The sequence below is a fragment of the Flavobacterium soli DSM 19725 genome, assembly GCF_000422705.1.
GTDB classification, from domain to species: domain Bacteria; phylum Bacteroidota; class Bacteroidia; order Flavobacteriales; family Flavobacteriaceae; genus Flavobacterium; species Flavobacterium soli.
Map to the genome: position 1 here is coordinate 403,700 of NZ_AUGO01000003.1, position 53,255 is coordinate 456,954.

At 36.9% G+C, this 53,255-nt stretch carries 29 protein-coding genes; 18 read left to right on the plus strand and 11 right to left on the minus strand.

What is annotated here, in order from left to right:
- Nucleotides 1–59: 59 nt before the first annotated feature.
- From G508_RS0107180 to G508_RS0107200, 5 genes are all read right to left on the minus strand, one after another.
- Nucleotides 60–1,556, minus strand: coding sequence for a fibronectin type III domain-containing protein (locus G508_RS0107180; protein WP_026704681.1), 1,497 nt, complete (start codon nucleotides 1,554–1,556; stop codon nucleotides 60–62).
- 73 nt (nucleotides 1,557–1,629) lie between these two features.
- Nucleotides 1,630–3,693 (minus strand): T9SS type A sorting domain-containing protein, encoded by a 2,064-nt coding sequence (locus tag G508_RS0107185; RefSeq protein ID WP_026704682.1) that lies wholly within the window; start codon nucleotides 3,691–3,693, stop codon nucleotides 1,630–1,632.
- Between the two features lie 152 nt (nucleotides 3,694–3,845).
- On the minus strand, nucleotides 3,846–5,552 hold the full coding sequence (locus tag G508_RS0107190) for a helix-turn-helix domain-containing protein (RefSeq protein ID WP_026704683.1): 1,707 nt from the start codon (nucleotides 5,550–5,552) through the stop codon (nucleotides 3,846–3,848).
- 210 nt (nucleotides 5,553–5,762) lie between these two features.
- A complete protein-coding gene (odhB, locus tag G508_RS0107195; protein ID WP_026704684.1) occupies nucleotides 5,763–7,004 on the minus strand; it encodes a 2-oxoglutarate dehydrogenase complex dihydrolipoyllysine-residue succinyltransferase in 1,242 nt (413 codons plus the stop codon).
- A gap of 81 nt (nucleotides 7,005–7,085) precedes the next feature.
- Nucleotides 7,086–9,863 (minus strand): 2-oxoglutarate dehydrogenase E1 component, encoded by a 2,778-nt coding sequence (locus G508_RS0107200; protein WP_026704685.1) that lies wholly within the window; start codon nucleotides 9,861–9,863, stop codon nucleotides 7,086–7,088.
- A gap of 115 nt (nucleotides 9,864–9,978) precedes the next feature.
- Between G508_RS0107200 and G508_RS0107205 the strand changes: the two genes are divergently transcribed.
- Complete coding sequence (locus G508_RS0107205; protein WP_026704686.1) at nucleotides 9,979–10,509, plus strand: hypothetical protein; 531 nt, start codon at nucleotides 9,979–9,981, stop codon at nucleotides 10,507–10,509.
- Here the strand turns inward: G508_RS0107205 and G508_RS0107210 are convergent.
- Entirely contained in the window at nucleotides 10,493–10,846 is a 354-nt protein-coding gene (locus G508_RS0107210) for a hypothetical protein (RefSeq protein ID WP_026704687.1), read from the minus strand. The two genes, G508_RS0107205 and G508_RS0107210, sit on opposite strands and share 17 nt — an antisense overlap.
- 15 nt (nucleotides 10,847–10,861) lie before the next feature.
- The gene (locus G508_RS0107215) at nucleotides 10,862–11,836 is read right to left on the minus strand and encodes a polyprenyl synthetase family protein (protein WP_026704688.1); all 975 of its coding nucleotides are present in this window, start codon (nucleotides 11,834–11,836) and stop codon (nucleotides 10,862–10,864) included.
- A 183-nt stretch (nucleotides 11,837–12,019) separates the two neighbouring features.
- Here G508_RS0107215 and G508_RS0107220 point away from each other — a divergent pair, with 183 nt between their 5' ends.
- The 9 genes from G508_RS0107220 to G508_RS0107265 all read left to right on the plus strand — a co-directional run bounded on the left by G508_RS0107220 (nucleotide 12,020) and on the right by G508_RS0107265 (nucleotide 25,130).
- Nucleotides 12,020–12,616, plus strand: coding sequence for a TetR/AcrR family transcriptional regulator (locus G508_RS0107220; RefSeq protein ID WP_026704689.1), 597 nt, complete (start codon nucleotides 12,020–12,022; stop codon nucleotides 12,614–12,616).
- Nucleotides 12,617–12,701: 85 nt separating this feature from the next.
- The gene (locus G508_RS0107225; protein ID WP_026704690.1) at nucleotides 12,702–14,042 is read left to right on the plus strand and encodes a TolC family protein; all 1,341 of its coding nucleotides are present in this window, start codon (nucleotides 12,702–12,704) and stop codon (nucleotides 14,040–14,042) included.
- A 12-nt stretch (nucleotides 14,043–14,054) separates the two neighbouring features.
- The gene (locus G508_RS0107230) at nucleotides 14,055–15,194 is read left to right on the plus strand and encodes an efflux RND transporter periplasmic adaptor subunit (protein WP_026704691.1); all 1,140 of its coding nucleotides are present in this window, start codon (nucleotides 14,055–14,057) and stop codon (nucleotides 15,192–15,194) included.
- Nucleotides 15,195–15,221: 27 nt separating this feature from the next.
- Nucleotides 15,222–18,698, plus strand: a complete 3,477-nt coding sequence (locus G508_RS0107235) for an efflux RND transporter permease subunit (protein ID WP_026704692.1) — start codon at nucleotides 15,222–15,224, stop codon at nucleotides 18,696–18,698.
- Between the two features lie 293 nt (nucleotides 18,699–18,991).
- Complete coding sequence (locus G508_RS0107240) at nucleotides 18,992–21,427, plus strand: TonB-dependent receptor (RefSeq protein WP_035694330.1); 2,436 nt, start codon at nucleotides 18,992–18,994, stop codon at nucleotides 21,425–21,427.
- A gap of 61 nt (nucleotides 21,428–21,488) precedes the next feature.
- Nucleotides 21,489–22,220 (plus strand): DUF4198 domain-containing protein, encoded by a 732-nt coding sequence (locus G508_RS0107245; protein WP_026704694.1) that lies wholly within the window; start codon nucleotides 21,489–21,491, stop codon nucleotides 22,218–22,220.
- 457 nt (nucleotides 22,221–22,677) lie between these two features.
- Nucleotides 22,678–22,980, plus strand: a complete 303-nt coding sequence (locus G508_RS0107255; RefSeq protein ID WP_026704696.1) for a hypothetical protein — start codon at nucleotides 22,678–22,680, stop codon at nucleotides 22,978–22,980.
- A gap of 2 nt (nucleotides 22,981–22,982) precedes the next feature.
- Nucleotides 22,983–24,524 carry a PepSY-associated TM helix domain-containing protein gene (locus G508_RS0107260; protein ID WP_026704697.1) on the plus strand — a complete coding sequence of 514 codons (1,542 nt, stop codon included), beginning with the start codon at nucleotides 22,983–22,985 and terminating at the stop codon, nucleotides 24,522–24,524.
- Nucleotides 24,525–24,602: 78 nt separating this feature from the next.
- Nucleotides 24,603–25,130, plus strand: coding sequence for a hypothetical protein (locus G508_RS0107265; protein ID WP_026704698.1), 528 nt, complete (start codon nucleotides 24,603–24,605; stop codon nucleotides 25,128–25,130).
- Nucleotides 25,131–25,174: 44 nt separating this feature from the next.
- Here G508_RS0107265 and G508_RS0107270 read toward each other — a convergent pair whose 3' ends face one another.
- Both G508_RS0107270 and G508_RS0107275 read right to left on the minus strand, forming a co-directional pair.
- Nucleotides 25,175–25,519, minus strand: a complete 345-nt coding sequence (locus G508_RS0107270; RefSeq protein ID WP_026704699.1) for a toxin-antitoxin system YwqK family antitoxin — start codon at nucleotides 25,517–25,519, stop codon at nucleotides 25,175–25,177.
- A gap of 212 nt (nucleotides 25,520–25,731) precedes the next feature.
- Complete coding sequence (locus G508_RS0107275) at nucleotides 25,732–26,730, minus strand: TlpA family protein disulfide reductase (protein ID WP_026704700.1); 999 nt, start codon at nucleotides 26,728–26,730, stop codon at nucleotides 25,732–25,734.
- Between the two features lie 137 nt (nucleotides 26,731–26,867).
- On the opposite strand from G508_RS0107275, the gene aspS reads away from it, so the two are divergent.
- From aspS to G508_RS0107305, 6 genes are all read left to right on the plus strand, one after another.
- The gene (gene aspS, locus G508_RS0107280; protein WP_026704701.1) at nucleotides 26,868–28,613 is read left to right on the plus strand and encodes an aspartate--tRNA ligase; all 1,746 of its coding nucleotides are present in this window, start codon (nucleotides 26,868–26,870) and stop codon (nucleotides 28,611–28,613) included.
- A 265-nt stretch (nucleotides 28,614–28,878) separates the two neighbouring features.
- Nucleotides 28,879–29,079: a cold-shock protein gene (locus G508_RS0107285; RefSeq protein ID WP_026704702.1), complete on the plus strand. Its 201-nt coding sequence runs from the start codon at nucleotides 28,879–28,881 to the stop codon at nucleotides 29,077–29,079.
- A gap of 163 nt (nucleotides 29,080–29,242) precedes the next feature.
- Nucleotides 29,243–30,385 (plus strand): aminotransferase class I/II-fold pyridoxal phosphate-dependent enzyme, encoded by a 1,143-nt coding sequence (locus tag G508_RS0107290; protein WP_026704703.1) that lies wholly within the window; start codon nucleotides 29,243–29,245, stop codon nucleotides 30,383–30,385.
- A gap of 67 nt (nucleotides 30,386–30,452) precedes the next feature.
- On the plus strand, nucleotides 30,453–31,070 hold the full coding sequence (gene bioD / locus G508_RS0107295) for a dethiobiotin synthase (protein WP_026704704.1): 618 nt from the start codon (nucleotides 30,453–30,455) through the stop codon (nucleotides 31,068–31,070).
- A 78-nt stretch (nucleotides 31,071–31,148) separates the two neighbouring features.
- Nucleotides 31,149–32,420 (plus strand): adenosylmethionine--8-amino-7-oxononanoate transaminase, encoded by a 1,272-nt coding sequence (gene bioA / locus G508_RS0107300; RefSeq protein WP_026704705.1) that lies wholly within the window; start codon nucleotides 31,149–31,151, stop codon nucleotides 32,418–32,420.
- 105 nt (nucleotides 32,421–32,525) lie between these two features.
- The gene (locus tag G508_RS0107305; RefSeq protein WP_026704706.1) at nucleotides 32,526–33,683 is read left to right on the plus strand and encodes a beta-ketoacyl synthase N-terminal-like domain-containing protein; all 1,158 of its coding nucleotides are present in this window, start codon (nucleotides 32,526–32,528) and stop codon (nucleotides 33,681–33,683) included.
- 161 nt (nucleotides 33,684–33,844) lie between these two features.
- On the opposite strand, the gene G508_RS0107310 is transcribed toward G508_RS0107305, so the two are convergent.
- Both G508_RS0107310 and G508_RS0107320 read right to left on the minus strand, forming a co-directional pair.
- Nucleotides 33,845–37,594, minus strand: coding sequence for a T9SS sorting signal type C domain-containing protein (locus G508_RS0107310; RefSeq protein ID WP_026704707.1), 3,750 nt, complete (start codon nucleotides 37,592–37,594; stop codon nucleotides 33,845–33,847).
- A 475-nt stretch (nucleotides 37,595–38,069) separates the two neighbouring features.
- Nucleotides 38,070–38,549 (minus strand): regulatory protein RecX, encoded by a 480-nt coding sequence (locus G508_RS0107320; RefSeq protein WP_026704708.1) that lies wholly within the window; start codon nucleotides 38,547–38,549, stop codon nucleotides 38,070–38,072.
- A gap of 367 nt (nucleotides 38,550–38,916) precedes the next feature.
- On the opposite strand from G508_RS0107320, the gene G508_RS19505 reads away from it, so the two are divergent.
- Nucleotides 38,917–44,250: a T9SS sorting signal type C domain-containing protein gene (locus G508_RS19505; protein WP_051197499.1), complete on the plus strand. Its 5,334-nt coding sequence runs from the start codon at nucleotides 38,917–38,919 to the stop codon at nucleotides 44,248–44,250.
- A gap of 924 nt (nucleotides 44,251–45,174) precedes the next feature.
- Nucleotides 45,175–53,255, plus strand: an 8,081-nt coding sequence (locus tag G508_RS0107335) for a YDG domain-containing protein (RefSeq protein ID WP_245569852.1), incomplete at its 3' end; no start/stop codon positions are given.

Sequence of the window (53,255 nt, forward strand, 5' to 3'; positions counted from 1 at the left end):
AGTTGTAGAACTTGTATAAGTAGGGGTTGTTGTTGCTCCAGGAGCTACATTATTGGATACTATATATATATATCATATCCTGAACTAGGAACTGTAGCGGGTGCTGTCCACGCTAATTGACATGAATTGGCAGTAATGTTTGAAACTAATAAATTAGTTGGCAAACCGCAAGTTGTGGAAGCGGAACATTGAATATAACGTTGTCTATTTATATTCTGTGTGCCACAGTTAGAATTAGCGTGTATAAAATACCTTATAACACCTGACATTGTACCCGAATTCCATACTAATGGAGACTCGCCTGTTGCCAAAACAATATTTCCCGTTGGATTTACAATGGTTATATAATCAGAAACTGCAGAGGTTGAAAAAGTATAGTTCTTATTAGTAGTTACATTAATATTTGCGTATTCTCCAGCCCAGCTATCATTTGCAATCAATTCCAAAGATCCAGTGCAGGTAGGTGTATAGGTATTTGTTGGATAAAGATCTCCATCTGTACATCCGCCAATAACATCTCCTCCGCATTTGATAGATTTTACTCTAGATATAGACTCTGAACCACAATTTGCATTGCTGTGCAAATAATATCTTATATTTCCTGACGAGTTGCCAATCCATACTAAAGGGGTTTGTCCAGAAGCATAAACAGTGGCTCCAGTAGGATAAGTAATGGTTATAAAATCTGTAGAAACGGAACTGCTAAATGTATATTGCTGACCATTATTTATATATACATTAGAATAACTTCCTGCAAATATATTATTTGCAATTTGCTGAACCGTGCCATTGCACAACACACTAAAAGTATTTTCGGGATACAAACCATAAGTTGCACTGTTGCAACCTGACGATACAGTGGTAGTGAAACTTCCGCCAGGAACCCAAATTCCTGCATCGGCTACACAGTCATTACGTACCCAGTAATAATAAGTTGAATTGGAATTTAATCCAGTCAACTGGGCATTTGTTCCTACAGATTCTAATACAGTAGGATTTGTATTGGCTGTTGGAGCAATTCCAGTAGTATTGGCATAAACCTCATATGAAAAATTAGTTCCTATCACTGGTTCATTCCAACTCACTTTAGCAGAATTTGAGGTAATATTAGAAACCGATAAATTGCTTGGTGAATCACATGGATACGTTACTATTGTAGTTTTTAGATAGTTCCATCTTGAGTTAATAAAAGGATCAGATTCACACTGGGCATTTAAGTGTACATAAAATCGAACTACCTGAGGATAGGGCGGAGTAAAATTTATACCATTTGATCCGCTTAATCCACTAGCAAACACTTGAATACCATTAGCATCTGTAATGGTAATGTAATCCGTGGTTTCTGAACTCCTAAAATTATAAATCACGGCAGTAGATAAGGTATTTATCAACCTATATTTTCCTGTGTAAGCGTTACCATTAATTTGGTATTCATTATTGTCGTAAATAGGTGTATATACATTTGACGAGTATGCTGTACCATTCGTACATTGAGCAGCAGCTTCTGTAATTATACTTAAAAGTACCAACAAGCAATAAAAAGTAATTTTTTTCATTTTTATAAATAAAGCTAATAAGTATGTTTTCTAAATTTTTAAAAGGGTGGTAAATTTCGGTGAGAAGTACGAATTAATTCTTGATCATTTTTTTGCGACTTACTGTTTCAAAGCCTATAACTTCTACAACATAAACACCATTGGGAGCGGAATCAATGTTTAGAGTACAACTTTTACTTCCGTTTGTAGTAATTGTCTTTGTTTTTTTACCAAACATATCATATAAATTAACAGTTTCAAATTCAAATTCAGCTACTATAGTTATCTTATCTGTTGAAGGATTAGGACTTATTGCAAACTCTTTAATTGAATTATTCTGATCTAATGAGAGATTGCTTAAGGTGGCATTAAATTGGCACTCGGTTATCTGAAAACCTTGCTGATCTAAAACGGTCAATAATACACTTGTGTCTTCAGTGATAACTGAACCTGGTTCAGGATTTTGTGTAATTGAAATATCATTTAAGCAGTTTACATTCAATAGTAAAAAATCATCTGTATAATCCGGTAAAATATACTGATTCGAGCCATTTGGCAAAACTTGTCTGTTTTCGCAAACAACTTGAATGTTTTGTGGATCATACACCATCAAAGAATTCAATGCTGTTGGAGTATTTTTTATTAACTGAGAATTAGTTCCATCTATCTCAATTGAAATCAATCCATAGGTAAAATTGTAACGAGTTAAAGAATAGTATATCTTGTTGCAATAAATAGCAAAGGAACTAACATCACCTTCATTGCTAGTATGAATGATTTGAACGTTCTCACCTGTCAAATCAGAGTTACTAATCGTATTTAAACTTGACCAATATAAATTGTCGTATTTTACATTCAGATTCGTTAATAAACTATTGGCAGTATAGACAAGTGTGGTATTTTCTCCGCTTAATGTTGCTCTGTATATTTTACCAACGGTTGTGTTTAATCCATTTTCAATCCAGTAAATAAAATCTCCATTTATTGCAAAAGAATTAATAGTGAAATCATCACTAGAAGCATTGATAATAGTTGAAGGATTGTAATTATTTGTTGATGACTTTGATATTGTGGAATTATTCATCAAAAAATAAATTTCATCAAATTTTGTAGCTTCCAAGTCATTTATAATTCCTCCTACATTTGAAGATAAAGTAAAAAAAACACTCGAAGTTAAATCTAACTTTTTCAAATAATTAGCAGACAAAAACATTTCTTCTGAACTTATAGCAATAGTACTTACACTACTAAATTCATTGCCTACAATGACTTGATAATTAGTTGAGTTGGTCGAAACCCTATGGATTTTATTGTTTTGAATATAAGTGTCTGACCAATATACATAACCATTATTTGCCGTTATTCCTTTAGGATTTGCTAAACCTGAAATTGTATAAACTGTTTGGATATTAGTACCGTCTAAATTGCTTCTCATTATTTTATCTAAGCCTGTATCTGTCCAATATATTTTATTTTCAAATACCGTTAGATCATTTAATATTGACAATCCTGAGGGTGATACAGCTGAGCTGATTAAAACCGTCTCTGATGAAAAATCCAAAGGAGCCCTTTTTATTACTCTAGCTCCTGCATTATTTACACTCCAATAAATGTATCCGCCATCAATAAATAATCCTCTAAAATCACTTCCCTCATCTGTCAGAACTTGATGATTGGTTCCGTCAAGATTTGCACAATTAATAGTTTGCGAATCGACCCAATAAAGTTTGTTATTTGCCACTACTATTTTACTTGATGTGCTAGAAATGTTGCTTATCAATATCTCAATATTATTACCATCAATATCTGATTTTCTAATGAACTCTTGATCCAAAAAGTACAATTGATTGTTATATCCCGCAACACTCGTTGGACTAACTAGACCATCAAGACCATCGTGAACAATTTCAGTCTGACTTCCATCTGGTTCAAACCGGTAATTTCGATTAGTGAGATTCACATCCGAAGCATACAATTTATTATTGTAAAACGAAACCCCGGCTGGAGTTTTTAGCGAGGTTTTAATAATATTCTCATTCGTTCCTGAAAGAGATAGTGAATGGATTGTTGTATTATAATCAACATAATAAAGTTTTGCTTGTTGTGCATTAACAATATTAAATGTGGTAAAGAATAATAAAGTAATTCTTTTTATCATATTTTAGGTTTTTTAGGAAATTATTATGAAGTTTAATTTTGCTAAATTTCCCCAAAACTATGTGATAAGAACTACGTGAACAATCTGTATATCTGACTATTTATAAATAATCAGAAGATTAAATGAGCATTATTTTATTGTTTTTCAAGCACTTATTCAATGTTTTCTAATTTTTCAATGTAATAATTAGGAGAAAGGCCTGTTTGCTTTTTAAAAACACGAACAAAAGTATTGGCATCTTTATAACCCACTTCTTCGGCAATAGCTTGCAAGGTATATTTACGAAAATAAGGTACCCGAACTAGCTTTTGAAGCACATATTGAATTCGCAATTCTTGTGTATAGTCTGAAAAGGGTTTTTGCATTACGTGATTGAAGTATTGTGACAAATAAGCGGTATTGGTATGCAATTTTTTAGCCACAAAAGCCAACTTGAAATTTGGATCTAAAAATGTTTCTTTCTGCTCTAACTTTTTTAAACCTATTGCTATTTTATCAATAAGCTCTTCGTCAATTATTTGTTTTGGTTGTGCTTCCGTTTGATTGCTCTTTGTAGTATTGACCTCCAAAACTTGTGATTTTTTTAGATTTTGAATAATTTTTAAAAATCGATAATGCTTTTCTTTCTGAAGTTTATAATAATAATAAAAACTGAAAACGACAAAACCTAAAACTATTAAAATACTAAAAAGAGAAATCTTAAAATAATTTTTAGATTCGATAACTTTATTTGATTCTTTTTTTATGATTTCTAAATCATAATTGTGGAGAAAGTTTAACGATTTGCTTTTTATTCCTTCTATTGATTGAATTAGTTCTAAACTTTTTTGGGCATAGAGATAAGCCTTTTTATGGTCATTTTTTTCACGGTAACATTGTGTCATAATGTTATATGCCATTACTAGATTTTCTTTTGAAACTTTAGTTATTTGATAACTTTCAACGTACTTCTTACAATAAAAAAGTGCCGAATCAACTTGCTTTAGATGATGAAAACAATCGGCCATTCCTAAATCAAACAACTGTTTGGTCCTTATATTATCATGGATAACAGGAAACAGCTTTCTATTTCTATATAAAGACAAAGACTTTTCGTAATTTCCTGCTAAAGCTGCACTTTTTGCTTCTCGCATACTTAATAATGCTTTGGTATACTCAGGTTGAAAATTATCTTCTAGCATCATTTTTGCAGCAACATTAAAGTAATAATTTGCAGAATCAAGAAGTGTGGCTTTTCTTAAATGGATATAATATTTTTGATAAGCTTCACCAATAATGTTGTATCGATCGGCAAATAATTTTCTGTTCATTACTTTTTTTTCTCCAACTCCCAACTTTAAATGATGGGAAGTCTTTAATTCTTTCTTTAACAAAGCAATGCCATTTACATAATCGCCCATAGCAACCTTTATTGAACCATATTGTTCGTTAAAATGATTGTTAGGTAAATTCACTTGATATTTATCAAGATAAAATAATGCCATGTCATACTCTCCTAAATTTTTATGGATATAGAAAATTTTGTTAACACACATGCCGATCAAATCTTGATACACTTTGCTTGACTTATCAATCTCGCTTTTTTCTATGCCTTCTATAAGAATAATAAGAAGCTTCTTTGAGTGAGTAAACTCTGATTGGTTATAAAAATAATTGGCTATGTAATATTTACCATAAAAACGAAACAACTCGTTTTTACAATTACTAATTTCCAAAGCTTCGTCATAAGCTTTTTTAGGATTTGAAACAAGATGTTCCTGAATACTTCGAATTCTACTAATTTGTGATTCACTCAATTCTTGAGCAAAAATCAAGTTAGTAGATAATAGCAATATGATAGAAAAAATAAATTTATGCATCTTGAAAAATTGGTAAATAAACCTGAAGATTACAGTGTGCTAAATTAAAAATAAAACCATGCTATTTCGAAAATTCTTTCTAAGAATAGCTACTATCTTTTTTGCATATTTTTATATGACTAAAATTTAAACTTAAAATTATATTAAACAAAAATCCCAAACTCTTTTAGAATTTGGGATTTTTATATTGTGAAAATTTTTATATATTTTTTACAGTTCCAATGCCTTTTTAGCATCACCATTCATCAGCAATTCAACAGGATTTTCCAATCCTTCTTTTACTGCTACAAGGAAACCAACCGACTCACGACCATCAATGATTCTGTGGTCATAAGAAAGAGCCACATACATCATTGGATGAATTTCCACTTTACCGTTAACGGCAATCGGACGCTCGATAATGTTATGCATTCCCAAAATTCCAGATTGTGGAGGATTGATGATTGGTGTAGAAAGCATACTTCCGAAAACACCACCGTTTGTGATGGTAAAAGTTCCACCTGTCATATCATCAACCGTGATTTGCCCGTCACGAGCTTTGATAGCTAATCTTTTGATTTCAGCTTCGATTCCACGGAACGTCAAGTTTTCAGCGTTTCTTACCACAGGAACCATTAATCCTTTTGGACCAGAAACTGCGATAGAGATATCAGCAAAATCATAAGTGATTTTTTCGTTACCATCAATCATTGAGTTCACATCTGGGAACAATTCCAAAGCTCTTGTTACCGCTTTTGTGAAGAAAGACATATATCCCAAACCAACACCAGCGTGTTTCGCTTTGAAAGCATCTTTATATTCATTTCGCACCAAGTTGATTGGCGTCATGTTTACTTCATTGAAAGTAGTTAACATTGCTGTTTCATTTTTAGCAGCAACCAAACGCTCTGCTACTTTTCTACGCAACATTGATAATTTTGTACGGTTTGAACCACGGTTTCCACCTGTTGGCGTTCCCATAGAAGGCACTGCATTTACAGCATCATCCTTAGTTACTCTACCGTCTTTTCCAGTTCCTTTTACTTCAGAAGCCGAAATATTTTTTTCGTCTAATATTTTTCGAGCTGCTGGAGATGGCGTTCCAGAAGCATAAGAAGTTGGTGCTGGAGCCGCTTTTGGAGCTTCTGCTTTCTTCTCTTCTACCTTTGGCGCTTCAGCCTTAGGAGCTTCTTCTTTTTTCTCTTCTTTTGCTGGAGCATCACCTGCTGGTTTAGCACCATCAGTATCGATATGACAAACAACTTGACCTACTTTTACAGCATCACCTTCTTCCGCTTTTAGCGTAATGATTCCGCTTGCTTCAGCTGGCAATTCCAAGGTTGCTTTATCAGAATCTACTTCTGCAATAGCTTGGTCTTTTTCTACATAATCGCCATCTTTTACTAACCAAGTTGCGATTTCAACTTCTGTGATGGATTCTCCTGGTGAAGGAACTTTCATTTCTAAAATCATCTTATCTTTTGTTTAAGGTTTGTATTGTTTAAAGTTTAAAGTTGACATAGGAACCTTAAACCTTAAACCTGAAACTAATTTTTAATTAAATAAATTTTTATCAAAAACCATTGCGATTGCTGCTGCGTGACGTTTCTTAGAACGTGCATAACTTCCTGCTGCTGGAGCACTATAGGCTTTTAACGAAGCGACTCTTAGCTTAACCAAGTCAAAATTCATCAACATAAAGCTGTAAGCTCCCATGTTTCTTGGTTCTTCCTGAGCCCAAACATAATCATCTGCATTCGGATAAGAAGCAATGATTTCTTTTAATTGCTCGATTGGCAATGGGAACAATTGCTCGATTCTTACCAATGCTACATCTGTTCTACCGTTGGTTTCTCTTTCTGCCAATAAATCATAATAGAATTTACCTGTACAGAAAACCAATGTCTTAACTGCTTCTTTATCAACCGTAGTGTCATCAATCGTTTCTTGGAATGTTCCTGTTGCAAATTCATCAACAGAAGAAACTACCAATGGATGACGCAATAAACTCTTTGGTGTAAACACAATCAAAGGTTTTCTAAACGTTGTTTTCATCTGTCTTCTCAACAAGTGGTAGAAGTTTGCTGGTGTTGTACAATCGGCGATATACATATTTTCGTTAGCACACATTTGCAGGTAACGCTCCATTCTTGCCGAAGAGTGCTCAGCACCTTGGCCTTCATAACCGTGTGGCAACAACATTACCAAACCGTTTTGGTTGTTCCATTTGTCTTCTGCCGCAGAGATGTATTGGTCCAACATAATTTGGGCTCCGTTAGAGAAATCTCCAAATTGTGCTTCCCAAATCGTCAATGTTTTCGGACTTGCCAAAGCATAACCATAATCAAAACCTACTACTCCATACTCAGAAAGCAAGGAATTGAAAATATTGAATTTACCTTTTTGGTTTTTTAATTGTTGCAATAGGATTACTTCTTCTTCAGAATCTTCTACTTTTACAACAGCGTGACGGTGCGAGAACGTTCCTCTTTCAACATCCTGACCTGAAATACGAACGTCGTAACCTTCAGTCAATAAACTTCCGTAAGCCAATAATTCAGCCATAGCCCAATCCAATTTATCACTTTCGAAAAACATGGTCTTTCTGTCATTGATTAACTTCTGTATCTTGCTGATGAACTTTTTATCAGACGGCAATTCGGTAATTACTTTAGCAATTTCCGTCAAACCTTCTTTTGGGAAAGTTGTGTCTACTTTTCGTAGCATTTCCGCAGCATCTGCTTGATAGAAACCTTCCCATTCGTTTTGCATAAATGGAGTGATAACCGTCAAGTCTTTCTTACGAGAAGCCTCAAGGTTTTCCTCAAGAATTGCTTTATATTTATCTTCTAAACCTTTTACATAAGTTGCATCAATGATACCATCTGCCAATAATTTTTCAGCATAAATATCTCTTGGATTTTTATGTTTTGCTAGAAGCTTGTATAATTTTGGTTGGGTGAAACGAGGCTCATCACCTTCGTTATGACCATATTTTCTGTATCCTAATAAATCGATGAAAACGTCGCTTCCGAATTGCATTCTGTAATCCAAAGCAAAAAGCATTGCGTGAACAACGGCTTCTGTATCATCAGCGTTTACGTGTAAAACAGGTGATAAAGTTACTTTTGCGATATCAGTACAATATGTAGAAGAACGAGCATCAAGATAGTTTGTCGTAAATCCAACTTGGTTGTTGATTACAATGTGGATGGTACCACCTGTCTTGTAACCGTCCAATTGTGCCATCTGAACAATTTCATACACAATACCTTGTCCGGCAACAGCTGCATCTCCGTGAAGTGCAATTGGCAATACTTTTGAGGCATCTTCCGGAAAATAACGGTCTTGTTTTGCACGTGTGATTCCTTCAATTACAGCTCCAACCGTCTCCAAGTGAGAAGGGTTTGGTGCTAAATTGATGTTAATACTTTTTCCAGTTTTTGTTTTTCTGTCAGATGTCAATCCCAAGTGGTACTTCACGTCACCATCAAAAAGGGCGTCATCATCATAATCTTTTCCATCAAATTCAGAGAAGATGTCTTGGGTGTTTTTTCCGAAGATATTGGCCAAAACGTTCAAACGACCACGGTGTGCCATTCCCATTACAAATTGCTCCACTCCTTTTTCGGCAGCGGCATCAATCAAGGCATCAAGACCTGGAATTAAAGATTCTCCACCTTCAAGTGAGAAACGTTTTTGACCCACATATTTGGTATGCAAGAAGTTTTCGAAAGAAACGGCCTCGTTTAATTTTCCAAGGATGTTCTTTTTTTCTTCAGCAGAAAACTTTGGAATGTTATCGTTGTACCCGATTTTGTCCTGAATCCATTGGATTACTTCAGGCTTACGGATGTACATATATTCAACACCAATAGACTGACAGTAAATCTTATCCAGATGGCCTAAAATTTCCTGTAACGTACAAGGTGCAATTTTTATAGCTTTTGCGGCATCAAAAACCACATTCAAATCGGCTTTTGAAAGTCCGAAATTTTCCAAATCCAGATTTGGGCTGTATATTCTTCTATCACGAACCGGATTTGTTCTCGTAAACAAATGCCCTCGTGTTCTATAAGCATCGATCAATTTTAAAACATTAAACTCTTTTTGAAGTTTATCCGAAACTACAGAACAGTCTTGACCTTCAGCGACAGCCGTCGCCATTTGCACTGCGGGACTTTCATCGTTATAGGTTGCTGTACCAAAATCGAATCCTTGGAAGAAACTTCTCCAGCTTGGCTCAATGCTGTCAGGATTTACTAGGTATTGGTCGTATAATTCGGCAAAAAACTCTGTGTGAGCTGCGTTTAAAAAGGAAAACCTATCCATAATATTTGTTGAATGTCCTAATTTGTTAAAAATATTTTTGCAAAAGTACGATAATTGGAACAATCTAGTAATTATTTTATACATTTATGACTTAAACTTATCATAAAATTGGACTATGCAATTATTCATTTTCAACAAATTGACAAAAAATGCAATTATTGTTATTTTTACCTTATTTTCTGCTTTTTCTTATGCTCAAAACAACCATTTAGATCAAGGTGATTTTTGGAGCAGAGTTCGGTATGGTGGTGGGTTGGGTTTGAGTATTGGTTCTGGCTATTCAGATATTATGGTTGCTCCAAGTGCCGTTTATGATTTTAACGAATATTTTTCGGCTGGATTGGGATTACAAGGAAGTTATGTAAAGGTTCGAAATAATTTTGAATCTTATATTTATGGAGCAAGCTTGGTAGGATTATTTAATCCTATAAATGAAATACAGCTATCTGCAGAATTGGAGCAAGTTCGTGTAAATGTGACGTATGAAGATGATTTTAAAGACAACTTCTGGAATACGGCTTTATTTTTAGGGGCGGGTTATCGAGCAGAAAACATAACGATTGGTGTTCGCTATAATGTTCTACACGATGAGGACAAGAATGTTTATAATGATGCGTTTATGCCGTTTGTTAGAATTTATTTCTAAACCACACCTTCTGCCATTCCCTTTTTAAAATCAAAAAAGAAACTTGTTCAGATAATTCAACCAGATCCGAGCCGTCGAGTTTTTTAATCTGATCTTCGGCTACATCAACGATGTAAAGCAGATTGAGATATTCGGCAAATTTATATTGAATCAATCGATAGATTTTCTCGTGCAATTGCACTTTCAATTCATGCGGTTTTGTGCTTGATGGAAAATCGATTGCTTCATTGGCCAAATTGAAATCCTTATTGATTTGTTCGATTAATTTGAGGTACAAACTTTCGCTTTCGGCTTCGGAAAGTAATAAATCGGTAGATTTTGGTGCAATGAATGTCATCTTAAATGATTTGGCTTATACTTTCCTTCCCATCAAATTTTCGCCAAACGACTTCAAAATATCTTTTTTCTCGTTGTCGATGTTTATTTTTTGTAAAGTATCAAAAGCCTTCAGGGTAAATTCCTGAATGGCTTTTTTTGTAACTTCAGAAGCTCCAGTAGCGTTGAAGATTTCTTTTACTGAATTGATTTTTTCGGTATTATCTTGAGGATGAATAGAAAAAAGATGCATCAGTTCTTCTTTTTGGGTTGCATTTGCAAACTCTTGAGCTTTCAAATACAAATAGGTTTTTTTATTTTCGATAATATCGCCACCCACTTGTTTCCCGAAGGTTTCAGGATCCCCAAAAGCATCCAGATAATCGTCCTGCAACTGAAATGCCAGACCTAGATTAAGTCCGAAATCATAAATCAAATTACAATTTTCTTCAGAAGTTTCGGCTATAATGGCACCCATTTTCATGGCTGCAGCAACTAGAACAGCCGTTTTATATTGAATCATTTTTAAGTATTCCGGAATGGTAACATCTTCCCTATTCTCAAAATCTACATCCCATTGCTGTCCTTCGCAAACCTCTATTGCCGTCTTGCTGAACAATTTTGCCAAATCTCTAAAAACCTTTGGCTCATATTGCTCAAAATATTGATAGGCCAAAATCAGCATGGCATCACCCGAGAGAATTCCAGTGTTTAGATTCCATTTTTCATGAACGGTTTCCTTACCTCTTCTCAAAGGTGCATCATCCATAATATCATCGTGAACCAAAGAAAAATTATGAAAAACCTCAACCGCCAAAGCTGCTGGAAGGGCTTTTTTATAGTCGTCACCAAAAATTTCAGCAGTCATTAAAGTTAGGATTGGGCGAATTCGCTTGCCACCTAATGCCAAAATATAATCGATTGGTTCGTAAAGATTTTTTGGCTCTTTAATGATAGTTTGTTCTTCTAAATAAGCCGAAATATATTCCTGATACTGGTAAATGGAGTGCATAAGGGTAATTTTTGGCTAAAATACAGTATTCAAATCGCATTACAAAACCAAAAATTTTGAAAGATAATCACGAAACCGATTTATGTTAAAAAATAGTTAAATCAGTATTTGACAAATTTGTTAAACAAAAATGTTATGTAGTTTTGCGTTAACAATTTTGTTAAATATTATAGTTAAATAAAAATGTCAACAGATAGAAAAGACGAAGCAACTGAAGTACACATTAAAAATACCGCCAAAAGATTATTCTTTGGAGAAGGTAAATTTAACGCTACCACTCAGGAAATTGCTGATGCCGCTGGAGTAAACCGAACCCTAATCAATTATTATTTCCGTTCAAGAGATAAATTATTTGATTTGGTTTTTACAGATGCCCAAATTTATGAGCAAAAAAGAACCGAGTCGATTATTTTTTCTGAACTTCCTTTCAAGGCTAAAATCGAAGAATTTATAGACGAATCTTTTATTATGGCCAAAGAATATCCTTATATGGAATTGTATATGGTAACCCAATTTAACCAAGGTTGCTATTTCAAGGATGAAGAAGGAATGGATCGAATGCTGAAAAAATTCTACGAAGAATTTGAAGTAGCCATGGAAGAAGGGCTCATCCGAAAAATGGAACCGATTCAATTCATTATCAACATGATTTCGTTAATCTCTTTTCCTGTAGCAATGCGACCGCTTTTTCAAAAAAGTATGCGATTGACCGATGAAGATTATGAGAGAATCCTGAACGACAGAAAGCAAATTATAATGGATACACTTTTTTGCAAATAAAATTAGTGGTCCTGTTCCATCACCATATCAAATGAAATCACTGAACTTGAAAATCAATTGTTTAAATCTAATCTATAAATCATCAATGAAAAACAAATTTTTACTAACCTTTCTCTTGCTTGTGAGTGTCTTGCAAGCTCAAGAACAAAATCAAAACTATTCGTTTAGTTTGCAGCAGGCGATTGATCATGCTATTGAGCATAATTATTCCTCCATTAAAGCTGCAAAGGATATCGATGTTGCCAAACAAAAGAAGTGGGAAACTACTGCCGCTGGTTTGCCTCAAATAAACGCAAGTATTGATTATCAAAACAACTTTGAACTGCAAAAATCAGTCGTTCCTGCCGAATTTTTTGGTGGTAATCCTGGTGAATTTGCAGAAGTTGCCTTTGGAACACGTCACAATGTGGTGGCCAACGGAAGATTGAGCCAGCTAATTTTTGATGGTTCCTATATAGTGGCACTTCAGGCTTCGAAAACCTATTTGAAGTATTATGAAAACGCCAAGCAAAAAACCAATACCGAAATTAGGGAAATGGTCATTAATGCCTATGGAAATGTATTGTTAGCTGAAGAAAGTATTGCTATTCTTGAAAAAAACAAAGCAACATTATCAAAAACACTTTATGATACGGAGGAAACCTATAAAAACGGTTTGATTGAAGAGGAAAATGTAGAACAGCTTCAAATTACCTTGGCTACAATCAACAGCAATTTAAACAACACCAAGCGATTGCTAGATGTGGCTACAAAAATGCTGAAATTCACCTTAGGTATTTCACTTGATACTGAGTTGAAATTGACTGATAAATTAGACGATTTGTCAGTAGCTAATTTGGATATCGCTTTTGGTTCCAATGAATTTTCAGTGAACAACAACATCGATTATCTAATGGCCCAAAACTTTGAAGAACAGCGAACCCTTGAACTAAAATTAGAAAAAAGTAAAGCACTTCCGTCATTAGCAGCAAATGTGAACTTCGGTTATAATGCTTTTAATGATCAATTTGCCTTCTTATCTCAAAACCAAAGATGGTTGAATTATTCAAATTTGGGATTAAGCTTAAACATACCCATATTTAGCAGTTTTGGAAGACAAGCTAAAACACAACAAGCTAAAATTGCTTTAGATCAAGCCAAAATTCAGCTGACCGAAACGGAACAACAATTACAACTTCAATACGAACGTGCCAAAAGCGAATTTGAATTTAGCATTGAAGAATTTGCTACTGCAAAAAGCAATTTGAATCTTGCAGAACGTATCGAAAGAAAACAACAAGTGAAGTTTACGGAAGGTCTATCCTCTAGTTTCGATTTTAGCGAAGCACAAAGACAGTTGTATTCAGCTCAACAAAATTACTTGCAGTCGATGGTAAACATCATTAACTCTAAAGCAGCTTTAGAAAAAATTATAAACAAAAACTAACCCTACATACTCATGAAAAAAATCCTAATAATAACCGTTTTTTCTCTACTTCTTTTTTCTTGTGGAAAAAGTGAAAAAGAACAATCAATCGATAAACTAGTTAGTTCTAAAGATGTAAAAGGGCTTCAAGCCAAAAAAGTAGCTTTGCAAGCTGAAATAGCGACTATCGAAGAAGCTTTGGCTACTTTGGATGTAAAAATTGAAGAAGCTTTAGTGGGAATAACTACAGTAAAAGACACTGTTTTCAATCACTATCTTGAAGTTCAAGGAAGTATTGACACGAAAGAAAACATCTTAATCCAACCAGAATACAGCGGAACTTTGACTTCTTTGACCGTTAAAGCTGGACAAAGGGTTTCAAAAGGTCAAATTTTGGGTCGTGTTGATGATGCCGGAATGAGCCAACAATTGGCAAGTGCCGAAAATCAATACCAATTGGCTAAAACCACTTATGACAGGCAAAAAAATCTTTGGGACAAAAAAATTGGTTCTGAAATTCAGTTTCTTCAAGCTCAAGCCCAGATGGTTTCGGCTCAAAAGACAGTTTCGCAACTCAAAGCACAATTATCGAAAACCGTTATTCGTGCCCCATTCTCGGGAACAATTGATGAAGTATTTGTAGAAAAAGGAGAAGTTGTAGCTCCAAGTGCACAAGGTTTGATGCGAATTGTGAATCTAGGCAATATGTATGTTTCAACTACCATTCCTGAAAGCTACATTGGAAAACTAAAAGTAGGCGACAATGTGGATGTATTTTTAACTTCTTTGGGTAAAACCTACAAAGGAAAAGTGCGTCAAATTGGAAGCTTTATCAACCCTAACAATAGAAGTTTCGGAATTGAAGTGAGTGTTCCAAATCCTGAAAACCTGTTAAGACCTAACCAAGTTGCTAAGCTAAAAATCATTGATTATGTTAGTAAGAATGCACTTGTAGTTCCAACAGGGATTATTCAAGAAGATGCTAACCACGACAAATTCGTTTTTGTTGTTGAGGGAAGTAATGGCAAAACAGGAAAAGCTAAAAAAGTGGTGGTAAAAACTGGAAAATCATCAGACAATGTAACCGAAATTTTAAGCGGTTTATCAGCAAATGATGTGATTGTAACTGATGGTGTAAACACTATTTCAGAAGGAATGAAACTAAATTTCTAATCTCCGAAATCTAAAACCTAAAATTAAATGAGTCATCAAAATAAAGAATTCGGTATATCGAGTTGGGCTGTAGATAACAGAGTTACTGTTTATATCTTCACCTTTCTTATTGTGGTTACGGGCTTGATTGCCTATATCACCATGCCACGTGAAGATTTCCCAGAAATCATCGAAAATAAAATCTACATCTCATCCGTTTTCCCTGGAAATTCAGCTGAAGATGTCGAGAAATTGATCCTTAAACCACTTGAAAAAGAGTTTAAAAACATCAGCGGAATTGAAAAAATTACAGCCAGTGCATTTCAGGATTATGGAATGATCATAGCCGAATTTTCAGATAATGTAACGGTTGAACAGGCAAAAGTAAAAATTAAAGACAAAGTTGACGTCGTAAAAGCCGATACCGATTGGCCTAATCTTGACAACGGAAGTAAAGTAGAACCAAGCGTTTTTGACTTAAACATTTCCGAAGAAGTGCCAATTTTGAATATCAATTTAAAAGGGAATTACACAACCCAGCAACTTAAAAAATACGGCGAACGACTTGAAGACGACATCGAGGAAATTCCCGAAGTGAAGCAAGTTGACATTTTGGGTGTTGATGATAAAGAAGTGGAAATTGCAGTTGACATGTTCAAAATGACTGCGGCACAAGTTTCTTTTGACGATATTCAAAATGCCGTTAAATATGAGAACATGACCCTTTCGGGTGGAAATTTAACGTCACAAGGTTCACGAAACAACATTAGAATCGTTGGAGAAATTAAGGATCCAAAAGAGTTAGAAGATGTAATTGTAAAGTCTTTTGGCGGAACGGTTTACTTGAAAGACATTGCCACAGTTTCGTTTAAAGAAAAAGAAAAAACTACGTATGCCCGTGAAAAAGGGAAAGAAGTGGTGATGCTAAACGTAAAGAAACGTTCAGGCCAAAACATGATTTCTGCCATTGAGCAAGTAAAAGAAAAAATCGAGTTGGCACAAGAAAGTTATTTGCCAAAAGATTTAAAAATCGATTTGACCAATGACCAATCTTCTCGTGTAGAACATCAGGTTGATGAATTATCAAACCACATTATCTTCGGTATTATCTTGGTAATGATCGTGTTGATGTTTACAATGGGATTGCGAAATTCATTGTTTGTTGGAGCTGCAATTCCGTTATCGATGTTGATGGCCTTTAGTATTCTTTCGGCTTTTGGAATGACTTTGAACACGATGGTTTTGTTCGGATTGGTAATGGGACTTGGAATGCTTGTGGATGACGGAATTGTAGTTGTCGACAACGTATTTGCCAATATGCAAAAAGGAATGTCGCGTATTCAAGCTTCAAAAATTGGTATTGGCGAAATTGCTTGGCCAGTAATTTCATCAACAGCAACAACCCTGATGGCCTTTCTACCGTTTGCTCTTTGGCCTGGAACCATGGGTAAATTCATGATCTATTTTCCAGTAACCCTTTCGGTAACACTTGGAGCTTCTCTGTTTGTGGCCATGATTATTAATGCCGCAATGACGGGTGGTTCGATGGATATTGAAGATCGAAATGTGACCAAAAAATCAGCCAAGATGTATTCTATCATTTTTGGAGCAATAGCAATTATTTTTGTCATCATCGGTAACGTGAACGACTCAAAAGCCGCTAGAGGAATTGGACATTTGGCATTGATTTCATTAGGATTAATGTGGTTATACAAATGGAAATTATACAAATGGACACAAGATTTCCAACATGGATTTTTCCCTAAAATGGAAGAACGATACAAACGTTTTTTAACTAAAATATTGACGGGAAGAAATGCTTGGTTCGCTTTAGTGGGCATTATTGGAATGCTATTCTTATCCTTTATTTTGCTTGGAATTTTCCCAAGAAAAGTATTATTTTTCCCAGATAATATTCCGAATCAAGCTATCGTTTATATCGAATATCCACAAGGAACCGATATCAAAAAAACCAATGAAGCCACTTTATTTGTAGAAAAACAAGTCATCGATATTTTAGAAAAATATGTAGATAAAACAACTAACGAAAACTACATCGCCGAAAGTATCGTTTCGCAAGTGGGTGTTGGAGCTGGAAATCCAAATGTGGATGCTGGTTCAGCTTCTGAAACCCCTTTTAAAGGAAAAGTAACGGTTAGTTTCACTGAATTCAAACTTCGAAGAGGAGTAGATACTTCTGATATTTTAGAAGAAATTAGAGGAAAAGTAAAAGGTATTGCAGGTGCAACTGTAACAGTTGAAAAAGATGCAAATGGTCCGCCAGCCGGATATCCTATTAGTGTTCAATTAACAGGATCTGACTATGACCAAATGATTAATGAGGCGAATAAAATGATTGCCTTTATCAATGCTAAAAATATTCCTGGTATTGAAAAACTGAGTGTCGATGTAAACAAACAGAGCCCAGAATTAGAAGTTCTTGTTGATCGTGTAAATGCCGGAAGTGTTGGAGTTTCAACAGGTCAATTAGGATTTAACCTCCGTCGTTCTGTTTATGGTCAAGAAATTTCTACCTATAAAGAAGGTGATGACGATTATAACATCATTGTGAGAATGCAAGAAGACCAACGAAAAAATGAGAACATTTTGTTCAATCAATCATTGACTTTTAGAAATCAAAACAACGGACAGATCGTACAAGTGCCTATCTCGGCAGTTTCTGAAACGCAAAAAACTACTACTTATAACCAAATCAAAAGAAAGAATTACAAACGTATCATGACCGTTTATTCGAACGTGATTACAGGTTATAATGCAGATGAAATTACCAAGCAAATTGAAGCCGAATTAAAAGGCTATGAATTGCCAAAAGGAATTACCTATTCATTCTCTGGAGTTCAAGAAGAACAAGGAAAAAACCAAAGTTTCTTGCTCTATGCTTTATTCTTAGCAATGGCAGGAATTACCATCATCATTGTGTTACAGTTTAACTCGATTTCAAAAACGGTTGTCATCCTGTTCACAGTGTTACTGAGTTTTAGTGGCGTGTTCTACGGTTATGTTATCGCCAATATGGATTTCGTAATCTTGATGACGATGATGGGAATCATCTCCCTTGCCGGTATTGTGGTTAAAAATGGTATTGTATTGATGGATTTCTTCGTCTTGCTTCTTGACGAAAAAGTGAGAGAGAAAAACGTCGACAGTCATGATGATTTAACGATTGATGAAATCAAAGAAATTATTATTGAAAGTGGTAAAAACCGTTTAAGGCCGGTATTGTTAACTGCTCTAACTGCCGTTTTAGGTTTAATTCCGTTAGCAATTGGTTTAAACTTTGACTTCTTCGGATTAATTACTGATTTGAATCCGCACTTATACATTGGTGGTGATAACGTAATATTTTGGGGACCTTTGGCTTGGACCATCATTTTTGGATTGACTTATGCAACCATCCTAACGTTGGTTATGGTTCCGGTAATGTTCTTCCTAGTGAAAAGAACCAAATATTGGTTAAGAGACCGAAAGAATAAAAGAATGGAAATAGATACTATTAAAGAATAGTAAAATAATTAAAGCCCTGATAGTTTTTATCGGGGCTTATTTTTTTTAATAATACTACATCTCAAAATCCTAAGCTATAATTATTTGTATACTCGAAATAATTTATTTTAGAATCTAAAATTCGTCTGACTTTTAATAGAAAAACAAAATATATTATTTTTTATCTGCTAAAAACAAAACAAAAATAAAAAAATAGAACTGTTTTGTTTTTTTATTTAGAATAATTAAAGATAATTTGTGTAGCATGCTTTTGCTCTCTATCTTTGCCCTATTAATAATTATTCTAAATAAAAATGAAAATATTAAATACCCTGATGAGCATTTGCTTTCTATTCATTTTCTCGACTTCGTGGAGCCAGCAAACAGCTTCAGTCAAAGGAAAAATCAACTTATCCGACAATGCTGATGCAGATAATATTTCTGTAATTATCAAAGGAACAAAAATTGGTACTGTTACTGATGCTAACGGAAACTATGAAATTAAGAATTTGAAACCTGGAAGCTATGTAATCAAGGTTTCTGCTGTTGGTTTTTCTTCAAAAGAGAAAGCCATTACATTGAACTCTGGTGATGAAATTATTGAGAATTTTACAATTTCAACCAATTCAGAACAGCTAAGCGAAGTAACTGTAAATGGAGTAAAAACAAATCCATACGGTAGAAAAGAAAGTGCCATAGTTTCAAAAATGCCTTTAAAAGATATTGAAAATCCTCAGGTTTACAATACTATTTCAAGCGAGCTTTTGAAAGAACAAGTAATTACAAACTTTGATGATGCCTTGAAAAATGCACCTGGAATCGACAAACTTTGGGAATCAACAGGACGTGGTGGTGATGGTGCTGGTTATTTTTCACTTCGCGGATTTGCAGTACAACCTACAATGGTAAATGGACTTCCAAGCCTTACAAACGGTAGTCCAGATCCTGCAAATATCGAAAGAATAGAAGTAATAAAAGGTCCATCTGGAACGTTATTTGGAAGCAGTTTGATTTCTTATGGTGGTTTGATTAATGTTACTACAAAAAGACCTTACGATACTTTCGGAGGAAATGTTTCTTATGTTGGTGGAACATACGGACTAAACAGATTCACTGCTGATATCAACACGCCACTAGGTACAGAAAATAAAGTAGCGATGAGAGTCAATGCTGCTTATCATACAGAAAACAGCTTTCAAGATGCAGGCTTTAGAAAATCGTTTTTTATAGCTCCTTCATTATCGTATAAAGCAAATGATAAATTATCTTTTAATATTAATACTGAATTCTACAACGGAAAAAGCACTAATCAAACCATGCTTTTTGTTGACAGAGGAGCTCCATTGAGAGTTACAAACTTAGACGAATTAGGTTATGACAACAAACGTTCCTACACTGGAAACGATCTTTTTATCGAAACCCCTTCTTATAGCTTGCAAGGGCAAATGAACTATAAACTATCAGACAATTGGACATCTCAAACTGTAGTTTCTAGAACTTCATCAAAATCTGATGGTTATTATTCTTACCTATATGAGGTTTCTCAATTCACACCTGTTACAGAGGGTGTTGTTTTTGGAAGATACATGAGTAAACAAAACTCTGAAAGTATTGGAACTGATATCCAACAAAACTTCATCGGAGATTTTAAATTTGGAAATTTAAGAAATAGAATTGTGGTTGGTGTTGATTATTTTAATATCAACGTTATTAATAATGGTAGTAATTATGTTCAAAATGGTTTTGTTTACATTGGAAACAACTTACAGCAATTCAACGAAGGTGTTCTAGGAATTATGGATCCTGCAGCTTATACTGATGACAGTGGTGTATTAACACAAGCTGGAACAGATGCATTGCTTGCAAATTCACCAATCAGCCCATCGAGAACAAGACAAGATGTTTATAGTGCCTATGCTTCGGATGTATTGAATATTACTCCAGCTTTATCTGCAATGGCAAGTTTAAGAGTAGACCGTTTTATGAACCAAGGAAATCTTTCTACTTCAGCAGACGACTATAACCAAACAGCTTTGTCTCCAAAATTTGGTGTGGTGTATCAGCCAATCTTAAATAAACTTTCTGTTTTTGCTAATTACATGAACGGTTTCAGCAATGTAGCTCCAATAACAAGCCCAGGAGGAAACATTTTTACATTTGACCCAGAACAGGCTAATCAATTTGAATTTGGAACTAAACTTAATTTATTGGAAGATAAATTCACAGCGTCTTTAAGTTTCTATGACATCAAAGTTAGCAACACGGTACTTCAAATTGATCCTGAAACTTATGTTCAAGAAGGAGATCAAACCAACCAAGGTTTTGAAGCTAGTATTATTGCAAACCCAATTCCTGGATTCAACATTATTGCAGGATACAGCTGGAACGATAGCAAACTTGAAAATGCAAACGGAAACGAATTTGAAGGACAACGACCTGAAAGTGCGGGACCAAAACACTTGGCTAACCTTTGGGCAACTTACAAATTCCAAGAAGGAAAACTGCAAGGATTTGGATTAGGATTTGGAGGAAATCACGCAAGTGAAAACAAAATCTTTAACAGAACTGTAGGAGCATTTTCAGTATCAGAATATACAGTTTTGAACGCTTCGGTTTTCTATGGTTCAAATGATTATATGGTTACCTTGAAATTAGACAATCTTACAAACGAAGAATACTATAAAGGTTGGTCAACTATCAGCCCTCAAAAACCTAGAGTACTTTCTATAGGAGCTACTTTTAACTTCTAAAATTTAAAACCAAAAAACACCTTTTCATAATGAAAGGGTGTTTTTTATATATTTACATATTATGAAAAACATTCTTTTTATTGCCCTATCGCTTCTTTTCACAAGCAGCAGCTTTGCACATTTTTTATGGATTGAAACCAATTCAACTGGAAAATTAAACCAGAAGCAAGACGTTAAAATATTTTTTGGAGAATACTCTTATGGTGTAACCGAAAAAGTAGGCCAAGAAGCCTTCAACAAGGTTCAGAAATTTACGGTTTGGGCAGTTGCTCCAAATGGCAAAAAAACAAAATTGGAAGTTACAGCTGGCGATTTGTTCTACAAAACTTCGTTTACTCCAAAATTCAACGGAACGTATACTATCGTTTTAAACAACAACGAAATTGACGTAATTGATTATACCCAATACAATTTCGGAATCTTCAAAACTCATTACCACTGTGTTGCAAAAGTAGAAGTTGGAGGGAAAACGACAGAAACTGCAGCAGTAAATACTGATGGAATTACAATTGTTGATGTAACAAAAAAAGATCTGAAGCTTAACGACGAAGTTACTTTGAAAATCTTGTACAAAAACGAACCATTAAAGGACAAAGAAGTTGATATTTTCTTAAAAGATAAATTCGCTCAAAAAGCTACAACCGATGCAAATGGTTTAGTAAAATTCACTTTGCCATTTAAAACAAAATACATTATTGAAGCAACTCACAAAGAAGAAGTTCCAGGGAAATACAATGGAAAAGACTATCAATTTATTTTCCATAGTGCCACCTATCCTATTATCTTAAACTAATAATTGAGAAATTGTTTCCAAAGAAAATAGATTGTAAACCAATTCATCAAAGCTCGGGAATTTTCCAGGCTTATGGTTTTAACAGCAAATCCTAAACGAATCCAGATGATAACAATAATCTGTGCTTTACTATTTTTAGCCTTGTATTTTTTATACTATACGTCTAAAAAAGCAACATTATATTATAATTCCGGGCTAGAAAAATGGATGCATAAAAACTCGAAACCAACAAAAATAATCGGATATGGGTTACTTATATTTGCTTATATTATTTTGCTTTTTTTTAAATCTATATTTGCAGCAACCCTATTGTTTTTCATTATTTTAATGACATTTTGCAGTTTGATTATCATCCTGAAACCATTAAAAAAAGTAAACAGCCTTTTCCTTATCGCAACATTTTGTATTGCAACAATCTTGGAATTCTACTATTCATAAAAAACTATAGCACCAACTTATGCCAGCAAATCCTAAATATTTAACGCAATCCAAATGGCAACGTTTTGCTAAAATATCGGCTGCAATTCTAGGCGGTTATTTTGTTTCGGCAACGTTTCATCTGGCTTTGGCTTCTTGGTTCAACCATGTAAATGTTTTGATCACAATGGCTTTTTCAGGATTTATAGTTTGGGTGGCATTGATGGTTGTGGCATTCTTGGCAAAAAATGGCTGGAAAATTTGGGGAATTTATCTACTTCTTTCGCTTGTATTTTCTTTGCTTATTTATGCAGGACAAATCTATAATCCCATTATCAAATAATTATGAGTAACCGGAATTATAATATTTATTTTCATACCCATACCGTTAGTGGAATTGTGATAAGTGTGGTTTTGTATGTCATCTTTTTTGCAGGATCATTTTCCTTTTTTAGAGATGAAATTATCAATTGGGAACGAAACGAATCTACTGCTATTTCAAAAGAAATCCAGCTTGATTACAAGACCGCTTTAGATACATTAGATAAAAAATATATCCTCAAGGGACGTTCCATTACCTTGTCTCAACCTCATGCCGAAAGAAGAGTGAATGTGTTTTTGGCAGGAACAAAAGATTCTTTGGTAGATAAAAAAGCACGAGAAGGACAGTTTTTTTACCTTGATACGAAAACGTTTCAAACCTCAACCTACGAAGGTTCCTATTCATTAGGAGAATTTTTATACCGATTGCATTTCTTGGCCCAGGTTCCTTATCCTTTAGGCTATTACCTTTCTGGATTCGTGGCCTTGTTTTTCTTATTCGCCATCATAACTGGTGTTTTATTGCATTGGAAAAAAATAGTTTCCAACTTCTACATCTTCCGACCAAAAGAAAAACTAAAAACATTATGGACGGATGCACATACTTCGTTAGGCCTTATCGGATTGCCTTTTCAATTTGTTTATGCCATTACGGGTGCTTTTTTTATGATAAAAATATTTATCGTTGCCCCAAGCGTCATAGCCCTTTACCAAGGAGATGAAAATAAATTGTATGCAGATTTGGAATACATTGACCCCATTTTCGATTATGAAAAAACCGCATTAACAACTCCTATCGACATCGATGAATTGGTTTTGAAAACCAAAAACACATGGGAAGATTTTGAAATCACGCGTGTTTTGATTCAGAATTATGGCGATAAGAATATGCACGTTTTGATAGAAGGCGAAATGCCATATGAGAAGAAATTCACCGGAATTGGAAAAATCATCTACAAGGTAAGCGATGGAAAAATCGTTGCCAAGAAAGACCCTGTTACTGAAAACAGTTATTTAGATGGAGTTAAAAATGTTTTATTCAGAATTCATTATGGTGATTATGGCGGTTATCTTTTAAAAATAATTAGCTTCATCCTAGGGCTAATCACTTGTTTCGTAATCATTTCTGGCGTCATGATTTGGCTTACCGCAAGAGACAAAAAGAACATGCCCGAAAAGAAACGTAAATTCAACGAAGGTGTTGTTTCGATTTATCTTGCCATTTGCTTGAGCATGTATCCCGTTACAGCACTTGCCTTTATTGCTTCGAAGGTTTTTTATCCTTTGAGCATGACAGAAATTTATAGCGTTTATTTCGTTTCGTGGCTTGTCCTTATTATTTTCTTTATAATTAAGAAAAATAATTATTTCACCAACAAATATACTTTGCTCTCTGGAAGTATTTTAGGCTTCTTAGTTCCTGTTTCAAATGGAATTATGAGTGGCAAATGGTTTTGGGATGCCTTTTTAGAAAATCACTTCCAAGTATTTTTTATAGATGTTCTATGGATTTTACTTTCATCTGCAACATTATACACAGCTTTGTCTCTGAAGAAAAAGTCATAACAACTTGAAATGGTTCACAATTGGTGAGCCATTTTTTTTATAATTGATTTTAGTATATTGCAGTAAAATTTCACCGCTATGAAAAAATTATTTGCATTAGAATTCATTATGATCTTATTCATTTCCTGCAATTCAAAAACAGAATATCAAACTATAAAAATCAAAAACAAATATTCGGTGGAACTTCCTGATTTTCTTTCGGAAGTAACAACTCTCAATGAAGGAGCTTCTTTGCAATATCAAAATCCGTTACGAGAATTTTATGTGATTGTTTTGGAGGAACCAAAAAGTGAATTTCCCGATCAAAAGTCGGTAAATCTAGAAACTTATAAGGCAATTCTAAGGGATGGTTTGCAATCCAATCTTACAAATCCCAAGTTTTATCAGGATCGTGATACGGTTATAAATGGTTTGAAAGCAAAATTGTTTTCGCTGTCTGATACTAGCGACAATATTGCCATTTACTACCAATTTGCTTATCTAGAAAGTAAAAATAATTTTTATCAGGTTTTAACCTGGACCTTGGAAAACCGAAAAGAACAGTTTTCAAAAGACATGACCAAAATAATTGCTTCGTTCAAGGAAATCGAAAGCAGGGAGAAATAAAAAAAGCTTCCGTTTCCGAAAGCTTTGATGTAGTTTAGTTTGTTTTAGTTTCTGTTTACAACAGCTTCTTCTTTCCAGTTTTTCACCGAAGCTACTCTACTGTCTGAGTAATCTACTTCACTCAGATTTTTATCGGTCCAGAAAATCCATTTTCCAGTCTTAATACCTTCATTATAGTTTGCAATAGCTGTCTTTTTACCATTTTGGTCGAAAGAAACCCATTGTCCATGTACTTTTCCGTTTTTATAAAAACCTTCCTGACTAATTTGTCCATTCTCGTGATAATAGGTTGATTTCACGATATCTCCTACAACTTCATGTTTAGGCTCGCTTTGAGCAAAAGTAATTCCTGCGAATAACAGTGCTCCTAAAATCATATACTTTTTCATAATGCTACTATTTTTTTATTATTAAATAAATCTTTTTAGAGTTGGGTAACAACTGATTGGCTCAGATTGTCTAACAAATATATAAATTTATTTACATTAAAAAAACTTTCGCTTAACAATTTAGTAACATTGGATGAAAACTTAACATTGAGAATTTGATTTGCATAAAAAAACCAATGCTTACACATTGGCTTTTAGTACTTTAAATATGATTATTTTGGTAACAACTCACTTAAAAGTGCAGTTAATTTAGAAGACGAAGGTCGATCTGCATTTGCATTTAGGATAAATCCTTTTGGATCTAATAAAATAAATCTAGGAATTCCAGTGATGCCAAGTTCTTTCACAAATTCTGAATTCCAATCGTTATCTGCAAAAAGCTGTATCCCGCCTAATTGTTTTTCGGTAACAAATGCTTTCCATTTTTCATAATCTTTTTTTTCATCAATCGAGATGCTTACAAATTCAATATTCTTGTGGTGGAATTTTTCTTCCACTTCCTTAAGATATGGAATTTCGGCACGACAAGGCCCACACCAAGTTGCCCAAACATCGATATAAACAAATTTACCTCTCAGGTCTTCCAATTTTGTTTTTCCACCTTTATGGTTTTCATATTCGAATGATGGAGCTGGAGTTCCGTCTAACTTTCGTATGGCTAAGCTTTCATTATAATATTCTTGCAAACCTTGAGTATTTTGCTCGATTGTTTTTTTGTGTAAGGCTACAAAATCAGGTTCTAACGCAGCTTTTTCCAGCAACGCCAAATCACTCTGCTTCTTTTTGTTCAAAATATTCTTGAACGTTGGTTCGTCTGCAGCCAAAGCCGAATCGTAGTCAAACTCTTCTTCATAAAGTGCGTTTTGTGCCAAGAAGTTGTTTTCCTTTGCACCTTTTCCTTCATAAACGATTGTCTCATCAAATTCTTTTGCATTGAGTTTCATCTTCAAATCGAAACCGTTTTTTAGATAAATCATGGTTCCTTCTACTCCATCGTTGAAGCGATACATGCCATCGACAACCTTCAAAGTATCCTTGAAAAAGCCATCCTTATTGATTGCAATTTCTTTTTTGAACTTTTTTGGACCTAAAATATAGATTTTATCGCCGTTTCTATTCTCGATTTTAGCTTCAAATGTGGCATATTTCTTTTGAGCTAAACCAACGTTTGCTATTGCCATTGCACATAAAACGAAAACTATTTTTTTCATAAAGGGGTTATTTTAATTTTTGATAAATCAAATATACCTATTTATTTAATTTGCTGTAAATAAAATACATTTAAGTTGTGTGGATTTCAGCAGAATTCTAATTTTTGTTTTTACTTTTGCAATCTAAAATTTTGATCATGTATAGAAGTCATAATTGTGGAGAATTGAACGCTTCACATATTAATACCGAAGTTACGCTAGCGGGTTGGGTTCAAAAATCACGCGACAAAGGATTCATGAATTGGGTTGATTTACGTGACCGATATGGTATCACGCAATTGATTTTCGACGAAAGTCGTACCGACAAAACCGTATTTGAATTGGCAAAAACCCTCGGAAGAGAATTTGTAATTCAGGTAAAAGGAACCGTGATCGAGCGTGAGGCGAAAAACAAAAATATGTCTACGGGAGATATTGAGATTTTAGTGACTGAAATGACCGTTTTGAATGCAGCCTTGACACCTCCTTTCACTATTGAAGATGAAACTGATGGTGGCGAAGACATCAGAATGAAATACCGTTACTTGGATATTAGAAGAAATCCGGTAAAAAACAGCTTGCTTTTTCGTCATAAAGTGGCGATGGAAGTTCGCAAATATTTATCAGATTTGGATTTCTGTGAAGTAGAAACGCCTTATTTAATTAAATCTACTCCAGAAGGTGCAAGGGATTTCGTAGTTCCAAGTAGAATGAACGAAGGACAATTTTATGCCTTGCCACAATCGCCACAAACCTTCAAGCAATTATTGATGGTGGGTGGAATGGACAAATATTTCCAAATCGTAAAGTGTTTCCGTGACGAAGATTTAAGAGCCGACAGACAACCCGAATTTACACAAATCGATTGCGAAATGGCTTTTGTAGAACAAGAAGACATCTTGAATGTTTTTGAAGGCTTGACACGTCATTTGCTAAAAGAAATAAAAGGAATCGAAGTAGAGAAATTCCCACGAATCACCTACGATTATGCTATGAAGACTTACGGAAACGACAAACCGGACATCCGTTTCGGAATGGAATTTGGCGAATTGAACGAAGTAGCACAACACAAAGAATTTCCAGTTTTCAATGCAGCTGAATTAGTAGTGGGAATTGCAGCTCCAAAATGTGGAGAATACACCCGTAAGGAGATCGACGCTTTGATCGAATGGGTAAAACGCCCACAAGTTGGAGCTAGCGGAATGGTCTATGTAAAATGCAACGAAGATGGAACTTATAAATCATCAGTCGATAAATTTTATGACCAAGAAGATTTGGCAAAATGGGCAGAAGTTACCGGAGCAAAAGCAGGTGATATGATTTTTGTACTTTCCGGTCCAGCCGATAAAACACGAGCTCAATTGAGTGCCTTGAGAATGGAATTGGCGACACGCTTAGGATTGAGAAACCCGGATGTTTTCGCACCTCTTTGGGTAGTAGATTTTCCATTATTAGAATTAGACGAAGAGTCAGGAAGATGGCATGCAATGCACCATCCTTTTACTTCTCCAAAGCCTGAAGACATGCAATTATTGGAAACCGATCCAGGAAAAGTTCGTGCAAACGCTTATGATATGGTGTTGAACGGAAATGAAATTGGCGGTGGTTCGATCAGGATTCACGATAAAGCTACACAGCAATTGATGTTCAAATATTTAGGTTTCACCGAAGAAGAAGCAAAAGCACAATTCGGATTCCTGATGGATGCTTTCCAATTTGGAGCTCCACCACACGGAGGTTTGGCTTTTGGTTTGGACAGATTGGTGGCCATTTTAGGCGGACAAGAAACGATTCGTGACTTTATCGCTTTCCCAAAAAACAATTCGGGTCGTGACGTTATGATTGATGCACCATCCATTATTGATGACAAACAATTGGAAGAATTGCATATTAGATTGAAGTAATTTCAAAGATATTTTTTAAGCCTCGGAGAAATCTGAGGCTTTTTTAATTGAACTATTTCGTGTTCAGGAGTTTTTTTTGACAAATTACCATTGATATCAAACTATGCCACCTATTAAAAACTATAAATCAAACACTTACAAACCCCCTAAAAACCCAAAAATCACGAAAAAACAATATTTTTTTTTCATTTTTTTAACATAACATGTTGATTGTATTATATTAAAGATTACATTTGTCCTATTATTAATTATTTTTATTATTACAATGCGTACAGGTACAGTTAAATTTTTCAATGAGTCTAAAGGTTACGGATTCATTACAGACGAAGAAACAGGAAAAGACATTTTCGTTCATGCATCAGGAATCAGAGCGGAAGAACTTCGCGAAGGTGACAGAGTATCTTACGAAGAAGAAGAAGGAAGAAAAGGTAAAGTTGCTGCACAAGTTGTAGCTCTTGAAGACTAAAAATATATAGATTATTTTTGTTACCTAGAATGTTTAAAGCGTTCCGATTTGTTTCGGGACGCTTTTTTTTTTAAAGAAACCCAAACTTTTTACTTCTCTTTTTCAAGTTAAAGCTTTGCGAATTCTTTGTACCCTTTGCGGTTAAATACTTTAAATTTGCAACATGAAGTTTCCAAAAAATCTATCCGAAAAGCTAGAAACCCGAAAGCAAAACAATGCCCTGCGAAAACTTTCTCAAAAGCAGGAAAAAATAGATTTTGTTTCTAATGATTATCTTGGATTTTCAAGATCAGAAAAACTATTTCAGGAAACACATCAATATCTAGTAAAGCATAACTACACCCAAAATGGAGCAACAGGTTCTCGATTGATCTCTGGAAATCATCCACTTTATTCCATAACCGAAAATTATATCGCCAATTTTCATCAATCAGAAAGTGCCTTGATCTTTAATTCAGGTTATGATGCTAATGTTGGCTTCTTCAGTTCTGTTCCTCAAAAAGGCAATCTTATTTTATACGATGAATTGATTCATGCTTCCATTCGCGACGGTATTCAATTGTCAAATGCAAAATCGTATAAATTTCAGCACAATGATTTTGAAGATCTGGAACGATTAATTTTAAAATTCAATCATGCCTCAACCACACTATATGTTGCCACAGAATCCGTTTTTTCAATGGATGGCGACACTCCCAATCTAGAAGAATTGATCACTTTGACTGAAAAATACAACTGTTATCTCGTTATTGATGAAGCACATGCCTTGGGCGTTTTTGGAGCTCAAGGTGAAGGCCACGTTCAGGAAATGGGATTACAAGACAAGGTGTTTGCCCGAATTATGACCTTTGGAAAAGGACTTGGATGTCACGGAGCTGTTGTTTTGGGTTCCAATGAATTGAAGAATTATCTCGTGAATTTTTCAAGAAGCTTTATTTATACGACAGGACTTTCTCCCCATTCGGTTGCTACAATTTTCATGGCCTACCAACATTTAGAAAAAGAAAAAAGCACCCTTTTACAACTCAGAGAAAACATAAATTTCTTTAATCAGGAGAAACAAATGATGGGATTGAGACCTCTTTTTGTGAGAAGCAAATCGGCTATTCAATGTGCTATTATTCCAGGTAATGAAAAAGTTAAAAACATTGCGTCTCAATTACAGGAAAATGGTTTTGATGTAAAAGCAATACTTTCGCCAACGGTTCCCGAAGGTCAGGAACGACTACGGATTTGCTTGCACAGTTATAATTCGAAAGAAGAAATTTCGTCACTTTTGAAATTCTTAAGCGATTTAATTTATTAGAATTTAAACTTAAAACCTTGTGAACTTTGCGAAAACTTAGTGACCTTTGTGTTTTTAAACCAAAACAATGAAACTATTTATAACTGGAATATCAACAGACGTTGGCAAAACCATAACATCAGCCATTATTACCGAAGCACTCGAAGCTGATTATTGGAAACCTGTTCAAGCAGGTGATTTGAATAATTCAGACAGCCAAAAGGTCAAATCTCAAATCTCAAATCCCAAATCCCAATTCTTTGAGAACAGCTATGCTTTACAAACACCTGCTAGTCCACATTTGGCTGCGGAAATTGACGGCATCACAATTGATTTGAAAAACATTAAAGAACCAGAGACTAACAATCATTTGGTTATTGAAGGTGCAGGAGGGATTTTTGTTCCCTTGAATACCACCGAAACTATTATCGATTTGATTCAACCCGACTATAAAGTGATTGTGGTTTCGCGTCATTATCTAGGAAGCATCAACCATACTTTATTGACAATTGAAGCCTTGCAAAGCCGAAAAATAAATATTGCAGGGATCATTTTCAACGGAGATGAAAACAAGTCTTCCGAAGAAATTATTTTGAATAAAACCGGAGTGAAATGTATCGGAAGAATTGAAAACGAACCGTATTTCGATAAAAATGTCATCTGGGAGTATGCCGACTTGTTTCGGGAAACACTTTTACAATTATAAGAATCAAGAGAAAATAAGCATGAAGAAAGACATCAAAATCTTGCTTCTTGTTTCTTTCTTCTTTCATCTACATACAAAATGAATCTATCAGAAAAAGACAGCCAATATCTTTGGCATCCTTATACACAACATAAAACCGCCACACCTCCCATTGCAATTGCTAAGGGAAAAGATGCCTTGCTTTGGGACGAAAACGGAAAAGAATATATTGACGCGATTGCTTCGTGGTGGGTGAATCCATTTGGGCATTCGAATCAGTTTATTGCCGATGCAATTTACAAGCAACTGACTACTTTGGAACACGTTTTGTTTGGCGGATTTACCCATAGTCCGGCGATTGAAGTGGCCGAAAAATTAATGGAAATACTTCCGAACAATCAGCAAAAAATATTCTTTTCAGACAATGGTTCCACTTCTGTGGAAGTTGCCATCAAGGTTGCCTTGCAATATTTCTACAATAAGGGAGAAAAGAGAACTACCATAATTGCGTTTGAAAATGCTTTTCATGGCGATACTTTTGCCGCAATGGCTGCAAGTGGTATTTCGTTTTACACCCAAGCTTTTCAAGGAATGTTTATTGATGTAGTGCGAATTCCGGTTCCCGTAAAAGGTGAAGAAACAGCCAGTTATGAAGCATTGAAAAATGTTATTTCCACCTATAATTGTGCCGGATTTATATTTGAGCCTTTGGTTCAAGGAGCTGCCGGAATGGTCATGTATGAAGCCGAAGCTTTGGATGTACTGCTGCAAATCTGCAAAGAAAATAATATCCTGACAATTGCCGATGAAGTGATGACAGGTTTCGGAAAAACAGGAAAAAACTTTGCATGCGATTATATAAAAGGCCAGCCCGATATGATGTGCCTTTCGAAAGCCTTGACAGGTGGAACAATCCCGATGGCGATAACCACTTTTACACAGGATTTATTTGATGCTTTTTATGATGATGATATCAACAAGGCTTTGTTTCACGGACATACTTTTACTGCAAATCCAACGGGTTGTGCAGCAGCTTTGGCGAGTATGCAACTTTTGCAATCAGCCGAAATTCAAGAGAGTATTGTTAGAGTAAATCAGAGGCATCTGGCTTTTCAGCAACATATTAAAAACCATGCGAGAGTGAAAACCACTAGAGTTTTGGGAACCATTTTTGCATTGGAAATTAAAATCGAAAGTGAGGAAAGCTATTATGGTTCCATGCGAACCAAGCTTTATAATTTCTTTATTGAAAAAGGTGTAATCCTTCGGCCAGTTGGGAATATTGTCTATATTTTACCTCCTTATATCATTACGGATGCACAATTGGAAAAAGTGTATGCTATAGTTGAAGAAGCTTTAGAAATAGTTTAATTTTGTACACTCAAATATAGTTTAGCACGAATACATCAATTGGAAATTTCAAAATTTGTTATCTAAAAATTAGTGAATCCGTAGCAAAAATTAAAACCAAAAACCTTGTCTCAAATTATATCCATAACTTCCATTGCTTCTGTTTCTCCTTTAGGGAATGACCCGAAAACAATTTGGGAGAATTACATGAACGACAAACATTTTTTTATTCAAAAAGACTTTGGCGACCAAACTGCTTTTGCTTCCGTTTTAGATAATAATTCAAAGGAAAAAGTGGTTCTATTAAAGCAATCCGACATTAAATATAAAGCATTGGATAATTCGGTTTTGTTTGCAATGGTGGCTTCACGCGAAGCCATCAGAAAAGCCAATTGGACAAAGGAAGATTTGTTTGGAATTAATATTGGTTCCTCCCGTGGAGCTACGGAATTATTTGAAAAACATTACAAGGAATATATCGAAACCGGAAAGGCACAAACATTAGCTTCGTCAACCACCACTTTAGGCAATATTTCATCGTGGATCGCACATGATTTGCAAAGTCAGGGTCCAGAAGTTTCGCATTCCATCACTTGCTCTACCGCCTTGCATGCTTTGTTGAATGGTGTTGCCTGGCTTCGGGCAGGAATGGTCGAGAAATTCTTGGTTGGAGGTAGTGAGGCGCCTCTCACTCCATTTACCATTGCCCAAATGAAGGCGATGAAAATCTATGCCAAGGAAGAACAGGAATTTCCTTGCAGGGCATTTGATTTGGATAAAAAACAGAACTCGATGATTCTGGGCGAAGGTGCTTCGGTATGTTGCTTGGAGGTTGGAAAAAAAGAAAATGCCTTGGCTTATATAGAAGGTATCGGATATGCAACCGAAATCCTGGAACACAACATTTCGATATCTGCGGAAGCGGAATGCTTTAAAAAATCGATGGCAATGGCCTTGAAAGACACTTCGATTGAAGACGTTGACGTGATTGTAATGCATGCTCCTGGAACCATAAAAGGAGATTCTTCCGAATATAAAGCCATCCAGCATATCTTTGGCGAAAGCCTGCCGTTATTGACGACCAATAAATGGAAAATAGGGCATACTTTTGGTGCTTCAGGAATGCTGAACATCGAAATGGCATTGCTGATGATGGAACACAATCATTTTATTGATGTCCCATTTACTACACCTCAAGTGGCAAATAAAACAATTAAAACGGTCTTGATTAATGCAGTTGGTTTTGGTGGGAATGCTGTTAGTATTTTACTTAGAAAAGCTTAGTTCAGTGATCAGTATTCAGTGATCAGTGATCAGTATCCAGTTAGCAGTTAGCAGTTAGCAGTTAGCAGTTGAAATAACGAAAGTTAGAGAATAGTGCTTATAAAACGAAAAAAATCCCATTGCTTTCACAATGGGATTTTTTATATAAAATTTGAAACTAATTAATTCATGATTACTTTTTTCACTACTTCTGCCTGAGTGTCTGTAATCACCTTTACGATTACTACTTGGTTTGAAACGTTTAGCTGAGAAGTTGAAAAACTTTGAGCGTTGATGTTCCCTTTCTCAAAAATCACTTTTCCTAATAAATCATAAACCGTAACATGCTCGATTGTTTGGTCATTAGATTTGATATCGATTTGACTACCGCTTCTAAAAATTACCATTGAGTTTGCATCAACAGTAGGATTATCTGTACCTAATTCAGCTGCAGGAACATAACGCAACACGAAACGGTCATTAAAAGTTCCTGGAACTGTTGTGAACGTATAATCCGCTTCTTTCAAGTTATGAACGATATTTAACATCTTGTCTTCTAGATAAATATCCTGCCCATTAAACAAACCGTCAAAGTGATCGATAGCAATTTTCAATGTTCCCGTTAAAGTTGTCTTGTATCCCAAAGGCACTTCGTCTTGGTCATTGAAAGGTAGAGCACGACCTTGAATAGTTAATTTTTTTGTATCCAAAAGAGAGTACAAAGTAACTTGATTTCCTCCGAATTGGTCTCCATCAAATCCCCAATCTAATCCATCCGTTGCACCTTCTATATAACCTACTAATGCTTGATTGAAAGCATTTGTACCACCTGTAAGATTTAACCAAACACGGTGCTTTCCAGTTGTTTCCCAGTTATTAATTGGTTCTTGGGTTCCTGGCCTAAAGAACTGGTTGTTGTTTCCAGCAACACGCATACTGTTATTGAACGTAACCGTCGAAGTACCATCAACAATACCTTTCACAAAGAAACTTTGTCCTGCCGCTACAAAACCTGTTGGTACATTATCATCTGGGTCTTCTTCTGAAAGTGCAGAAGTACCAACCCCGCCCGATCTATTATAACTTGCATAATCACTAGGGCTATAGGTATAAGTTCCTGTATTTTCGTTTGCTGCCAAAGGTGTATTATGTGTCCACAAATAGATTGTTCCTTCTAAGTTTGTGCTATTGATACTGTTGTTATAGAACTCATCTATACTCAAAGCCGATGGATAAGGGTTTCCTATCAAGTTCCACTTGCTTGCTGTTGAACTTCCTTCAATGTTATCAAAATTAATTACTCCATTGTTTGGTAGTCCAGCAAAATTGATCGTGTCTTTTTTAGCCTCAGCACCAACCTGCCCTAGTACGTCGAAAGTTTGAGGAGCACGAACGATATATCCTCTACCTTCTTCCATTACTGTAGTATTAGCATTTTCTACAGTCCATCCTTGATTTGTCTCATTCCAACTGTAATATTTGCTTGCCAAAGTTAGAGGAGATAATTTTTTCAAGGTAAAACCTGATGCCTCCTTTATAGGAGAAGAATAATAAGTGAAATCAAAACGGAACACCGGTTGCGTTTCTCTCTTCATCAAAAAAGATTCATCGTCACCAGTGAAAGTGGCATTATCATTTACTTGCACAAAAGAACCGTTGTTTTCTACGATGATTTGCCCACCTGCTTCTACCACTACATCCCCAATAACTGTAAGCGTATTGTTTGACTCGATAGTTAAAGTCTGACCCGCCTTTACAGTACAAGTACATACTTGCAAATTGCTACCTAATGACATACTAGACTGTATTTCAACACTGTGATCAGTTGCGGTAGCAGTCCATCCGTTGTTATAAACTGCACTAACAGGAACAACATTCATCGTCAATAAAGCACCTCCACCACCTTCTAGTGTTCTAACCTCAATTGTAGATGCAGCATCAAGACAGTAAACTCCAAGAAGATTATTTTGTGGAGTACCTCCATACCATCCATTATATTCTACAACCTGAACTCCATTGACATATACTCTAGTATTATCATCCCAAGCTACCATTCTCAACTCATAGCTTCCTGCTGGAAACCCTTGACGCTTGTGAACAAATGTAAAATTATCATTAGGCAATGAACAACCTTGATAAGCTGTATTGGACGAAGTACTTGCTGCTGCTGCTGGCGAAGCATTCTGATCCCATGCAGTTGTAGTGTTTATATTTAAAGTGTTTTGGGTATAAAATCCTCTGTAGTTTGCCACAACCGGCTCTAAAGTTGCTTGATTATATCCATAAACATTCCACGCATTAGTACCAAAATCTCCAGGATTTCCGACAGGACCTACTATTACATCAACTGTAGCTGCATTGGTATAGCTAGGACAAGATACTTTTCTCACCCAGTAGGTTGTGTTTACCGTTGGACTAACAGTAATTGCATTAGCCGTTTGACCTGCAATAATATTAGAACCCACAGTACCTGTTCCCCACTGATACGTACCACCTGTAACGTTTGCTGTCAAGGTAGTAGATTCTCCTGTACAAATCGTAGTAGTTCCTGTTATAGCAGTTGGAGCTGCTGGATTTGCCGAATAGGTATAATTAAAACTTACTCTTGCGTCTCCTCCATTTTCATAATATTCTAATACCAAATTTGTAGCTCCACTCAAACAAACGTTAACAGTTGTTGTTCCATATGCCTGAATATTCCAATTGTTGATCACAAAAGTAGCCCCACCATCAACGCTCAATCTATATCCATCATCTCCACCAACCGTAAATTCATAATTACCTGTTGGAAAATTCTTAGTCATCTTATAACGAACAAAGAAATTATCCGCTGGAGTGCTACACAAATTAGCTGTTCCTGAAGCACCCGTAATAGAACCAGTAGAAAGATTTCTATCAAAAGTTTCTGACTCTGTTACATAACCAACATAGGTTGTTGCAGCTGGAGTTCCTGACCATGTATAGGCATAACCAATCCATGAATCATTTCCATAAGTCGTTTGATCACCAGGAGTAGTTAGAGTAACGCTTTTTGTGACAGCAGAAGTTGTTGCAACTGTACAAGGTGCAGCATCTTTTCTTCTTACCCAATAGGTTGTTGGATTAACTGTTGGTGTATGTGTCAAAGTTGCCGTTGCTTGTCCAGCAATAATGTTGCTACCCACGGTACCTGTTCCCCATTCGTATGTAGCACTAGTTCCGTGTGTTCCACCACTTGCTACCAAAGTAACACTTGAACCTGGACAAACATTATTTACTCCTGTAATTGTAGTTGGAGCTGTTGAAGCTGTGCAAGAAGCAGAAGAATACAAAGTTGGCCCTACAGTATTACTAGGATTATTAGCATCAAATTGAAGTGACCAATATCTGCTACTAGCGTTTCCATTGCCAGGTTGACCAGTGTTATCATATCCATAAATTCTTATGTATAATGTTTCAGAAGAATTTAAGGAAACAGTTGAAGGAAAATTAACTTGCACTTCATAAGGCGTGTTATATTGATTCAAACCTGTATAATGCAATTCAGTAGAATTTGACATGTTTGAATTCTTTGAATATCGAACAGTCATCTTTTTATTATTACCCTTGTATGTAAGTACGAGTTTGCTAAAGTCTAATTGTTGATTAGGCTTTGCTGTTACTGTTAATAAAAAATAATGATTGCTTGATGAATCGTAAGACGAACTATTAGGCCAGCCTGTTTTATAAAAACTTTCCCATGACACAATTGATAAGTTACCATCTCCAGTTGCTACATCAGTTGCTGTCAAGCTAGAACTTGAAATACCTGAATCACTTGAATTTATCAAAAAAGTAGGTTTATAAGATGGAGAATTACTAATTAATCTACCATTCCATGTAACAACTTTAGTTTGTCCAAATCCAAAAACAGACAACAATGCAATAAAAAGTAAAAATGTAATTTTTTTCATAATAGGTAATACTTTGGGGTGAAAGTAGTTGCTAAAACAAAGGGTTTGTGCTTTAGAACAGTCCAAAAGTACTTCCAAGTACGCTGTCAATCATAGCTTTGGAGGCAGTTCTTTCAATGTTTTCGATGACCTGCGCCATAAAACCGACAAACTGCACTTTTTACGAAAACGTTTTCGTAAAAAATAGTCCAAAACTGCTAAAATTTAATGATTTCTTTAAAAAAGGAGGTTCCATTTTTTGTAGGTAAAAACCAAAACTTTGAAATGTAATAACCTGAAATGTAGTAAAATAAAAAAACAAAGGGAATTATCCTTTTTGGAGACAAAAAAAGATTTTTCACACGAAATGTTAGCGCTATGTAAAGCACTATTTTGAAGGTTTAAAAGGTTAAAAGTGTAAAAGGTATTATCCACAAAATTACAAGCTAAGCACAATTCTCGAAAATCCCGAATGAAAACTGAGAATGGAAACTGATCACTGACCACTCTCCAAATCCCTAACTTTCTCATACACAAGATTGCTTTCAAAACCCTTGCGAAGTAAGAAATCACAAAACTTCTTGCGTTTTTTGAGTGTGTCGCGATCGGGCATCAATTCCCAATGGTGATCCGCAAGCTTGTGAAAGTTGGAAAGATATTCTTCGGGCGAGATTTCCTTTAAGGCAGTATTGATGTTATACTGTGAGATATTCCTAAACTTTAATTCATTGACAATCCGTATTTTGCCCCAATACTTGATGCGGTGTTTTCCACGGGCAAAGCTACAGGCAAAACGTTCCTCATTTAGAAAATTATGCTCCAATAGATGCACCACGATCAGATCGATTGCTTCGGGGATCATCCTCATGCTTCGGAGTTTTTCGACCACTTCACCATGACACCGTTCCTGATAGGCACAATAATATTCCAGCTTTATTCTGGCTTCATCAACGGTATAAGTTTTAGCGGGTTGCATGGGCATGAAAAAATTGCTTTGTTGAAATTTTCTTCTCTCTAATTGGTTAAAAATGGTTCATCCTCATTTTTTGAGCTACAACAAATCTAAAACAATTCCGCCAAAAGCGAGATTTTTATGAAATTATTTTTAAAGATGAAGCAGCACAAAAACAAGCCTCTAAGGCTTGAGAAAAAATGCAGAAAATGCAGAAACCTTCACAAAAAAAATCTAAAATACTGCCATTCAGTATTTTTTATTAGCGAATCAAGTTTTTTTATATCTTTATCCTCGATTTACAGGTTCCCAAATCTGCTGTCTTATTTCTCCAACTTTCTGTTTTTCAGGAACTAATTTCTTATGGTTTACTATCAAACTATAAAAAATTATGAAACTGAAAATTACTCTGCTATTACTTTTACTTTCTTTATTGACCTATGGCCAGGAGATCAATGTAAGGGTTGGCGGTACTAACTATTTAACAGGAAGTACTTACAGTGCTTTTTCTACTGCTTCGGGAACCTCGAGTACTGCTGTCACTTTTACGATCCAAAACACACTTGCGGCATCTGTTCTAAATTTAACCGGTCCACCAATTATTGAAATCGATGGCCCCGATGCTGCCCTTTTTACCGTAAATGAAGCGGCAACCTCCACGACATTGACCAATGTTTCGAGCACCACTTTCACCATCACTTTCTCGCCAACCACTCCAGGAGCAAAATCTGCTTTTTTCACCATTTTAAGCAATGATGCTGATGAAGCAACCTATACCGTGAACTTGACGGGAACTTCAACCGTCACTGCCAGTTCAGCCATCATCATCACCCCTTCCTATACGTATCCTCAAAACATTCCCTATCAAAATTATCAGGCAACTGACATTACCAATACAGGAAATGATATCGAAATCGCAAGTTTCACGCTCCGCGATGGGACCGGAACGCCTGATGCGGATAATTTACCAACGACATTAACGGATCTTACTTTTTCATTATCCAATTCAGCCAACATCAGATCTGTAGCACTTTATGATGGTGCTACCGAAATTGCCGAAGAATATGGAGCAGCTTCGGTTGTTTTCAACGGAATGAGTTTAATAGCTCCCGATAATGGCACCAAAATATTTACAATACGAGTGAGTTATAACGAGGTGGTGACGGATAATCTTCAAAATCAATTCACCATTACCGCGGCTACAGCTCTCAGTACGGGTTCGGCATTTGCCGCAGCAAATGCTGGAGCGGCTGCCACTTCGACTGCTTCAAACAGCAACAGAATTGAAGTTACCGCTACAAAACTTGAATTTGTGGATGGCCCAAGCGACACCGATACCTTTGTTGCAATGTCACCCGCCCTAACCATTTATGCTTTAGATGTTTTTGACAATCGCGATTTAGATTTTACTGGAGGCAGTGCTACTGTTACTATAACTACTACCGGAAGCTTTGATACCTTTGGTCCTCCAGCTAATGATGCTAGTAATAATGCTTCGGCAGGAATAGCTACTTTTCCAATAATAAAACACAATGTTGCTGGTACAGGCTTTGTTTTAACGGCAACTTCAGGAAGTTTGACAGCCGCTGTTTCAAATGCTTTTGATATAGGTCCGGCCTCAGGAGCAAGTAATTATTTCCGATCCCGAACTTCTGGAGACTGGAGTACCGCCAGTAACTGGGAAACTTCTCATAATAATGTTGACAGTTGGATCACTTCCTCTTTGGTTCCAACCAACGTTTCAAGGGGAATTCGCATCCTGAACGGTCATACCATAACTTGTACTACTACTGAAAACGGTGATCAAATGGTAATAGACAATGGTGGAACGTTTGTATTGGACACAGGTGCAAATTTCACGCTTTCTAATGGACAAGGTACTGATTTGACCGTGAATGGAACATTTACTTATAATAATGGAACGCTTAACAAAGTTGGAACAATTACCTTTGGTGCCACGGGCATTTACAATCATGCAACTGCTTCTGCCACATTAACACTGCCAATCGCTACCTGGAATGCTGCTTCAATTTGCAATGTCACTGGACTTAACAATGCTACAGCCATTACAGGCACGAATATGAACCAGAATTTTGGCGTTTTCAACTGGAACAATCCAAATCAGGTTGGACCCGTAGTGGTGAATCATGACACTTTTAGAGTTTCAGGAACACTAAACATCGGGACAACAACTGCCAATGTCAGTAATGTTTTATGCCTAGCCGATTCTGGCACACATGCCAATACCATCCGAAACGTAAATGTAAGCGGTGGAAAATTAATTACCGCTTCTGGAACCGCCACCACGACCACAACCATTACAGGAACAACGGCTGTTGCTGGAGGACAATTTATTATTTCAAATGGTTCAGGAACCAGTACAGCATCGTTCGCTGGAGTAACCACCGTTTCAGGAGGCGAATTTATTGCTTCCCAAGGCTCGGGGATTGTAAACCTAACTGCTGCTAATACATTTACAATCAGTGGTGGACAATTTATCTTGATTAATAGTGCCGGTAGTGGCAATGCTAGTCTTACAATAACGCCAAATAATCGCGACCTCAATATAACGGGAACGGGTGCTATACTATTAGAAAAAGTTTCTTCGGCAACCGGAATAGCAACCGTAACCCTAAACAGAAGTTTGGTTGTTTCTTCAACTGCGGTACCTGCCATAGATTTTGGAACAGGAACCGCAACCGATAATGCCATCAATATCAAAACTAACTTAACCAAGTCAAACGATGGAACTTTCACCACAACTTCAGCAAATCCCGCCAAAGGTTTTGTGTTTTTCAATACTGGAGCTCAAACGTTAACCTATTCAGGTGCCAATTCTTCTTCTGTAAACTATACGGTTAATTTAGGATCAATACTTTCAATGGGTTCCAACCTAACATTCGGTTCCGCAGCTGGTTCTGAATCGGTTTTCACCGTTTTAAATGGTGGCCGAATCAACATGGGGACAAGAATCATCACAGGAAATGCAACCCGTTGCAGGATGAATATCGAAAGTGGTGCAACTCTTTCTTCAACCAGTACAGGTGGAATTGGAGGAACGGGTGCTACCGGTTCTTTTCAAGGTTTTGGAAGTGTAAACCTCACTCCTGCAACCGGACGATTGTCGCTACCGGCTGGCATCAACTATATCCTTGGAGGAGCTACCACAACGCCTTTTCCTGTTGGGGGAGGTATTGCCTTTGGAAATCCAGCTACCATCACCACCTCTGCCAATATCACCTCCAATATGACTTCGGCTTTGACCGTAACCTCAGCCTTTACTGTCAGCAGCAGTACCTTCAAGCTCAATACATCGGCTAACAATTTGGTACTCAACAATGCCACACTAACCGTTACGGGTGTTTTTGATAACAATGGCGAAAACCAAATTACCAATGGTGGAGGAAGTCCGTCCATTATCATCAACGGACGCTTCATTACTCGCGACGTGCAAGGGTTTACAGGTACAAATACCGCCATTCCAACCATCACTCCAACCTTAGGCTCAACCAGCACTGTAGAATATGCCTTTGCTGGAAACCAATCTGTTCAGGGTGGCCCTTCCTACAGGAATTTGACAGTATCGGGAACCGGTACAAAAACACTGGACAGCAATGCCTCCGTTGCTACTTTACTTACTGTCGCAAGTCCGTGCATTTTTGATGTTCAATCTTTTACTGCGGGAGGAACCGGAACCGCTTTCACTATGACAGGAAGTGCCCAATATAAAACAGCCGGAACAGGTGTAAAACCAGATGCAACAGGAACCTATACCCTGGCAGTGGGCTCAACCGTTGAGTTTTATGGCACACAGCCCATAGAAATCCGACTAGGATCGCCTGCCATTAGCTATGGAAGGATTATAGTGAATGGTACCAATGTTGCCAATAACAGCACCACTACAGGAATACTCTTCGGATCTCCTTCGGGTACATTTACCGTAAAGAATGGTGCCACTTTCAAGTTCAACAATACCGATGGATTCACCGGAAGCACTTCCACAGCCATTAGCAATGCAGCTGCGGTTAATCCTATACTAGAAACAACCTCTACTGTAGAATATGCAGGTGGCAATCAAACCATAACCCCTTATAACACCAGTACCAACAATTCCTATAAGAAACTGAATATCTCAGGAACTGGAATAAAAACACTTGCTGCTTCGCCAATACTCATTAGAGATAATCTGACCGTTACCTCAAGTTTGCTTACAATTGAAGATGGCAAGTCCTTGACCGTTACCAATGGTATTACCACCGTTGACACGGATGACACAAACGGAATTCTTGTAGAAAACAACGGTAGCCTCGTTCAGGTAACGGTTGTAGACAATGACCTCACCAACAACAATGTAGGAAACATCAATGTAGAACGAATCACACCAGATGTGTACCGCTATGACTTCACCTATTGGAGTTCACCTGTAAAAAACTTTACGTTGTATGACCTTTCCCCGGAAACCCTTTTCAACAAATACATGTATTGGAATGCCACTACAAGTGCATGGGTAATCAATAACAATGGTACCGAAGAAATGGTGCCAGGAAAAGGATATCTGGTGAGAGCTCCCCAAACATTTTCAACCGATCCGGGCGAGAAAGAGCCTTATACTGCATTATTTGATGGTATTCCGAATAATGGAAATGTAACGTATGCAACCCATGGAAACGGTGCTTCAACTCCATCAAGATTTAACCTTCTGGGAAATCCTTATCCATCGGCAATTGATATCGAAAAATTTTTAACGGCCAACAGTACCAAACTCCAAGGAACCATTTACCTATGGACACATGCAACCCCGATAAGTGGCACAAGCTATAGCAGCAGCGATTATGCCGTTTACAATTTCTCTGGTCCTGTCACCCCTTTTCCACTAGGAGGGACTGGAGGAGCCACCCAATATGTGGCTGCTGGACAAGGCTTTTTTGTAAAGGGCATATCAGCAGGAGCTTCTACCGTGACCTTCACCAATGCCATGAGAGAAATTACTAATAACGACAACTTCTTCAAGCCAGGGCCCACAACTCCAGTAGAAGATTGGGAAAACACAGGCAAGCACCGCGTTTGGCTCAACCTGACAAAAGACGAAACTGCTTTCAATCAATTATTAGTAGGCTATATCGAGAATGCCACCGACACTATCGATTGGGGCTATGACGGCGAACAATTTGGCGGCACCCAGCTTAAGTTTTATTCGCTAATAGAAGGCAAAAACTTTACCATTCAAGGAAAAGCATTGCCATTTGATGTAGAAGATGAAGTACCGCTGGGGTATAAAACCACGGTTGCAGGCAACCTGCAAATTAGCATCGACCAATATGATGGACTATTTGAAGGTCAGGACATCTATCTGGAAGACCAATTGCTCAATGTGGTGCACGATCTAAAAGAAGCAGCTTACGAATTTACCACCACCATCGGAACCTTTAATGACCGTTTTATACTGCGTTATGTTCCAGATGGGACACTCGCAACACCCGATCCTACCCACATAGCAAATGGTGTAATGGTTTATAAAAACAATGATGAGATCATAATAAAATCAGCATTGGAAAACCTGCAAAGCGTTACCGTATATGACCTTCTAGGCAGAGAAATTTTTGGAGCCACAACAATTGGCACCAACACCTTCACTATTTCGAATGTGGCAATGAACGAGCAACCCCTCATCATCAAAACGATCCTTGCCAATGGGCAGGTAGTAAATAAAAAGATTATTTATTAGAAAAAAAACTTAATATTTCTTTAGAAATCCCGCGAGTTGCGACTTGCGGGATTTTTTTGTTTAGAATAGAAAAAACAGCCTTGATCAAATACTGCGGATCTAAGAACTTTTGATCAAACTGCACGGCAGATATTTACCTAAGAAGACGAGAGGATCGTCTTTGAATCCTATCACGAAGAGGGTAAGATGCTCCTTTGGAAATCGAGAAAAGAATATAATCTTGCATGGGAATAAAACAGCTCCATATTCGCTATTTTACATAGTCCTTCTAATACATTCCCATATAGCATCCCTACTCTAAATGGGGAATATCTCAGGACAAGACAATTAATTGACCAAAAAAGTAGAAGAGGTGAGCTGTGATGTGACCTCTAATTGGTCGAAAATTTTAAAATACATACTGATTTTAAATAGCTTAAATTGATTTTCTTTCCAAAGGTCTAATCTAAAACATTATCAAACAATCATACTATCCAAACCCTCTTTCATATACAAAAAACAGCGCTTTGGTTATACACTAAATATTATTTTTCAATACTTTTAATTTCAAAAATTCGGACATACCCTAATTTGCTGTATTACCTCTTTTTTTGTGTAATTTTTTAACATGTTATTCCGTACAATCACAATATATTTACAATTTTTACACGAAAAGCAAATATTTATAACATAAAAAACACAATTCAAACACCTCTAATTTGGCTCAATTATTAAATTTTTCGTATAAAAAAATTCACTTCATTAAATTATCATTAACAATAAACACCTATTGTTGCGTATTGGTTATTTTTTAGCGACGCGTTAAAAAAAACTTAATAAAAAAATCCAAATATCGCTTTCTACTCCTATTTTTGTCTTCCCAAATTTATTTATTAACCTAAAAAACAAGTATTTAAGAAACAGAGATAAAAAAATTGCGGGTATATGAAAAGAGCATTTAATTTAGGTGTTATTGCTAGTAGCAATAATCCCTTTTTTGTTATAAAGTCTAGTGGGATCAGGCTTTATTTGTTTTTATTGTTGATGATGAGTGGAGGAGGCGTGCATGGGCAAATTATTAGCTGGAATTTTACAAGTGGTAATACTCCAAACACTAATCTTCCAGGAGGCACAACAGCAGTTTCTTTTAATACTGGAGGAACTACTACCACTAGTGGTTGCACTGGAAATGGCTATACGATTGATAATTGGAATGTAAACGAGTATTTCCAAATCATTGCTCCAACTACTGGATATAACATTACAACAATGACCTTCAATACTCGTTCCTCTGGAACGGGTCCAAGGAACTTCAAAGTTCAATATAGTTCAACTGGAACAGGTGGAACCTTTACAGACTTAGGAACAACATTTATCAGTCCAAACGGTTCTTGTTCAGGTTTTAGTGCAGACTTTACTGCTGTAAACGCATTGGATAACAATGCCAACACTGTTATAAGACTAGTTTTTACAGGTGGAGAAGCAGATGGTAGTCCTGCCTCAGGTGATGCTGCCTCAGGAGGAACCTTCAGAGTAGATGACTTAATAATTAATGGAGCTGCTATACCATCAGTAGTAGTGCCAACGGTAACAACCCCAACCGTTTCATCAATCACAACCACAACCGCTACACTAGGTGCGACTGTTACAAATAATGGCGGAGCAACTTTAACTTCAAGAGGTACTGTATGGGGAACATCCGCAACTCCAACAGGGAATATCTTGGCAGAAGGAGGCACAGCAGTAGCTGCTTATACACATGGCCGTACAGGTTTTACAGCCAACACTTTATACTATTACAGGGGTTATGCAGTAAACAGTGCGGGTACAGGATATTCAGGAGATGGCACTTTTACAACTGTACACAATGCTCCAGTGATGGGCTCTGGCAGTGGAGCTACAATAAATTCAATAGACGCTAACTGGACAGCTCCTGCAAGTGCAGGCCCAGCTGCTTTTACCTATACTGTAGAAGTTGATAATGATCCTGCTTTTGGTTCAATAGATTTTACACAAGCCAATATAGCTTCTGGTACTTTGACAACGAATGCAACGGGTCTTCTACCTTCAACTATTTATTACTACAGAGTCAAAGCAGTTAACGCTGGTGGTAGTTCAGCTTGGTCGAGTACAAGTGCTGGGTATACTACTTTAACTCCAACAACACCTGTAGTAACAGGGGCTTCTCCATCAGGAACAGTTGGTAGCGCCTTTAGTTATTCAATAGTAGCAACCAATAGCCCAACTAGTTATGCTATAAGTTCAGGTACATTGCCAACGGGATTAAACTTAAATACAACAACGGGACAAATAACTGGAACCCCGACAACTGCTGGTTCCTCATCCGTTGATGTAACAGCAACCAATGTTTCTGGAACAAGTGCTGCTGCAACACTAAACTTTACAATAGCAAAAGGAAATCAAACTATTTCTGGCCTGGCAGCTACTGACAGTAAAACCTATGGAGATGCAAATTATGCTTTAAGTACAACTGCAAGTTCTGGCCTAACGGTTTCTTATTCAAGTTCGGATACAAACGTGGCTACAGTTTCTGGTAACACAGTAACCATTGTAGAAAACGGAACAACAACTATAACCGCGATGCAGGCTGGCGATAGCAACTGGAATGCAGCTTCAAACACGACACAAACACTAACTGTAAATCAGAAAGCATTAACTATTACAGGACTAACCGGAGTTAACAGAGTATATGATGCTACCACAACAGCTACAACTACTGGAACTGCAACTTTAGATGGTATTGTTGGTAGTGATGATGTTAGCGTAAGCGGTACACCAGTTTTGAATTTTACCAATAAAACCGTTGCTAATGGAAAAGCAATAACCGTTACAGGATATACCTTAGCAGGAACAACTGCATCAAGATATACCCTCACCCAACCAACAGGCCTAACCGCCAATGTAACCGCAGCTCCCTTGACGATAACAGGTGCTGCAGCTTCAAACAAAACCTATAACGGAACTACAGCCGCCACCATAACAGGAACCTTAAGTGGCATCCTCCTTACTGATGTGGTTACCTTAAATGGAACAGGAACTTTTGATACTGCAAATGCAGGAACAGGAAAAGCGGTTACTTCAACAAGTACGCTTGGTGGAGCTGATGCTGGAAATTATACGTTGACACAACCAATTGGATTGACTGCTGATATAACAAAAGCGAATCAGACAATTACTTTTGGAGCGCTACCCGCCAAAACTACTTCGGATGCAGATTTTAGCCCTGGTGCTACTTCTGCTACTTCTGGCACAAATCCTATTACCTATACCAGTGCAACACCTTCGGTAGCCACAATAGTGGGCAGTAATATTCATATTGTTGGAGCTGGAACAAGTGTTATAACAGCTTCGCAAGCTGCAAGTACTAATTATAATGCAGCACCTGATGTACAGCAGACATTAACGGTATCTACGGCGCCAGTGACTTTAGCGAATTATCTATTTAATGGCACATCATGTTCTAGTTATACTCCTAGTAATGTTATCACCAATCTTACTTTTAATAGTATCGCTCCTATTGGAATTACATGTAACAGCAATGTCGCTAATGCTTTTAGCGGAAGTGCTTCTTGGGGAACATCAATCAACACATCTACAAGATATCTTGAATTTACCGTCACAGCAGATAGTGGCTATTTGGTAACTACAGCTTCATTGGTTTTCGACGCTTGGCGATCAGGAGCAGGAGCAACAAATTATGAAGTAAGATCAAGTTTGGATAGTTTTGGTTCTAACTTAGGATCTGGCGCTGTTACTACCACCTCAGCCACTAAAACAGTTACACTTGATTCTAGCTTTGAAAATTTAGAAACTGTAACTTTTAGAATATACGGATATGGAGGGAGTAGTACAGGAGATTATCGTTTAGACAATATTTCATTAATAGGCAATGTAACTACTGGTTGTACACAGCCATCCACACAAGCCTCTGCCCTAACAGCAACAACTGCTACCGTTGATGGGTTTTCTACCAACTGGACAGCAGGAACTGGAAACGGAACCATGATTGTGGTGAGACCTACAGCACAGACCAATCAAAATCCAACAAGTGGAACTTCCTATACTGCTAATCTAGCTTGGACATCAGCAGGACAAATAAACACCAACAACAGGGTTGTTTTTAGAGCCGCAGGTACTTCAGCAGGACCAATCACTGGGCTAACTGCCGAAACGCAATATACCGTTACGGCCTATGAATATAACACTACGGATGAATGTTACAACACTACCAGTGCCCCAACAGCCAGCATTTATACCTTGAGTACAGAGCCAACTGCACATTCAGCCACTTTTACAAATACTGTAGTAGACTACCAACAAATTAATCTGGCTTTTTCGGCATCAGCAGGAATTGGAGCAGATGGTTATGTAATTTTAAGAAGAGCTGACGGAGTAGCACCAACTACTTCAGGTATAGTAGATGGAGTAGCACCAGCTTCTTGGACTTTGCCATCAGGAACCGTTTTAGTAACTACCACAACATCCGGAACTACTTTTAACAATACAGGATTATCAGGAAGTACAGCCTATTGCTATTTGCTCGTGCCTTACAATTGGAACGGAAGCATCACAGGAACTTATAATTATAGAACAACTGCGACGGTGCCAACTACATGCGGAACAACTCCAGCTCCACCCTCTTTGATTTCTGATATTATCAATTACGAAACTGGATTTACTTATACTGACAATATTGATTATAAATCCTTTCAATCGAGCACTATTACAGATGCAACAAACAATGTAGCCGTGTTTAATTTTAAAGTTAGGGATGGCGGAAGCGCTCTTTCAGACACGGATACATTTCCTACCATTCTGCAAGGTTTGGTCATTAACTACACAGGGCAAGCCAGTACTATTAATAAGGCAGAACTTTTTAGTGGCAGTACAAAAATAAGTGCAGGAAGTACTGTTGCAGCAAATAGCATTACCTTCAATTTATCAAATCTTGGAAATGCTGCTTTTACAGTTGCAGACAATACCGAAACTACCTTTACACTAAGAGTTACCTTCAATACGACAGCTTTAGATAATGACAAGCTTGTTTTTTCTGTTGGTTCTGCTACGGCAGGAAGCACGAACACATCGTCGCAGTTTACAACGATTACTGCCCAATCTGATAGCAATACTGGCAACGATAAAAACAGAATTGAAGTTACGGCGGATAGATTAGCCTTTGTGCAGCAACCCAATACAGTTTCGATCAACACTTTAATGTCGCCATCAGTAACAGTTTCTGCAAATGATGTGAATGGGAATAGGGATTTGGATCAAACAGGCAATGTTAGCATTACCTCAACTGGAACGCTGACTGGCACACCTGTTAGTGAAGCGTTTTCTTCTGGATTAGCAACTTTTTCTTCGTTAACGCATACTGTTGCCGCTACTGGCAGAACGCTTTCAGCAGCTTCCACTGGCTTGACTGGAATTGTTAGTACTTCTTTTGACATCACAGAAATTGTTTATGTTAATGGGGATTTTAGATCCACGAGTGATGGAAACTGGCATTCCACAGCAGCTTCTAATACGGCTTCATGGGAATCTTTTAATGGTTCAATCTGGGCGGTATCAAGTGCTCCTGGAACTAACGCAGCAAGTTTAGGCACAAAAACAGTTTATATAAGAAATAATATATTTTTAGTCGGAACAAATACAGCACCTAATGTTGTAATAGAAAATGGAGGTATTTTAAGTACCAGTACAGTTGGGGCAACATTTGTGAATTTATTAGTTAAATCTGGTGGAAAATTTAACAGAGAGAGCAATGCATCAGGTGTTAGTGGGATTTTCGAGGTTGAAGACAATGGAACTGTAACTTTTAAGCATACTTCTTTATCTACATCCAGATCTACAACGATTTGGGCTGGGACAGAAAAATTTCATGCCAATTCAAATTTTGAAATTGTATATTCTGACAATACCGTTATGCCTGTAGTTCAAGCATCAGGTGATGTCTCTACTTATACAGATCCTATAACAAACACAACTGCGTGTTTTGGCAATGTAATCATTAATTGCTCTACGGGTAAGGCAAATGTTGTTCATAGCGGATTTAATTCTCAGTTAACACATAAAGACTTAATTTACAGATCCAATTCAGACACAGCGCCTCTATCAGCCGGAAGTATAACAACAACAATTGGAGGAAATATTATTATTGAAAACACATATGATCAAAGTTCAATAACACTTTCGGGTTCAGCCGTAACCATTGATGTGACTGTAAAAGGAAATATAGAACATAATGACAATACCATATTCAGACCTACTACCAATCTCTCTGCAAATTCAACACTAACAGTTGAGGGCAATATACATATAAATAGTACAGGAACTATTAATATGAATGCCGGATCTGGAGCACTTGTAGGAACTTCGATATTAAATTTAAAAGGGGATTTATACGTTGCAAACTCAGGGTCACTAATTTCAACAGCTACTGGAAGCAACAGCTTCAATTTTAACGGCACAGGTGATGGTTCATCAGATGCTCAAACCCAAACCATTGATGTTGTAAACCAATCAACTGCTTCCAATATTGCATTCACAATAAAACGTGGAGCCTATGTTAAACTAATTAACCAAAATTTTGCATTAGGAACAGCGAGTACGCTAACAGTTGAAAGTAGCGCAACTTCTACAAGCTTTGGCGGAACTTTAGATTTTGGTTTCGATGGTACAAATGGTGCAGGAACTAATGCTTTGGCAGTAACGGGCCCTTCTTTTGTAGCGCAAACAGGAAGTGTTTTAAAGATTACTTCTCCAGATGGAATAACTCCTTTAGGAACTGCTACTGGAAACGTAAGAACCACTACGACTAGAACTTATGCAACATCAACTCCTTTTGGAGATTATTATTATATAGGGAAAAGCAACCAAATAACAGGAACTGGCTTGCCAGCAAATGTTAGGAACCTTGTTGTCAATAATGAAGCTGCTACAAGCAATTTAACCATAACCAATGCAAATGTTAGTGCAACTGTTGGTGCGGTAAGTGTAAACGGATTACTTACCATGCAACAAGGCAACATCATTTCTACACCTACCAACCTTTTACAAATTGGAATTAGCACAGGAACACCAGGAACTTTAACACATATAGATGGGGTAGTTAAAGGCGATGGCGTTACCGAAGGAGCAATGAGACGCTATACTGCCAATACTACTGCAACTGGACAAGGTTTTTTCCCTCTAGGAACAACAGCAAATCTAAAACGATTTATAACCACAGAATTTACGGGAACAAATGGTGGCTATCTTGACGCCACATTTGTTGTTGGCGAAGATATGGGAGATAACGGTTTGTTAGACCTATCAACCATTCCAGCTGTTGGGACATGCCCAGCCTTTACCGTCCTGAATACAGACGAGGATTTGTTTTGGAGAGTGACACCACAAACAGGAACCCTTACTAGCGGAACTCATAAAGTGACTTTGAGAAAAGACAGCAATTCCAACATCTGTAAAGAAACCGTATTAAAACGTACCACTACCACTGCAGATTGGATAAATCCAGGTGACCATCTGGAAGGAACAGTTGAAGGGGGAGATATTATTGTGAGCCGTGAAGCAATGACTGGAACTCTAAAAGATTTCGGCCTTGGCAACGGAAATTGTTCTAGCACGTCAATAGTGTATAATGGTGGTGCATGGCCAACTACTATTTCCCGTCTAACACCAATTGAAATTAATGCAGATGTAGCTTTACCATTGGGAATATCCCAAGTTTGCGAATGTTGGGTATCTGAAAATGTTACACTTACTATCCCTGAGGGTGCTACACTAGAAGTAGTAAACGGAATCACTCTGGAAGATGGGGCAACAGCAGACAACAATGGAAAAATTATAATTGAAGACTCAGGCAGCTTGGTACAAATAACGGATGTAGAAAATGCAACCGAAAACAACAACACCGGTAACATCCGCATGCAACGCTTTGCAAAACCGATGTACCGTTTTGACTATACCTATTGGAGTTCACCCGTAAAAGCTGATCCTGCTGTATTTTTACTAGGACGAGAACAAACACCAGCAGATGCGGACAACCCTATACCAGGACTTTCCCCTCAAACGCTATTCAACAAATACTTTGATTGGGACCAATCAGGACAAGGATGGAACATGATTCCTTATGGAAACGCAGCCATGACTGCCGGAAGAGGCTATATTGTGAGGGCTCCTCAAACCTATAACATGGAAGGTGTTGGGCCTTCTGCAATATTTGAAGCCAACTTTATTGGGGTCCCAAATAACGGAATCGTTCGCCATCCCGTTTCTGGCTCGAGCGATGTAAATGACAACTTGTGGAACCTGCTTGGAAATCCTTATCCATCGGCTATTGATGCCGACCTGTTTTGCGAAGCAAATGTTGGTCCTGCTAGCGGGAATGATGTTCTAGGCGGAACGCTGTATTTTTGGACACACAACACAAATATCGTAGGATCGAATGGCATCTACAGCTATAACTCAGCTGATTATGCTTCCTATAACGGAACAGGTGGCACCGGCACAACAGAGTCAGCCCCATCAAGCGTTGATATTGGTGATTATATCAATACCACAATTCCATCAGGTAAGATCGCAGCCGGACAGGCCTTCTTTGTAAAAGGCATAGCCAATGGGGAAGCCATCTTTAACAACAGCATGCGTGTCACCGGAAATAACGATGAATTTTTCAGACCCGCTCCTACTACTCCCGTAGAAAACTGGCAAACCACCGGAAAACACCGCGTGTGGCTGAATATAAAAGGACAAACCAAAGGCTTTAGCCAAGCACTTGTAGGCTATATCGAGAATGCCACCAACGACTTGGACATCCGCTTTGACGGTGAAAGCTTTGGAGGCAATCAAGTAACACTGTATTCGGTTTTGAACAATAAAAAACTTGTCATACAAGGTCGTGCCTTGCCTTTCGACAATCAAGACCAAGTGCCGCTAGGGTATAAAACAACCCTGATAGGAACGCTTACCATCAGTATCGACCACCTCGACGGCCTGCTGGAAGG

What these genes read in the sequence shown, in the direction of transcription:
- G508_RS19505 (WP_051197499.1), top strand. Translation starts at nt 38,917, where the DNA reads ATGAAACTGAAAATTACTCTGCTATTACTTTTACTTTCTTTATTGACC.
- G508_RS0107205 (WP_026704686.1), top strand. Translation starts at nt 9,979, where the DNA reads ATGCAATTATTCATTTTCAACAAATTGACAAAAAATGCAATTATTGTT.
- G508_RS0107255 (WP_026704696.1), top strand. Translation starts at nt 22,678, where the DNA reads ATGCCAGCAAATCCTAAATATTTAACGCAATCCAAATGGCAACGTTTT.
- G508_RS0107210 (WP_026704687.1), bottom strand. Translation starts at nt 10,846, where the DNA reads ATGACATTCATTGCACCAAAATCTACCGATTTATTACTTTCCGAAGCC.
- G508_RS0107190 (WP_026704683.1), bottom strand. Translation starts at nt 5,552, where the DNA reads ATGCATAAATTTATTTTTTCTATCATATTGCTATTATCTACTAACTTG.
- G508_RS0107285 (WP_026704702.1), top strand. Translation starts at nt 28,879, where the DNA reads ATGCGTACAGGTACAGTTAAATTTTTCAATGAGTCTAAAGGTTACGGA.
- G508_RS0107180 (WP_026704681.1), bottom strand. Translation starts at nt 1,556, where the DNA reads ATGAAAAAAATTACTTTTTATTGCTTGTTGGTACTTTTAAGTATAATT.
- G508_RS0107260 (WP_026704697.1), top strand. Translation starts at nt 22,983, where the DNA reads ATGAGTAACCGGAATTATAATATTTATTTTCATACCCATACCGTTAGT.
- G508_RS0107245 (WP_026704694.1), top strand. Translation starts at nt 21,489, where the DNA reads ATGAAAAACATTCTTTTTATTGCCCTATCGCTTCTTTTCACAAGCAGC.
- G508_RS0107270 (WP_026704699.1), bottom strand. Translation starts at nt 25,519, where the DNA reads ATGAAAAAGTATATGATTTTAGGAGCACTGTTATTCGCAGGAATTACT.
- G508_RS0107225 (WP_026704690.1), top strand. Translation starts at nt 12,702, where the DNA reads ATGAAAAACAAATTTTTACTAACCTTTCTCTTGCTTGTGAGTGTCTTG.
- G508_RS0107230 (WP_026704691.1), top strand. Translation starts at nt 14,055, where the DNA reads ATGAAAAAAATCCTAATAATAACCGTTTTTTCTCTACTTCTTTTTTCT.
- G508_RS0107320 (WP_026704708.1), bottom strand. Translation starts at nt 38,549, where the DNA reads ATGCAACCCGCTAAAACTTATACCGTTGATGAAGCCAGAATAAAGCTG.
- aspS (WP_026704701.1), top strand. Translation starts at nt 26,868, where the DNA reads ATGTATAGAAGTCATAATTGTGGAGAATTGAACGCTTCACATATTAAT.
- G508_RS0107310 (WP_026704707.1), bottom strand. Translation starts at nt 37,594, where the DNA reads ATGAAAAAAATTACATTTTTACTTTTTATTGCATTGTTGTCTGTTTTT.
- bioA (WP_026704705.1), top strand. Translation starts at nt 31,149, where the DNA reads ATGAATCTATCAGAAAAAGACAGCCAATATCTTTGGCATCCTTATACA.
- G508_RS0107215 (WP_026704688.1), bottom strand. Translation starts at nt 11,836, where the DNA reads ATGCACTCCATTTACCAGTATCAGGAATATATTTCGGCTTATTTAGAA.
- bioD (WP_026704704.1), top strand. Translation starts at nt 30,453, where the DNA reads ATGAAACTATTTATAACTGGAATATCAACAGACGTTGGCAAAACCATA.
- G508_RS0107220 (WP_026704689.1), top strand. Translation starts at nt 12,020, where the DNA reads ATGTCAACAGATAGAAAAGACGAAGCAACTGAAGTACACATTAAAAAT.
- G508_RS0107265 (WP_026704698.1), top strand. Translation starts at nt 24,603, where the DNA reads ATGAAAAAATTATTTGCATTAGAATTCATTATGATCTTATTCATTTCC.
- G508_RS0107290 (WP_026704703.1), top strand. Translation starts at nt 29,243, where the DNA reads ATGAAGTTTCCAAAAAATCTATCCGAAAAGCTAGAAACCCGAAAGCAA.
- G508_RS0107275 (WP_026704700.1), bottom strand. Translation starts at nt 26,730, where the DNA reads ATGAAAAAAATAGTTTTCGTTTTATGTGCAATGGCAATAGCAAACGTT.
- G508_RS0107235 (WP_026704692.1), top strand. Translation starts at nt 15,222, where the DNA reads ATGAGTCATCAAAATAAAGAATTCGGTATATCGAGTTGGGCTGTAGAT.
- G508_RS0107200 (WP_026704685.1), bottom strand. Translation starts at nt 9,863, where the DNA reads ATGGATAGGTTTTCCTTTTTAAACGCAGCTCACACAGAGTTTTTTGCC.
- G508_RS0107185 (WP_026704682.1), bottom strand. Translation starts at nt 3,693, where the DNA reads ATGATAAAAAGAATTACTTTATTATTCTTTACCACATTTAATATTGTT.
- odhB (WP_026704684.1), bottom strand. Translation starts at nt 7,004, where the DNA reads ATGATTTTAGAAATGAAAGTTCCTTCACCAGGAGAATCCATCACAGAA.
- G508_RS0107240 (WP_035694330.1), top strand. Translation starts at nt 18,992, where the DNA reads ATGAAAATATTAAATACCCTGATGAGCATTTGCTTTCTATTCATTTTC.